The organism is Psychrobacter sp. CR212 (assembly GCF_059693765.1).
In genome coordinates this window covers 57,672-115,342 of record NZ_JCATIF010000006.1, presented here as the reverse complement: position 1 = coordinate 115,342, position 57,671 = coordinate 57,672, and the positions used below count along the sequence as shown (strand labels likewise).

Here is a 57,671-nt window from a genome sequence, read left to right as displayed (position 1 = left end):
AAGCAAATGGCGCACGATAAAAAAAGCAGTATCAGAGCGGTTTATAACCACGCGCAACACTTAGAAGAACGCCGTAAAATCATGCAAGTCTGGGCAGACTTTTTAGACCTGCTCAGAGAAACAGGCGAGGTCGTTGACTTTCAGACAGCACGGCAGCAAATTGAAAAGTCGCTAAATGAGCATAAAAAAGCATCACTTTCAGATATGGACAGCGATGCTCTGATACAAGCGTTAATAGATAAAGGTTTAAGCACTGAAGAGATACAATTATCATTGTCTAATAAAAATTAAGCTTTAATCAGCAAGGTGGCTTCTCAAAGACTTTGTTTCTACGAGGCTTAACATTTACATTATGGTGATTTTTTTTCTTATCTATAGGAGATGTAATTTCTATTGGTGGCTTAGTTGAATTTGCGTCAGGTAGTACCTCCTCTGTTGACGACATGTTCATATACTTTTCGTCGGCTTTATATTCTTCATAGTGCTCAAAAACTTGCTTCTCACTTTGGTCGTTTGGGGACAACATTTTCTTATGAGCGTCTTCAATGTATTTATTTATCAGTTTATTTGCTGTAATCTTATTTTTCTTTGTGAGCTCGTCTAACTTAGCCTGATTTTTCTTATATATTTTTATAATGCCATCGCTCGTTTTACTCTTAGAATCATATTGCTTTTGCCCATCCCATGCCTTCTTAATACTAAATAAAACATAGCTTCGTGGAGAATAACCCTTATTCTTTTCAGTTCCAATATCGTCACTTTCAATATTAGAAAGCCTATCTAAACTTGCTAATATAAGCTCATATTTTTCCTCAATGGTCTCAGGGAAAAACACACCTTTGAGAATAATGTGTTTATTCTTTTCAAGATAATCATACGCCCACTCGATCTGTTCATGGTTAGAAACATCAAGCCATTTTAATTCCTTATCCTGAGTGCGCCCTTTTAGGTACGTGGATTTAAATGATAATAAGTATGAAACTCGCCAATCCCCACCTCTTGATATTTTTTCCGAATAGTCTAGGCTAGTATTTACATTGCTATTAAAACTAATAATGTCATAACGTAATAAATTAGTTATACCATCTATAAGTTCATATCTACCTTTGTAAGCTTCAGCACTCAATGAATGACCAACTAGACTTGTCAAGAAAAGCGAGCAACGTAAATCATTTTGAAACCATTCAAGATATTTTTCAGGTACTTGATTTTGAGCTTTACATTGAATTAAAAAGTTGTATCTTTCAACAGGCATCGACCAATTCTGAAGATGACTAATCAGTAAATTCTTATAGTCATCATCATCATACTCTAAATTCTCCCAACTCTTGCCTAATAAATTATTCTCTATAAATAGTAGTGATCTTGCGTCATGAGCGCTCAATCTATTCAGGCTTTTGTAAAACTCTTCAATTTTTCTCCTACCAGATTTTATCTCTTTGATGTAGTCATCTGTCATTAATTTCAAGAATTGCGATTGACTGTACAGCATTGATGCTTTATTGAAAGGATAGTTCTGATTGTCAGGCAGCCTAGTTAATTGTCCGTTCTCCATGTCATTTCCTCATAAAAAATTATAGGAAAATACAGTATAAAACCTAGTTTTCATTAGGTTTTATACTGTATTTTTTATAGTTTATTTCTAGCAATAAATCCATGTAGGCCTTATAATTAAGTACTACAAGCCATCTATCTTTAATATATACTAGCTTACGATGAGGGTCTATAATTTTATTGCGTATTAAACGACGGGATGGTTAGCTACAGCGATGGATATTGCCAGTCTATACTAAATTAGCGTAGATAAAGCTAAGCAACTATTGAGTTAGAGTCTGCTGGATACAATAACTAGCAGCTTTAATCGAAAGTGCTAGTTTAGTAGCGGAAACATACTTATCAAGCGTAGTTCTAAGTCAGAGTAGATAGCTTTAAAAATTTGTGATATCCACCTGCTTTTAAGATGTTATAGCGGAATATTGTTCAGATTAATTAGTACTGCCGCTTAGCTAACTCCATCCCAAGTAACCACCTGTAGCACACAGCAATTTGAAATTACTTAGCGTGCGATTCTTCAACGTTAGCTGAAATACAGCTGCTTTCCGGCAGCTGATCCTTAATGGGTTATGTATATTATTAATACTATTAATACTCCAGTAGTCATTTATCCTATTGCTGAGAGCTCATCTCTCAGCGACTAACATTATAAAAATACAGACTGACCTGACCCTATGAACATTAATTTAATAGGATCATAATCATGCCATATTCACATCTCAACCAACCTCAAGTTGTCGCTAACGTCCATAGTCTCGTTACAGACGTACTAGCAAATACTATCCACTTTGAAGATGTCAAAAGTCAGTTGAACGGGTTGTATTACCCGTTCACGACTCACTTCAATACTGAGCTATTTTATTCACAGCCAATTGTCGCATTTGTTCATAGCACCAACGCTATCGTTGGTGAGTCATATCCCATTAATGTCATTTGGGGTCATGATAAAACACGGTATTTTATCAACATGCTGTCATGCTATAGAAATGACATTGAGCGTGAACGCATCACGTTCAGCTATCAGGAGTCGCAAAATAGAAACAATTTAGCGAATTACGTAGGTAATCTGACCACTCATTACTCAAAACTGCTATTTATCCGCATCGACTTAAAGTACGAAAAGCAGACCAGCCATCATGTATCTATCGAAGACTTTGACTTTCACATGAGCAAGTTCCGTGAGCTTATCGGTAATAAAAAGACGTGCTTTGAGCATTTGCAAGGCAATGCTTGGGCTTTAGAACAAGGCGGTATCGAGGGCGGGTTGCACTGTCATTTACTACTTATATATGATGGCTCAGAGCGACAGAACGATTGGTACTTGGCTAAAGAGGTGGGCGAAAAATGGAAGGAGGTAACCGCTGGTCTAGGCGAATACTATAGCTACCACGATAAAGAACGTAAGCAGCAGTATAGGCAACATGGCAAACTAGGTATCGGCATGATTCATCGTGATAACCCTCAGGAAGTCGAAAACGCTGTAGCTTCAGCTTTATACCTAACGAAGCCAAGCAAGAGTGAGCAGCAACTTAAACTTTGGTTACCAAACATGCGTACCTTTGGTCATGGTATTTATCGTACAAAAAAACGTAGAGGCCTAGCGCCCATATCAAAATAATTTTAGATATATGATATCGCCATGAGATGAGATAAGGAGCCATCGCGATCTTATCCATCTAACCCTCAACGTCTAATCAAGGTCTGCTTTCTAGCAGGCCTTTTTTATGCGCCACTATCAAGGAGATTCTATGAAACCTATCTGTCCCCATTGTCATTCAGCACACGTTTTAGAGAATACGGATACCAGTATGCAAAGCATGTCAGAGCATCTGTGCTCACCCAAGCTCTTAGTCAGTCTTGGGGTGAGCGTCTGTAAGTATTACAAGATTAATCCGATGATCGGGATGGTTGCAGGTGGCGCTATTGCCACCGTCATTAATCTGGCACAGCAACGGCTGATGCAGCCGCCATTACTCAGAGCGACTATCATGCCGCGCTATCTATGCAGTACCTGTCAGCATACCTTTAGTATCTGACGTCCTCATTTATTTACTCAATCAATTATCAAAGCGTTTAAACAATCAATCTTAAAAGGAGCATCAACATGGCACATTTAATCGAAAGCATGGCATACGTTGGCGAAACCCCTTGGCATGGTCTTGGCAACGAGCTATCCCCCAAACAGCCGATTGAGGTCTGGGCACGTGAGGCTGGGATGGACTGGCGTATTGAATCATCAGATGTCAGCTACATGGCAACCAATGATAAAGGGCAAAACCTGATCATGCCTTATGACAATAACAAGGTGTTGTATCGCAGTGACACCTTGGAGCCACTATCGGTAGTTAGTCAACGCTACCAAGAAGTACAACCAAGTGAGATATTAGAGTTTTATCGTGATCTGACTGAACAAGCTGACTTTGAATTAGAAACCGCTGGTGTACTTAAAGAAGGACGCAAGTTCTGGGCACTGGCTCGTACAGGTCAATCAGCAACGCTACGTGGCGGTGATGTCAGTCATGGCTATTTGCTACTAGCAACCGCTTGTGATGGCACGCTTGCCACCACAGCACAGTTCACCAATATTCGCGTGGTGTGTAATAACACCTTAGCGATCAGCCTTGCGAACGGTAATGGCGGCGTGGTGAAAGTACCGCATAGCACGACCTTTGATGCCGACAAGGTCAAGCAGCAATTGGGCGTCTCCGTCAGCCAGTGGGAGGAGCACGTTTATGAGATGAAGCAATTATCGGAGCGCCGTGTAACCCAATCAGAAGCAGCCAATTATCTCAGCCGTGTGTTCAATGACCAAGACAATGACCTTATCTTATTTAATAGCGCTAAAAAGCAAAAGGATGCGGTTCCTAATGCCAAAGCAATGAATAAGGTGATGCAGATGTTTAACGGTCAAGGGCGCGGTGCTGATTTAGATGCTGCCCGTGACACCGCTTATGGACTGCTATGCTCTATCACAGAATACGTTGACCATGAACGCCGTGCCATGAGTACTGATAATCGTCTCAATTCAGCATGGTTCGGTGCTGGGGCTAAGCTTAAGCAAAAGGGCTTAGAAGAATCGCTACTGATGCTTGCTTAATCAGAGATGTTTAACGTCTGACAACACAATCAACCACGCCTTAGCGCGTGGTTTTTTTATGCCCGTTATTTAACCAATTACATCAGTTCATGACACCATTTATAAGGAATGTATTATGGAAACCATCGCATTAAACACGACCACTCAGCCAAGACGCGCAAAGCGTTCAGCTGTCAAAACCAAAACAACGCGCCTACCTTCAAACACGAAAGCCAACATTGAGCACTCAACGCCTTTGGTGCCAAAGGCTCAATCAATCACCGCTAAGCGCCTTGTCAGTACCAAAGACTTGAGCCGTGAGGACTGGTTAGCCATTCGCAAGCAAGGCATTGGTAGCTCTGATGCTGCCGCCGCCTGCGGTATCCATCCGTACCTATCCATGCTTGAGCTATGGATGATTAAAACAGGACGCATGAGCTCAAACATTGATGCCAGTAGTAATAACGGCATTGACGGTTATTCACCACTTTATTGGGGCAATACGCTTGAGCCGATGGTGGCTAAATACTATCAAGAGCAGACATGCAATAAGGTACGCCGTGTGAATGCCGTCTTGCAGCATCCTCATCCTAATAATCACTTTATGCTAGCGAATCTAGACTATGCCGTAACAGGAAGCAGTGAGGTACAGATACTAGAGTGCAAAACAGCAGGAGAACATGGCGCGAAGCTGTGGAAGCATGGCGTACCGCTCTATGTGACTTGCCAAGTCCAGCACCAGTTAGCGGTCACGGGTAAGCAAGCGGCGCATATCTGTGTTCTTCTATGCGGACACGAAGCTAAGATTTATAAGGTTGAGCGTGATGAGCGCTTGATTGATTCCATTACGGAACACGAGCGTCTATTTTGGCAATACGTAGCAACGGACACGCCACCAACCCCTGACCATAGCGAGTCAGCAGCCCGTGCATTAAAGCTGCTTTACCCAAAGCCCAAACCCTCAAGCAAGATTGATTTGCGAGAAGATGACCGCGCTAATAGCTTGTTCGCTAAGCTGCTTAATCATCGCATGTCTATTGAAGAACTAGAGCAACGTCATGACCAGATTAAGCATCAGCTACAAATGCTTATCAAAGACAATGAGGTCGCGATCTTTGATAAAGGGGCTATCTCGTGGAAGCGGTCTAAAGACAGTGTCGGATTGGATAGCAAGGCAGCCATCAAAGCCCATCCTGAGCTACTCACTCAGTTCAGTAAAACCCGTCAGGGTAGTCGTCGTTTTGTTGTCTTAAACGATTAACCTGCTATCTATTCTAATCAACACACACAAACCAAATCTAGCGCATAAAAGCCCATCTATCAAAGATGGGCTTTTTTATGGCTAACTAAAACATATAAGGAATATCACCATGATTAAAGGTCTCACCATAACCCCGCCAGTATTAGGTCGTATCAGCATTGGACGTGTTGTTCAAAAAGACGGCAAGCGTCTACCTGCTAAAGACGATCAATTCACCATTACCAGCCAAGTGCAGAATAAGGACGGCTGGATCAATCATCCACTAGACGAAAAACTACGTGCAAATAATGACAGTAAGCTGAGACAAATTCCCGTGCGCATGTTGTTTAATGATCCGACACTAAACTTGCGAGCAGAATATACCCTATTTGATAGACAAACGGGCAGACCGCTATGTGTGGGTGACGGTGAGCAATGTCAACGGCGCACAAGCAAGGGTGTGGAGCAATTACCTTGCCCATCACCTGATCGTTGTCCACTGGCGCAAGGTGGTGCTTGTAAGCCATATGGAAGGCTATATGCAAATCTGAGTGAAGACGATGAGCTGGGTACGTTTATCTTTCGCACGACTGGCTTTAATAGTATTCGCACTTTAGCCGCACGTCTTAGCTACTTTGCAGCAGTATCAGGCAATAAGCTGTCGTGTTTGCCATTGCAACTCACACTCCGAGGTAAAAGCACAACGCAAAGCTACCGAACGCCGATTTACTTTGTTGATTTAACATTGCGTGATGGGGTGACACTAAAGCAAGCGGTACAAGATGCACAGGCAATTGATCAAGAGCTTAGCGAACACGGCTTTGATCAAGCAGCATTAGAGGAAGCAGCCAAACAAGGTTACGTAAATTCCTGCTTTGAGATTGATAGCGTTGGTCTGATGGATGTAGCTGAAGAGTTTTATCCAGTAGAGACAGATGAGGCCAATAGCAGTCCTCAAGGAGAGTCGAAAAATAGTGTTGCTCCCTACAATGTCGGTAATATTGAAAGAAGTCTAAGGGAGAGTGTGACAGCTATAAGTTAAAACAGTGGTAAGGATAGACGGCATAAGAAAGGAGTTGATTATTCAGCTCCTTTTTATGTTGCATATCTGGCCAATCATTGGACTACATGGGATGCCGTAAAAAAATATGGGACTCCGTAACTGTATGAGAGGAAATGCTCTCATTCACTCATAAGGAGAAAATCATGGAAAATTTGAATACAAGTACTCAGAACAACACTTCAATACTAAGCATGCCACAAATACCTCGCATGCTACCACTAAAGCAAGTCGTACATTATACAGGGCTTAGCAGTACAACTATTTACGATATGCTAGACAAAAAATCAAACCGCTATGATTCTACCTTTCCTATTCAGGTCAAGCTATCAAAAGGACGTGTAGCATGGGTTGAGAGTGAGATTGCAGATTGGATTGAAGGAAAAATTGTAGCGAGAGCTCACTAATAATGATAAGTAAGTCATTTCAAGTGGCTTACTTTTTATTTCTTGCTATTATCAGCATCAGATCAGAGCCCCAAACAATATATATAAATTATTGCTATTTTTTTCTTGTGAAATTTTTTCTTTTATAGACTATAGTTCAGCTTACAGTACACCTAAATACAATGATCGATCGGAAAACATTATCTTGTTTGTCAGTTTACTACAGGAAAGAGAAGAGATACTATGGCCAAAGAAGTACCATCTTATTCAAAATTTTTAGCTGCATGTGTGAACTATCTTTTAGAACAGAAAGGCAGTACAAGAACTACAGAGAATAAAATTATTACAGGTGCATGTCATAGACTAGGTCTTGATGAGAGTTCAATTGAATTTAGAACCATTAAGCTAAATTCAAGCGCAATTATTGATGATCAACATTATTATTTTCAGACATTTACAGATCTTGCTTTGGAAATTTTAGTATTGTCCGGCTACATTATCAAAAAGAGGCTAGCCGCTGGAACGAGATTTTACCTCTCCCCTATAGTTACGCAGCCTTTAGAAGAATTCAAATTAAGTATGCTTTCTAATAAAGCATTAAGAGTAATGGCCAGCACTGCAATACACAATCACATATACGATTTAATTTATTATTCTAAAAACGGCTATTCTTTAGATGAAATATCAGTAAGTAACGTCTTAGTTAGAACTAAAGATATGATGAAAAAGATGTATGGTAAGAGTGGGGACCTTTTACTTCAAGAATTGATATCAGTTTTAGAGCGAAATATAAATTGGATTATCAACAACGAATGCGAAGATTTGACTGTTAGCCATGTTGAAGAAAGAATGTCGCAAGAAAAGCAAGATATCAAAATTCAATTGCTTAATAAAATCAAGATTATAAGTCCCGAACAGTTTGAAAAATTATCTGCTCAATTAATATACGCGTTATATCCCAAGGCGGAAGTTGAGACTCCACTAATCCACAATGGCAAGTCGGGTGACATGGGAATAGATTGTATTGTTACAGTTCAGGACGCCTTAGGTCACCCAATGAAATACTATATACAGTGTAAGCGATACACAGCTAATAATATTGGTAGTCCTGATTTACAGAATTTTATCGGTAGTATCGCACCCTACTCTTTAAGACAGGGTATTTTTATGACGACTGCTAAATTTACTAAAGCAGCCTATCAGTATCTTGATTCTTTAGAACATCAATATACTATAAGACTAATAGATGGGGAGAATATGGTAAACCTGATGATCAAACATCGTATAGGTGTTATTGAAGACCACGCAGACTCAGTTCTAGAAATGAATGAACGATTTTTTCGTGATCTTGGTTAGACTACTCTAAAGAGTTTAAAATAATATTCGATCAAGCAATTTAATTATTATAATTTAACAACAAGCATAGCGGAGTCAAGAAGGCTCTAGATGTACAGGGAAAAAAATGAAGATTGACGCTGATGTATTAAGTATTGGTGACCTTGAGCAATACTATTTCGTTGTTCCTGACTATCAAAGAGAATATGTGTGGGAAGCAGATAAACATATCCAACAGTTCCTAGTGGATATTGATGAAGAGTTTGACGCCCATTTAAATGAGCAACAAAACTACTTTATAGGCTCAATTATTATTGTGGCGAAAAATAGTAAATACGATGTAATAGATGGACAACAACGTTTAACTACAATTGTCCTGTGTTTGTGTGCAATGCGCAATCTACTCGAAGATCTCGAAGACAATCAGCAACTTACTGCCGTAAGTAGTAGTATCCTCAATATAATAAAAAACTGGCTGTACAAATTTGATTTAAAGACAAAGACAACTCTTCCACGTCTTGAACTTCAATACGAGGAAAGTAATGGTTATCTAGACACTATAATTTTAAAAACTGAATACGAAGGTGAGGTCACTAGCTCAATACGCAAAATGCAAGAAGCCTATGCACTCATTTCTAAACACTTCCACAGCTACATACAACAATCAGTTGAGCTTTTTGACGACTATGTTCAGTACTTTTTAACTAATGTAAATGTTGTCGTTATCGAGTCAGACAATCTAGGTAGTGCACTCAAAATATTTGAGACGATTAATCAGCGTGGTGCCAGCTTAAATGCTATGGATCTAGTAAAAAATTTGCTATTTAGTAAAGCTACACCAAAGCAGTTTGAGACTATTAAAACTAAATGGAAAGAAATTACTACTAACCTTCAAGAATGTGGTGACGGTAATCGGCCGTTACGCTTTTTAAGATATTTCATGCTTGCCCGTTATCACAATGGTATGCTTGCTGAAGATGACCTATATTCATGGATTGTCTCAAAAGATGGTAAGCAGAAGCTTAAATATGAAGCTAATCCCTTGAATCTAGTCAAAGAGATGGCATTATCCTCAAAACGCTATAGTCATTTAGTACAAGCCACAAATGGTGACAAAAACAAAGCTGGGTTTCGCATGTATCCTTCTGTGGTCAATATAGGTTACATGAACAAAAAAGGTTCTCGTCAACACCTTATACTTTTAATGGCTTTAGACTCTAACTGTGATGATGCCATAGAGTACTTAGCTAAACAGTTAGAAAGCTTTCTATTTTTCACAAATACAATTAACTTACAACCTAAAAACTATATTAGACAGTTTGTAGACTGGGCCTCTGAAATACGTGAGAAGCGTGAGGTAGAAGATATAGCTGTGCTTGTAAATAAACGTATAGCGCCTTTCCTACGTCCTTACCTAAGTGATTTTAAAAGCACTTTTATGGAAATCGAGCATCAAGACTATAACCCTCAATATCGCGTAAGATACTTATTAGGATGTCTTGATAGTAAAGTTTATCAAAGAGCTGGCTTAAATCCTCTTGATCAAGAAAGTATTCAAAAACTTCAGATAGAACATATTTTACCTCAAAAGCTTACTAACTCTGATGCTAGTGAAGACTTCTCTAATGAGGAAGATCATGAAAAATATGTTAATCGTTTAGGTAACACAACTTTACTGGAAGGACAGATTAATCAGGCTATTAATAGCTTTAATGATATGTCCAGTAACTGGTTCGAACTGAAGCAGGGAGAATATATAAATTCTAGCTCAATACTCACGAAGCTACTGAATCCTACATATGCAATAGGGAAAAACACTGCCTTAAACCGTTTTAGAGATAAAACTGACTATCAGTTTAGTGATTGGACTAGAAACTCTATTGAAAAAAGACAGAAAATATTAATGGAGTTAGCTTTAGACCACTGGAGGTTCAACGAGAAACGTTTAGATGAATACGATAGATTAAACGCTGAAGATCTGATATTAGCTACAACATAGGAAAACTTGATGTAAAGGCCCAAAGGTTAAAAATATATTTTTAACCTTTGGGCCTTTATAAAGAAAAGCTTTTATATCTCTAATTCCCTTACCTTCACTCATTCAGATAAAGCTCAGCCATACCATCAAGCCTAGCTTTCACCTCTTTCCAGTTCGGCATGACTTGCGTTAATAAGCGCCAAAAGTTTTCGCTATGGTTGTGTTCGGCTATATGACAGAGCTCATGCAGTATCACGTAGTCAATGCATTCCTTTGGTGCTTTTACCAAATGTGGATTAAGTATTAGATTGCCTCTAGTAGAGCAGCTTCCCCACTGCTTTTTCATGGTTATTAATTTTATTGAAGGACTATTTTTAACCCATGAAGCCTTATATATCAAGGCTTCAAGCCTCTCTCTAGAGATCGACCTAAATTTATTTTTATACCATTCATCAATAAGACGTTTAACTAAGAAAGCTCGTTTTTCAGCGTCTAATTCAGAATCACTTTCAGACAACCCTACATTCAACTTACCGCGACTAAGCTTCACAGTGCTGTTGGTTACATCGGCAGTTTCTGCATTGGTTATCACTTTTAACACATAACGACGGCCTAGATAAAACTGGGTCTCACCGCTAACATAACGCTTGGGCAATACATGATCTTGTTGCTTGGCAAAGTCTTGTAGGTTTTGCCATATCCAGCGAGCACGTTTCATCATCGCATCGTGTATCACCTCATCGCTGGCATCGACAGGTGCGGTAGCAACCACACGCTGATCAGGATGTACTTTAATGACCACTTTTCGAGGCTTGGTCTTTTTAGCAATGAGCTTGTCGCTTTCAGTCTGGTTTATCTTTTCTTTATAAGTTACTTCTTTACGCACAACTTCATAGTCAATTTTATCTTGACCATAATAAAACACACTATTCTCAGTCATTGCCTACTACCCTCTTGCTGCTCTTATGCTACTTATCTCTTGAAAGTCCAAGACGGGTAATCTTTAGCACTTCCTCAATGAGTTGTTGCGCTTTATCGATACCCAAATCCATAAATAACATTGGCAGCAATTTGACACTAATAGCATTCTCAATTTCTGCTGGGTTAATAGAATACTCAGCCACGGCTGTCTTAACGATACTATCAATCTCAAAGGCGTAATCGACTAGCTTGGCGTTATCTAACTCTTTATCTATCAAGAAATCAGTATCAAATAAGTGCTTAAACAGACCAAAATACGCCTGAGCATGTTTGTTTAATTTACCACTATCATCGACAAACGCATTTGGTACATCAGCGACATCACGGTCTTTAACGGCTTGCTCAAAGTCAGCAAACATCATGTACTGCTTTACTGGTGCATCGAACATGGCTTTGGCATCCGCAATCGCTTGCTTAAGCAACTTAGAAAAATACTCTTGAGCATAAGGATCATCAGCCAGATCTTGTTCAATCATCTTGGTCACCCGACCAGTAATTTTATCCGTTTGGTTACGGGCTTCATCATCGCTTAATTCTTCAGGCTTAACATCCTTACCTAAGTTGCCAACCAAATAAGCACCTTTTGCCTCACGAACCTCAAGTCCAGCGATATGCTTATCAAGTAAGCTGCGAATATCTGCTTCATACTCATCATAATCGATAGTTTCATCAGCATCCTCGCGTACTTGCTTACGTAGATTGATAAAGGCTTTTAGATCGGCTTTGTAGCGGTCACGCTTGCTATCAAATGATTTGTCTTCAAAGAAAGACGCTGATTGCAGCGCAATTTTCATGGCGTTAGAAAACTCGGTCAAAGCCGCATAAAAGTCATCACGCTCTTTGAGCTTGGTATCGACTACCCTGCCATCGATTTCCTGCATCTTCGGTGCAAGCACCTGCCTTAGCGCTTGCCCGTCTTGCTTGTTTTTCACTGATGAGAATATTGCCCACAGTTCGCTATGCAGTCTGGGTAACTGCTTATACTCGGTATCCATCGCGTTATACAAACCTTTGAGGTCTTCGATATCGAAGCCACCTTGCGTACGTTCTGCTAAGTCTTGGTATCTCTCAATGGTAATATCTAGCTCTTTTAAGATGCCGCGATAATCAATCAAATAACCAAAGCGTTTTTTCTCATGCAAGCGGTTTACCCGTGCAATTGCCTGAATCAAGTTATGCTGCTTTAGCGGCTTATCTATATACAGCACGGTATTCTTTGGCTCATCAAAGCCCGTTAGTAGCTTATCGACAACGATCATAATGTCAGGACCATCATCCTGACTAAAAGCTTCTATGATGGCTTTGGTATAGGCTTTCTCATCACCGCCATACTCTTTGGCGACATTGGCTTGCCACCAGTTCTGAACGATGTCTTTTGACTCTCCATCGACGGTATCATGCCCTTCACGGGTATCAGGTGGTGACATAGCCACCACTGAGGTGACTTTGCCAATCTTATCGAGTGCCATTTTATAACGGATAGCAGAGGCTTTAGAGTCACAGGCCAGTTGACCTTTTAAATGCTGCTGTTTAAAGTTTTGGAAATGATCAGAGATGTCATGAGCGATCAGCTCAATACGTCCTTCAACCTGATAGATTTGACCTTTTTGGGAGAACTTACGTTTGAGATCCGTTTTTTGATCATCGGTCAGCTTTTGGGTGATACGGTCAAACCAAGCATCAATGGCTTGGTCATTGGTATTCAATTCAGGGATACGCTCTTCATATAAGAGTGGCGTAACGGTTTTGTCTTTGACCGCTTGCTGCATGGTATAGGAGTGAATGATGCTACCGAATTTATTCTCAGTCTTGTCATCCTTGAGCAGTGGCGTACCCGTAAAGGCAATAAAGGCAGCGTTTGGCAGGGCTTGCGCCATACGGATATTATTCTCACCATTTTGGCTACGGTGACCTTCATCGACCATGACGATGATGTTTGGGCTGTCGTTGTAGCATTCATCATACTTAACCGCTGAGCCAAACTTATTAATAATAGAGAAAATAACGCGCTCATTACCGTGACCGATTTGCTGAGCTAAACGGCGACCAGAGGTTGCCATGGCATCTGATTTATCGCGATCAGATAATACGCCCCCAGAAGCAAAGGTTTGACTAAGCTGGGTTTCTAGGTCGACACGGTCGGTGACGATAATGACACGGCACTTGGCGAGCTCCTCTAACCAAATAAGCGCCTTAGAGAAAAACACCATCGTAAAGGACTTGCCGCTACCTGTGGTATGCCAAATGACACCGCCTTGCCGACTACCCGACTTACCATCAGAGCCGTCAAAACTACTGATACGTTCAATCAGGGCTTTAATGCCAAAGACTTGCTGATAACGAGCAACAATTTTGCCAGCTTTTTTATCAAACAAGGTAAACATGCGCGTCATCTCAAGTAGACGCTGTGGCTGTAAAAGGCTGATGATTAAGCGGTCTTGGTCGGTGACAGCTAGATCACCGCCAGCAATCAATGATTTATATTCATCTTTAATAGAGGCAGGACGATGGCTAAACAAATTCTCAATCTTCTCATCGCTGAGCGTTTGGTTTTTTATACGGGCAAACTCAGGCTCAGAGATTTCTTCTTCGACCCATTTCGCCCAAAATTTCCTAGGTGTACCGCAAGTAGCATACAGACCTTCATTACCGTTAACCGCAAGTAATAACTGGCTATAGGCAAATAGGTTTGGAATAAATTTCGGCTTTTGATTGCGAATATGCTGGGACACCGCTTGAGCATTGGTCGACTGTCCCTCTCTACTGGAGTCAGGGCGTTTGGCTTCGATCACTGCCAGCGGTAGACCGTTCACGAAGCAAACGATATCAGGAATGACATTACCTGTGCCCTCAGTATTCTGTACTACCATCTCTTCAGTAACGTGAAAGCTATTATTATCAATATTATTCCAATCTATCAGAGCGACGGTCTGCGAGGTTTTCTTACCATAGATGAACTCAGTCACGGTCACGCCATAGAGCATAGCGTTATAAAGTTTCTCATTGGCGAGCTGCAAGCCTAAGTTCATCGCTGGGTTTAGCTCATGTATGATCTTATCAATGGCGCTGTCTGATAAAGGATGCGCCTGACCTTCAAACGTAAAAGTTTGCTCGGCTAAAAATGCACGCATGATGGGCAATAGCACCACTTGGTTGGTGGCTTTATTGGAGACCGTCTTTGAGCGCATGGCATTGCACCAGCTAGGAGGAATGAATTGATAGCCTAGTGTAGTGAGTAAGGTTAAGGCAGGAATTTTTGAGCTAAATTCTTCTGCGAAATTGATACTGTTAGTCATCTAAGCCATCCTCGTAATACATTGATAACCACAGGCGCAAATGCTTCAAGCCTGCCATCTTGTGGCTTTGCTAAATCATCAATCACCATTTGAATCAAATCACTATCATCTATGACATCATCAGGATCAATGCCACTTCCTAATAATAAGGCTTGTACAAATTGCCCTCTTTGCTCAGTCAAAGACCTATTATCTAAATGTAATACGTCGATGGTTTTTTGAGCGTCATCGGTTAAACCCACCACTCTACCACTGAGCTTAAAATCTAAATCTGTTTCACATTCAACGTCAAAAGGCGTTAAGGGTAATGTCTGTGACCCATGTGCATTATCGCACTGATTGGCCGTTGTACAACTGGCAACGATATTGGTGTAATCAAGGCTTTTATGAGGTGCTGTCTTTCTTGCTATGACATGCTCATTCATTGTATCGTCGCTGCTGCCTGAGATTTGTTTGCAGCAGTAAGCACATAAATAAAACTGCTCTATGGTACATGCCAAACGGATATCTTGTCTTGTTTCAACCGTCAGATCGCTATAGTTGCCTTGTCTATTGCGACGTTTGAACTGACTTAAACTTGCTGGCTCGAGACCTACTTGTTTACTTATTTTTCGCAAGTTGCAGCTCCTTTTTACGAAGCAGCAATCTTGCTTTGGCAAGCTCCATATTACCGGCAGGCAGCTCACGACCTAGTGCTTGCATTAGCATCTTAGCATTATTGACATCACCATCATGAATGGCATCTAATAAATCATTGAGCTTATCATTAATATCAGGGTTACGGACGTCCGTGTCCATTGCCTCTAGCAATACGGTGTTAACGTCGGCACCATATAAAGGTGGCAATGCGCCAATCTCGCCATCACTTAGCAGATAGACCAATATGCCTTTTTGATCACTAATGACCAAAGGCGAATGGGTACTTAGTATGATCTGACAATTGGGGAAAGTAGCCGTGAATCGCGGCACTAAGTTACGCTGCCAACTAGGATGCAAGTGCATATCGACTTCATCAATTAAGATGATGCCATCGCCTTGTAGTGGGTCATCAAGAGCAGGGTTCATCATCGCTAAACGACGGGCAATATCGCCCACCAATGCCATCAACGACTTCTCTCCTTGTGAGAGCTGCATGACATTGAGTGACCTGCCATCTTTATCGACCGCCATATGTAGTCGTGGTTTGCGTTGAACGCGGATATTACTGAGATCAGGCATAAAGGCTGTGATCGCAGTTCTGACTGCGCTTAGTTGCTTATCTTCAATTCGATTATCACTTATTCCACCTACATTTTTAAAACTTTCACGAAAAGTCGTTACTTCTTCAAGAAGCTCTTTTAACTCTTCTAAACTCTTAATTCTTTCCTCAGTATTTAAATTTTTATCCTGACGTTTCCTTAACTCATCTGCCTTTTTCTTATATATTTCTGTAAGCTGTTCTTGTCTTTTAATTTCTTGCATTTGTTCACGCCAAGAGTTTTCGCGATACCTAAGCTGCTCCTCATTCTCAATATCTTCACGCTCACGAAACCATTCAAAAAACCGTCGAAAGTCTACGCCTTGATTGTGCGCACTGTCATAGCCGTCTATCTGTTCAAAATTGTGCTTGCTTCTTATCTTTAACGGAATGTCCAAGACTGAACGCTCGACTGGATAGTAGGCAATCAAAGGCAGGCTCGCATTGTCATTATCGGTGAGTTTCTGACGGTAATTATCTACCAGTTTAGAAAGTTGACTTAGATTGCTAGACTTCTCACTTTTACGCCCTTTTCGTACTTTTACGAGCGTCCATTGGTACAATAAAAATGATATCTCGCTATCCGTTTTAATATCATCAGACAAGTATAATGAAATACCAGCAGCTGACGCATTGTCGATGATATTCAGCTCATCGATGGTCGTGCCATTACCTTTTTCAGTACGCAAACGTGCAACGAACCAGCTTAAAGAAGTTGCTAACGCGTTTAGTATGGAAGTCTTACCGGCACCGTTATTACCAATGAATACCGTGACATTCGACTGATGACTCTCAGTTGGGGCAAAATCTACCTCAAGGTCTTCAAAGCGTCCTAGATTATTTAACGTGAGTTTTTTTATGTCCATGAGTGTATCCAGTCGCTTTTTTATGTGATCGATCTATGAATAAGCCTTATACCTTGTCAGTATAGCAGTGCGCTACTGTTTGTCGCTACAATGAAGCGTGACGTCTTTTTTTGCTTTAAAAAGGCAATAAAAAACCGCCGAGGTTGCGCGTTACCCAAAGGGCACTAAGCATGGCGGTTATGTTAGGTATAGATTAGTTGATAGTTGTTTTGCGTCAACAATACTGTTTATAAATATTTTCTTAAATGGGTAAAGTTAATAGCCTCTATGCCATGACCTGCTGCAAACCCATATAGATCAAGGTCAGACGTAAGTAGGACACATTTATCTAAATGACAAATATCAAATAAGGCAGCATCTGATAGTCCTAGCTTAATAAATGCAGGACTTACTATAATTTGCTTAGCAGATAAGTATTTTTCATCAACTTGCACAACAAACTGACTCAGATAACCAAATAGCACCTGCCGCTTTGCCCCTTCAAACCAATCAAGCAAGTTAGCAGTTTCAGTTAAGACTTGCGGTGTAGTAATAATAGATTTAAAACCTGATAAAGTATTATCCAATATCTTGGCATCAGCTGTCGTATATTCTCGTGTACGCTTAAACCTCTCTACTTCACCATCACCAAGCTGAGCCACCAAATACATAGTTAGTAGATTAGCATCAAGCAATACATTTTTTGATTTATCAATATAATGATAAGTCACTGCTAGCCTACGTCACGTATTAGCATACCTTTGAAACTGCCGTCATCTCCGCTAATACGAAATGTTTTATATTCCCGCAAGGTTTCTTTTTCTATGTTGCCAGACCCTATTAAATTACCTACTGCTGTATAAGGGTTTGCTGCTTTAGCTATTGTTTTTACTCGATAGGAATCGTAACCTAAAGTAATGCGCCATTCCTTACTATCGTCATCAAAAACGACTTCTTCCAAGCCTAGATTTTTGATATCTTCGTCTTGATAAAAGTCATTAGCATATTGGCGTGCTAGCCTTACTGCCTGAGTCACTTCGATCATGTCATATACTCCTATTGAGCTTTTAATTCATTTTAGACTATTTAGATGCCTCGGGGTGCATGAAACGTATCTTATATCAAAATTATCCCACATCAACCACCACCCGCTTCTTACCCGTCAACAATACCTGCATCAGCGCCTTTTTTTCTTGCTGCAAACCAGCCAATTGCTGCTCAAGCAACTCAATCTCTCTATCGGCATTGGTTAATACGGTGGCGATTTTTTGTTGTTCTTTTAGTGAGGGGCAAAGTATTTTTAAGCTTCCTACATCTGACGAATTAATTGCTGGATAATTGGAACCGACAACCAAAGCATTTATCTGACCTGTTAGATGATGACTAAACAAGTAATGATAAACATAGTCGCTTGATACATCTTTTTTAGCAGTTAAAACCGCGAAGCCAGTTGAAGCCACAAACCCATCATGCTCTTTTCTGACTTTAGCGAATCCTTTTAAATTGGGACGAACTGTTGCTAGTAGTAAATCGTTTTCTCTTACTATTCTTCTTGCACGAGAAGGAGCAGAACTAAAAATGTGACGCTCTAATGATTTTGATATTGTGCCAGTTGAAACGTCTGATAAAGAAATATATTCAAATTCATAGTTTTCAGGCGTATTTTTACCTAACGATTTTTTATCAATATTAACTAATTCACTTAATCGATGTTGATTAAACTCACCCTCAAACCGTTTACCCGACTCATCAAGCAAACGCTTTTTACCCGTCAGCAATTGCTGCATCAAGGCTTTTTTCTGCTGGGTACTATTCTCAATTAAACGCTCTATGGTGCTAATCGCGTTATCCCAAGTAGATAGGATTTTGGCGATTTTTTGTTGTTCTGGGAGAGGTGGAGTAAGGACCTCAAGCGGTCTTAATACCTGCAAATTAATATTTTTTTGAGCATTCTGTGTTGCTTGTCCATCTAGTTCCTTTTGACATGTCTCTAAATAGAAATACAGCCAAATAACATTCGTACCTTCTTTAGGCTGAATAGCTACTAAACTATCAGGGCAAGCAACATCAAACGAAGTAATTGCAACATCACCAATATTTGCTGCAATAGTGATGAGAATAGTATCTTTCGGAAATAAACGACTAACCTTTAATCCTTCTTCATTTAAAGTCTGACTGTAGGATTTTAAGTATGTTTTTGCTCCTGCAATATCACCAGTTTGAACAAATGGAATTTCACCACCATAATATTTTGGGTCATTTCTTGGACGTGCCGAAAACTTTCCTCTTTCAACAGATGCTAAATTTTCTAAATTTCTAACCTCCCATCCATTAGGCACCATAACCCAACTCCTTCAAATATCCTGCCATCTCATCCTCTAACAGGTTTAACTCGGCTTTAAGCGCCAAACGCTCAGTACGCACCGCGACCAGATCAATCTCCGCCTCTTCTTCAAAGGTATCGACATAGCGGGGAATATTGAGGTTAAAGTCGTTTTCTTTAATCTCATCAAAGCTCGCTAGATACGCATATTTATCAACGCTTTCCCGCGCTTTATACGTCTCAATGACTTTAGCAATATTGCTATCTGTGAGCTGGTTTTGATTTTTACCTGATTTAAATTCATTACTGGCATCGATAAACAGGACTTTGTCGTCAGACTTATTCTTTTTAAAGATGAGAATTGCGGCTGGAATACCCGTACCAAAGAACAGCTTTTCAGGTAAGCCAATCACCGTATCGAGCAGGTTTTCTTCAATAAGCTGCTGACGGATTTTACCTTCACTTGACGCACGGAACAGCACGCCATGCGGCACGACCACACCCATTCTGCCATTGCTTGGTTTCAGCGTTTCGATCATATGACTGATAAAGGCATAGTCGCCCTTGGTCTTGGGCGGCACACCGCGATGGAAGCGACCATAGGGATCGCTGCTGGCATCTTCATGACCCCATTTATCCAGTGAAAACGGCGGGTTGGCCGTCACCACATCGAACTGTAATAAATGCTTGCCGTCTTTATCGAGGAGCAGCGGATTACGGATGGTATCGCCCCACTCGATTCGGTGATTGTCCTCACCATGCAAAAACATATTCATCTTGGCCAATGCCCACGTCGAGCCAATGGCTTCTTGACCGAATAGCGCATACTTCTTGGAATTTGAGTTTTTGCGAACCATTGCCCCGCATTTAATGAGTAGTGACCCCGAACCACAAGCCGGATCACAGATTTCATCACCTTCGACAGGCTCAAGAATAGTCGCTAATAAATTAGATACTTCTGGTGGCGTATAGAACTCACCAGCCGTTGCGCCACTACTAGCGGCAAAGTGCTTGATTAAAAACTCGTACGCATTACCAATCACGTCCAAGCTACCCACGCGCTCAACGCTTAGATTAAGAATGTCTTTACCAAAGTCTTCTAATAAATGACGCAGTAATTCGTTCTTTTGTTTTTCTTGACCCAATTTATCGGTGTTAAAGCTAATGTCTTGGAAGACGTTTTTGAGCTTAGTACCGTTAGCCTCCTCAATCGCATGAAGCGCCTCGTCAATACGTTGACCGTTGCCCGGCTGATGACGCTGCTCATACAAGTCCCAAAAGCTTGCGCCTTCAGGCAAGACAAAGCGCTGCTTTGACATCATGGCGTGGATCAGCTCTGGGTTGTCGCCAAACTGCTCGACCAGCTTGTTGTACTCATCTCGATAGACATCAGACAGATACTTTAGGAACAGCATGGTTAAGATAAAGTCTTTATAGGTATCGGCGCTGATGACTCCTCGGAAAGTATCACAGGCGTTCCATACGGCTTTATTGATATCGTCTTGATTGATTTTGCTAATATTATTAGTGGTACTGGCAGGCATTTATTAGTCCTAGATACTTTGGAAGGTTACGAGTTTTTATAATAAACAATGATGGTTCGATTAACTCGTTTCGCTTGGAAGTATAGCGCACATTACTGTTTCGAATAAGGTGTAATGTATTGCCGTTAGTTGGTCTAAGAATATACTAAGTCGGCTCTAAATAAAAAAATAGCGCCCAAAATAGGCGCTATTTTTTACTACTCTGAATAATGATTTTCAACGATAATATAGATAGAGTGCATTGGCAAAATAGTTCATTGTTCTCATATATCTCGAATACCGTTTGCTATTTTAATCATGAGCGGCTTGCCACGCACCCATTGAACCTAGGTAGATATCAATATGCTCAAAACCACGACTGGCAAGCCATCCTGCCGCTATCGTCGCTCGTGCACCGCTGGCGCACATCAACGTATAGTGGCGACTTGAGTCAAGCTCATGCCAACGCTCGTTAAGATGTCCGACATAGATGTGCTGTGACCCTTCAATTGCATTGGCATTCCTCTCATCGATATCGCGTACATCGAGCAGTGTCCAATTTTGAGCATTATTAAGACGATCTTCTACTTCATGTGTATCAACCATAGGGGTTTGTTGCATTTGCTCCCCTTTAGCAGCAGGAACGACACCCACATAGCCACCCACTACATTGTCGAGAGCAATTCGTACCAGATGCGCCATCGCAGTAGCAAGCTGCTCTTCATCAGACGCAATCAATGCCAAACTTTGTCCTTCTTCAATAAACCACCCAGCAAACGCAGGAAGCATGTTTACGGGTAGACTCATAGACCCATGCAGGTGACCTGAGGCATAAGCCATTGGTTCACGAATATCGATAAGATGATCGGCACCGCAGCTATTGAGTTGATCAAGCGAAAGATTACGAGGGCGCATAACGACTGGTGGGGCTTCACCACCTTCCATATTCAGTCGCTCCATTAACCTAAAGTAAGGTGGTTGGTAATGGTTTTCGCTCACTTTAAAATCAATAAAGTCATCACGGTCTGTGATTTGTAAACGCGGATTGTTCAATCTTTCGTGGCCGACGGTAGAAAACTCACGCTCTGCCATCCCTGAGCCACAGACTGACCCAGCACCGTGAGCAGGATAAATAATGGCTTGATCACCAAGCGCTAGAATATCTTGTAGTGAGTCGAAAAGCAGGCCTGCGACTTCTTTGCGGCGATCAGGATAGAAGTCAGTACGACCAACATCTCCCACAAATAGCGCGTCGCCAGTAAAGACACCAACCGCTTTGTCTGGATAGGCGGTATCAAACAGAGCATAGGCAAGGTGATCATCAGTATGACCGGGCGTTTCTAGTACGCGAATTTCAAGTTGACCAATAGTAAAGCAATCACCATTACGCGCCGTCTTAGCATAGACAATTGGTCGCTCTGGATTGGGGCCATGTAATACAATGGCTCCTGTCATTTCTGCCAAAATTGGTGCACCAGAGACCAAGTCTTCATTACGATGAGTCTCAAAAATATGAGAGATCTGAAGTCCTGCTGCGCGTGCCTTTTCTACATATATCGCACAGTCACGACGTGGATCTATCACCGCAGCCTGACCACCAGAACCCACTAAATAAGAGAGGTGTGAAAGACCAGATGTTTTAATCTTTTCCAAAAGCATCATTGTATCCTTATTATTATAATTTAAACCAGACGGCTACTTTCAATAGTGAGCTATCATTAATTGGCTAAATATCAAAGAGCTATGTGAACTTGTTAAAAGTACCATACTATTTTAACGGTTATCAATATACAATAACATATATTAACTTGGTTGCTTTTATCAAAAGCAACATGCTTTATCTTTGAGACTTCGATACCTTTTGCTAGGAACAGTTTTTTAGTGATAATATGCACTTGAAATTAAATTTTCAAACTAGAAACATCTTGTTACAAATAAAAGGAAAGAAAATTCCGTTATATTTCTTACATCCAATACTTGAAAGGTGTTGGTCTAATAGCTGGTCTATAACAATTTTATAGAATATAAATATTAATAAAATCAATTGCTTATACATAAAGTTTGACTTCCTCCTTCACCGCCAATCTTATCTATTCTGAGAAACGCACTAGTTTTTCTGTACTGTCATACTCTATCCTAAATAAAATCCAGACACCTTAACAGTAAGACTGTCAGTCTGATCGTCTAATGCTGCCTAAATGGTGATTTTTATCCTATCTATCAAAAAAAACCACCAATAAAGAATATTGCTGGCTCATATCACTGCTCTATTGCTGCTAATATCTAAATCTACAGCTGTTTACTGCCTATACATCTCTTTATTGCTTCTTTTTCACTGTCACTTAGATTCATATGTAACTTGTTCAACCCCAAACTTATGCGGCAGTCTCGTCTGATTTTTTTCGTTTCAGCAGACATGACTGGTTTTGGAGTCGCGTTTACTGCTTCTGCAAAAGCAATGCTTGGTACCATCGCGTTGGCTGAGTAGCCTATTACACTGAATAAGGTGATAAATAGTACGAACAAGGTTTGTCTCATGGGCGCTCTCAGTCGATTTTTAAGATGATTATTTAGGACAGTCAATGAATATTTAACATCACTGGTTTGATTGAAAAGCACTACTTGAGATAACTAGCGCGCGCAGATGATGTTAATACTGTCTCTTATCATAGCCAGTTCCTATGTTAAGTAGCTTGATGAAAGTTTAAGAAACGTTAAGGTGTGAGCGTTTTGCATATCTGCTAAACCGTAATATCTCTTCAAATAGAGATACAAGACCAGATATATCACAACTACTAGCCAAACCATTGCACATAAAAATGACGCCTACTTAGGGCGTCATTTTTAAATAATCAGATATCACTTTTAAGAGCGGTGTCTGTAGTCGTTTTTGCTTTGTTTATCGTTTTTATATTTGCCCTGATATTTGTCTTGATGCTTTTCTTGTGCTTTATGCTTGGCAGCCACTATTTTTGCTTTTTGCTGTGATACCTTTGCCTTGTTTTTGACAACTTTATGTTTACTACCTACTTTGGCTTTAGCATCATGCTTTTGATGCTGTACTTGAGCGGCATGAGACTTTGAGTAGTCAGGTGCAGCGTTGGCTTGACCAACCATAGATAAACAAGCGGTAGCGGCTAAAATCGAACTTACTATTATCTTTTTCATTGTTTTTTCCTAATGTAATTCATATTAATAAATGATGATTAAAGATACCTTATGAAGTATCACGATAAAGCATCGCTCTATCGACAAAGAAAATGATAACTGGTTCTCGTATTAAGTAGCTTTATGAAACTTGAAGAAAGGTTGCGATTGTTACCTTTATTTGGCATATTCGTCCACTAAACTGCAGACAGTTGTATAGTTGTGCCACTGGTGTAAATAGACGGGCAGACCTAGAAGTATGTATAACGCTTTTGGTCGCTGTTGATGTGGCTGTAGCGTTTAATATTTGATGCTGAATGTTTGACACTTATATAGAAAGCGTGATTGATCTATCAGTGCTGACAGGATAAAAAATTTATGTTTGGATTATTACGTATCGTATTGATAGCGCTTGGATCCATACTCATCATTGACTGTACTGCTCTGATGGCCGTAGATAAGGTTAATTTTGGTACAGTGCTGCCTTTTTTGATAGGCGTGGTTTTTGTAGGGCATGGACTAGGTGCTCCTTTAATTATAAAAATACTTGCTAAGAATCCTTTACTGCGACGTATTTGGTACGGATTGTGGCTAGCGTTTGGGTTATGGTTCATAAGCTTTTTGCTCTTTGTTTATTCATTGCAGCAGCAGATTGCCCAGGGCAGACAAGATTTGCCACCTGTAGCAGCTATTATTATACTCGGTTCTGGGACGGTCGATGGCAAGCCGACCCCTACCTTAGCTAGTCGCTTGGATACGGCAGCAACACTGATTGAGCAGCAACCACAGGCATTGATTATTACCAGTGGCGGTATGGGCTATGAGCACACGCGCAGTGAGGCGGACATCATGGCGACTTACTTGGCGCAAACCCATGACATTCCACTAGATCGTATCTATCAAGAAGGGAAAAGTACCAGTACTGAGGAGAATTTGGCGTACAGCCAAATCATACTTGAACAGCATGGTATTGATAAAGAGGTACCGATTGCGATTGTCACCAGCGACTTTCATACCATCCGCGCAGCCGCCATTGCCCTCCATCAAGGTTATACGCAACCAATCACGCTTGCCAGCCCAACCCCACTGTCTATTCGCTACAATGCATGGTTTCGAGAGTATTTTGCCTTTGGTAGCGGTTGGCTACTACAAGAATACTGATTAGTGGATGCCGTAACAAAAATATTAAAAGGCTCTCAACTGGACGCCTTTTTTTGCAAAATATAAACCACAAACTTGGCCTCTGTATTAAATGGCGCGTGCTTACTAAGCTCCAGTAACGCTTGTCTTTTTTCACTACGTGCGCGGTAGGCATACGGGGTCATGGTCATTAAATCAGCCAAATCATCCGCTGATAATGTCATCTCTGTACTAACATGGTCAGTCCCCATCAACGTAAAGTATGGCGCCAACTCGTGTAAAAACTTATCAGAATCATGCTCACGCACATCATCGAATAAGGCATCTCGCATCGTCGCCAAGTGTCCGGCATCTGGTTTGGCAATGATTAAATAACCATCATCGGCCAATACCTCAGCGAACGCTTCAGGTAAAATAGGACTAAAAATACTGCTAATACCCGTCACACTATGAGAGCGTAACGGTAGATGCGCGGCGCTGGTCACTAGCGGATAAATCACCGTTGTTTTGGCAGCATTAGTATTATTGCGCTGATACCAAAGACGACCTGCCGCCTTACTGACTTTAGCCAATTCCACCAATGCAGGTTTGCTGATATCCGCTGCGAGTAAGTTATCAATAATACCTGAGCCAAGTTGTGCCATTGCCTGCGTGTAGTAGCCCTCGCCGCAGCCAATATCAAGCCAATTCACAGACTGAGTATCCTGCTCCTCTATGGCCTCACTTTTTGACAGTAGCGCTGCCATCTTTTGGCTAATCAGATTCTGTAACGGCCCATAGTGCCCATGGTTCAAAAATCGCTTGCGGGCATTGATAGATTCTTGACTGTCGCCAGGTGCTTTTGATTTCTTCTGCTGTACAGGCAACAGGTTGACGTAACCTTGGCGAGCCACATCAAAAGGGTGTGAGGTGTTTTTGGGGTGCAAACTACCGTCACAGCGCCACGTATCGGCTGCAGGCTGCATGGGTGACTGGCAAAGGGGACAAATAAATAAGGACACAGGTATCTCAACGTCATAGCAATATGACCCACATTTTAACAAATTTCGTGTTGCTTAGACGATAAAAAGCCACCTCAATAATCATCGAGATGGCTTCTAAGCAGGAAAGTTAGGTATGTTTGAGGCTTGTTTTTCTAACGCAGCTTCAAAGTCATTAGCCCAAGGATGACGAGAATGATGGCGATAATCCAAAACCGCGTCACCACTTGCGTCTCTTTCCAGCCAATTTCTTCAAAATGATGATGTAGCGGAGCCATACGGAAAACGCGTTTTTTGCGCAATTTATAAGAGCCAACTTGCAGCATTACTGATAGCGCTTCAGCGACAAATAGACCACTCATAATGGCAAAGGCAATCTCTTGTCGCGTCATCACGGCAATCGTACCGAGCATCGCACCCAGTGCCAACGCGCCCACATCACCCATAAATACTTGTGCAGGATGCGCATTGAACCACAAAAAGCCAAGACCCGCCCCGACCATGGCGCCACAAACGATAATGACTTCAGAGTTATAGGGAATATACGGAACGTGCAAATAATCCGCAAAGCGCACATCGCCTGACACATAAGCCATCGCACCCAAGCCTGCTGCGACAAGCACTACTGGTAGGATTGCTAAGCCATCAAGGCCATCAGTTAAGTTAACCGCATTGGACGCACCATTGATCACAAAGTAGGTAAAGATAATAAAACCAATACCAAAAGGTACTGCCGAAAATGGAATCATCCAATCTTTAAAAACCGGCACCAACAGATCTTGCATCTCGTGAGTCGTATTGATATCCGGCTGTAGTGTGGCGATGTAGTATAAAGAGACGCCGACGAATAATGCGCCCATCGACAACCAAAAATATTTCTTGCGCGCAATCAGACCTTTGGGATCTTTATACTTGATTTTGAGCCAATCATCCGCCCACCCTACAGCACCGAAGATCACCATAACAACGAGCAAAATCCACACATAAGGATTGTTCAAACGTGCCCATAGCAGAGTCGATACCCCAATAGCACTGAGAATCAATACCCCGCCCATGGTTGGCGTACCGGTCTTGACCAAATGCGATTGCGGCCCATCATTGCGAATGGCCTGACCGTATTTGAGCGCACGCAGATGCTGAATGACCCGCCCGCCAAAAAACATACTAAACACAAGCGCTGTGATAACCGCAAGCAGCGCTCGCAACGTCAACGAAGAAACCGCAGAAAACGGTGTATAATACTGGCCAAGCCAGCCAAACAACCAAACTAACACCGCCTACTCCTCTACTAGCGCATGAATAAGTGTTTCCATTGTCATGGAACGCGAGCCTTTGAACAACACCGTACAAGGTTTTGCTTGGTGCGCTTGTAAATACGGCTGCAAATACTGCAATAAGCTGTCTTTGTCTGCGAATGCCTGAGCATTGATATCAGCAACCTCTTTCGCACCAGCAACGGTGGCCTTGGCATATTCGCCAACACAGAGCAGCACATCGATACCTGTGGTCGCGATAGTACGGCCGAGGCTTTGATGCTCACTAACTGCCGCCTCTCCTAGCTCGCCGATATCACCCAACACCATCACTTGCGTACCCGTTTGTGCAGCCAATACTTTGGCAGCGGCGCGTACCGAGTGTGGGTTGGCGTTATACGTATCATCAATCAGACGGTGCTTACCCAGTATCTGACTGTTCAGACGACCTTTGGCTGGACGCGCGTTTTCAAGGCCGATAACAATATCACTGACGTTGATATTTAATGCATGCGCACAGGCTGCAGCAGCCAAAGCATTATTGACATTGTGCTCGCCTGCTAATGGCAAATTGATATCATGAACCTGATTACCGATATGTAGCTTAAACTCACTACGCTCAGGCTCTACATCTAGATGGCTTGCGCTCACATCGGTATTACCAAACCCAATCACATGTGACGTGTGCTTTTCAGCAATGCGGCGTAACTGATTGGTAAAATCGTCTTTATCAGGAACAATCGCAAACTGCGCATCCGTTAAGGTGTGATAAATCTCCGCCTTGGTTTGGCAAATACCTTCACGGCTACCGAACTCACCCAGATGAGCCGTACCAATATTTAGGATACAGGCCACATCAGGGCGCACAATCTCAGTCGTATAGGCGATCTCACCAATGTGGTTGGCACCCAATTCTAAAATGGCATAGCGATGATGGTCTGATAACTCAAGCAGCATCATTGGCACACCCAAATCATTATTGAGGTTACCACGAGTAATCAATGTCGGTGCCAATCGACCAAAAATACTGCCTAGCATTTCTTTGCAGGTGGTTTTACCGCTAGAACCAGTAATCGCTATCACGGTCAGATCTTTATGCTGCTGACGACGATAGCTTGCCAACTGCCCTAACGCCAAACGGGTATCACTGACAACCAGCTGCGGAATCGCATTTGACTCAGATAAGATAGGACGAGACACAATGACAGCAATGGCACCTTTTGATGCTGCCATATCGATATAGTCATGACCATCGAAGTTCTCACCACGTAACGCCAAAAAGATATCACCAGGCTTTATCGTACGAGTGTCGGTCGCAATACGCTGACTGGCTAGGGCTGGCTGGCCTGCATCTGTATAGTCTTGTGGCAGTTGCCAGTGACCATCGAGCGACGCTGTCGCCTCGAGCATATTATCCATTTGCCAGACATAAAGCCCTTGCGACTGGATGGTGTTATCGTTGTCGGCTGTCATAATGGTTACCTTATATAATGACTACTCAATTTTTATATTTAATGTTTAATTTTTTGATAATAGGGGTATCGATAATCACTCGACTATATACGGCCCGCTTGCGCTAACGCCTGCTGCAAAATCACACGGTCATCAAAATCGTAACGGACATTGTTAATCTCTTGATAGGTCTCATGGCCTTTACCAGCGATGACGACAATATCGTCTGGACCTGCCTGACTGACGGCATATTCAATGGCCTTTTGGCGAGCAGGTTCTATATGCGTACGTTGATATTGTTCAGCACTCATCCCAGCCTGCATATCCTGTAAGATGGCATTAGGGTCTTCGGTACGTGGATTGTCAGCGGTCAAGACAACTTGATCAGCACCTGTGAGGCCCGCTTGCGCCATCAGTGGGCGCTTACCTGCATCACGGTCACCGCCACAACCAAACACTGCCCATAGCTGACCTTTACAGTGAGTTTTCAGGCTCGCCAGCACTTGACTTAAGGCATCTGGCGTATGTGCATAATCAACGATAAAACAGCCATCATTCGATGGCACGCGCTGCATACGCCCAACTGCACCTTGTAGCTTAGGAACAGCCGTCGCAATATGCTCGGTACTGATGTCTGACTTAGCACCGAGCGCCGCAGCTGCCGCCATCGCTGCGATCAAGTTGGCAACATTAAAGCGACCGACTAATGGACTGACAATCTCGATAATATCCGTTTTCTCATCACCAACTGTTTTATCATTAAAGTCAGTACGCAGACTTATCTTGACGCCCTGTAGACTTGGCTCGATATCAGCAGCGACAAAAGTAGCAGATGTTGCAGGCTCTAGACTGTACGTCCATACCGTCAAATCACTAGCAGTGGCTGTATCCAACATAATCTGAGCATGTTCATCATCGACGTTGATGATGGCATGGGTCAAATCTGGGAAGTGAGCTTTATCAAATAGCTTGGCTTTGGCAGACGCGTATTCTTCCATATCAGCATGATAGTCTAAGTGGTCACGACTCAGATTGGTATAAATCGCAATGCTAACTGGCACGCCTTGTAAACGCTGCTGATCCAGACCATGAGAGCTGGCCTCTAATGCCAATATTTCAGCATTCTCGGTACCCATTTGATATAAAAACTGCTGTACAGCCAAAGCGTCTCCAGTGGTATGGCTGGCTTGCACCAAAGCGCCAAGGCGACCATTACCTGCCGTACCCATCACTGCACTGCTCATGCCTGTTAATTGGGTCAGCTGTGCCACCAATTGACTGATGGTGGTTTTACCATTGGTTCCCGTGACAGCGACTACCTTTGGCAGGGTCACTGGCTGCTGATATTGCAAATATGCTTGGATTAAGCTGCCTAAGAAATCACGAATATTAGGAACGTATAAGATTGGGCACGGCAGCGCTGCTAATTGCTGCTGTGCGTTAGACTCACCATCCATCTTCAGAGGGGTATTTGCTTCGCTAATCAAGGCAGCAGGATCCATCTCTGAGAGGACAAAAGCAGCCTTCTCAGCGGCTTGTAGCAAATAATTTCGGCTCTTTTGGTAATTTGGATTGTGGCTTTTTAAAAGGATGAATACGTCATTATTGGATAGTTGACGGCTGTCTAGTTGGAACTGCTGAAAAGGAATATGAGCAATTGATTGAATCTGATCCGCCCCTGACTGACTCGACGCCTGTTGAACCGATGCTGCGATCATCGCGGTTAGCTGTTGCGCCAGCCTATTATCGCTAGTATGGATAAGCTGCTGTAGAGTGGCCGTCGTAACAGTGGCGCTATTTGGCGATAAGGTAGGCATGGTCATGAGCAAATCCTAAACAGTTAATACAAATCAGCCCTTAAAGAGCTGACTACTTAAAATCATTGAACGCCTACTGTGGTTCTGTTTTGAGCGGCTTATCCAAAGGCACATTGTACAATCGTAACGCTTCTTTCATCACGTTGTGGAATACAGGTGCGACCGTTAGACCCGCATAAATCTGACCGCGCGGATCTTCAATAAGCATGACGCCCACAAGCTTTGGATTAGACGCTGGTGCCATACCAGCAAAGACATTACGATACTGATCAGTATAGTAACCGCCTTCTGGATTGATACGGCGCGAGGTACCAGTCTTGCCTGCCACACGGTATCCGTCAATGGCGGCGGCTTTAGCTGTTCCACCTGCCTCGGTCACACTCTCAAGCATCTGTACAATAGACATCGCCTGCTCGCGCGCCATAATGCGTTTGCTTGGTTGCGGCTTGTCGTTCTTAATCAAAGTCAATGGGTGCATCACTCCACCTGCTGCGAGGGCTGAATAAGCCTGCGCTACCTGCGCTAGTGTCACTTGTAAACCATACCCATAACTGACTGTCGCACGGCGTGAGGTTTCTTTCTCTTTTGGCGTCACAATGAGACCACTGCCCTCACCTGGGAACTGTAAAGGTGTTTTTGAACCAAAGCCAAACTGTCGTTGCATATTAGTAATGGCATCAGGCGGTAGCGACAACGCAATTTTAGTCGAAGCCACGTTACTAGACTTCTGTAGTAGCGTCGCCATGTTGATCATGCCCAAGTTGTTATGATCGCGGATGGTATAGCCACGCACGCGAATTGAACCTGGGTTGGTATCAATTAAAGTAGTCGGCGTATATTTTCCTGAGTCTAGGGCGGCGGCAACGGTAAAGGGCTTCATCACCGAACCTGGTTCAAACACATCCAATAGCGCACGGTTACGCTGGTTTTCACCGGTCATCTCATTGAGGTTGTTTGAGTTGAATGATGGCCATGTGGATAGCGCCAGCACTTCACCAGTCTGTACGTCGACGATCATACCCGTCGACCAGCGCGCTTTTTGCAGACGCCCTGCTTTTTCTAGCTCTTTGTAGAGCAAGTATTGCAACCGCGAATCAATCGTCAGCGCCACATCTTTGCCTGGTATCTCAGGCTCAAGTTGCTTGATCTCTTTTAAGCTGTTTTGTTTGGCATCTTTTAAAACAAGCACTTTGCCATCGTCGCCCGCTAAATCTTTTTCATACTGGCGCTCAATACCAGCACGTCCTTCGTAACCACCCTCAGGGTCGTTGGCGTTTTGCCCCATAAACCCTAACAGCTGCGCATTAGATTGCGGCTGCGGATAATAACGCTGAAAGAAGTTTTTCTCATGAACACCAGGGAAATCAAGCGAGCTAACACTTTGTGCAATCTCAGGTGTGACTTTATTGAGAAGGGGTAAATAATGCGAGCCTGCACCAGATGGCAGCGCCGCTTTGACTGCTGCTTCATCGGTCACATCAATACTGTCATCGATTGCCGTGGCTTTTTTTAGCTCATCGACAGAGATGTTGGCAGCCGCAGCCAACGTCGTCAGATCCATATTGTCCAAACGCTTTTGCATACGCGCCTGCAATTGTGGACTATTAGGATTGGTCAAGATAATACGTTTGAGCTCGTAGTATTCGCTCGCGTAATCATGCGGGCTAAATGACACGGTCGCCAGCGGTGCGCTCACTGCAAGTGGCAAATCATTACGGTCAGTAATCATACCTCGATAGGATTTTTGCGTGCGCTCACTGGTAATGAGCTCATTACCTTTGTCTTGATAAAACTGCGCGTTGGCCACCTGAATATAGTAGGCACGGCCAATCAATAGCACCAATATAACCAGCGCCAAACCCCAAACGGTACGAAAACGGTTTTTATCCTGCTCAAAGCCGCCACGAGAGGACGCGCCAGAAGCTTTGCCCAAAAACCCTCTTTTACTCTTTGGGTTTCTGGCACTAGCATGCGTCCCTTTCGTGTCACTCTTTTTGATACGATCAAATAATTTGGTTTTACGACTGCCTGCCGCTTTATCACTCGTTTGTCCAGATTTGGCAGCGCTCGCACGGCGTAATGGTTTGGTCACCTTGCCACTGGCTGGTTTTTTGCTGGTATTTTTTGCTGATGTGGGTTTAGGTTTTTTGTCGCTCATTGTCCTGCCTCCGCTACCGGTTCTTCAGGGGAGATATCGGTAGAAGCTCGTGGTCCGACCACATCTAAATCTAAATCTAAATCTAACTCATCGTCGTCATCAGAGACTACTGGTGCCAAGGCGGTGGCGACACCAGGCTGAATAATCAGCTTATCCTTTAGTGTCGGTGAATACATACCCAATTCCGCCACTGCACGACTGGCGATTTGCGGCGTGGCGCTAAAAGTTTGCTGCTCAATCAATAGACGCTGATGTTCTATTTGTAGCTTACGCTCTTGTTTTTTCATGTCTTGCAAGGTTTTATAATCCTGATGATATTGCTGAACGGCTTCGGCAGTCTTGATGCCGCTCCATACGATTGCGGCTGCCAAGAGCAGTAATACGACCACATAAATGCTCACCACATTGAACCGACGCACGAATAGCTCGCCGATATCGGTGTTATAGGGCGCGGCGGCGCGGCGGTTTGCAGGTTTGTCAGATATTGCCATGACGATCTCAAAAAGTGAACGTAAACGATAAAGTAGATAATGGTCTGCAAGCAATGAACGCATCATTGCTCAGCCATACCATTGATAAAAATAAAACCAAAGATGACCGTCTTATAGCGGCAACAGCCTACCGCTATAGCGATATGTCATATCAAAACCTGCTTTCTTACTAAACCTGCTATCTTGCAAAGTCGAATAGGTCGAATAAATAATCACGTTATTTTAGAGTAAAGAATGACTGAGTTGCTTGATATCTCAGACACTCTCAACTAATAAATGACGGAAAATTATTTGCTGAGCCTAACAGACAATATTTACAGCTTTTTAACAGTGGCGTAGCGATTAAGACATTTATGCATCATTCAGACAAACAATAGCAATCATATGCGATTTACTCAGTGTTTTCATCCATGATTTATGGCGCGGCCGTCTGCTGATACTCTGTGTCGGTGCGAGTTGCCATACGCAACCATGCACTGCGCGCGCGCGGGTTTTGGCTCGTTTCAGCTTTGCTGGGGCCAACGCGTTTTGGCTTGCTAAAATAGCGCGGACGATTGGGCGGCATCGGTAGATTTTCATCTTCTGGATATTGCCCTTTGCTATGGCGCTGCAAAAACTGCTTGATGCGGCGATCTTCTAATGAATGAAAGCTAATGACCGCTAGCTGCCCGCCTGACTTTAAGATAGCAATACTTTGCGCTAAAAAGTCGTCAACATCGCCCAGCTCATTATTAATAAAAATACGCATGGCCTGAAAGCTTTGCGTGGCTGGGTGCTTGCCGCGTTGCCAATTGGGATGCGCCTCTTTGATTACCTCTGCCAGCTCAAGCGTAGACTCGTAGCTCTCCATCTGTTTGATAGCGCGCGCAATACGGCGACTATGACGCTCTTCGCCAAATTCATAAAGCACATTGGCCAATGTCTCATCGTCAACCTGCTCAAGCCACTCGGCAACTGACTGGCCGCGACTGGTATCCATACGCATGTCCACTGCCCCATCGCGCATAAAGCTAAAACCGCGGCTACCATCATCAATTTGCGGTGATGAAATACCCAAATCCGCCATCAAGCCATCCACTTCACTAATGCCCATAGCAGCCAGACTATCTGTCAACGTTGCAAAGCTGTCATGAACCACATGCACACGGCTGTCTTTACTTGCCAGCTCTTGCGCCACACTAATGGCTGTCGGATCTTTGTCAAAGACAATCAGTGTGGCGTCATCGGCAAGCTGACTTAATAGTAACCTGCTATGACCGCCACGACCGAAGGTCGCATCAACGTAGATACCACTTATATTTAAGCCATTTTGGTCGCCGTCTTTTTGCTTGGGTAGGGATTTTACCCCTAGCACGGCAGCGACGGTCTCCTCTAGCAGTACCGCATCATGGACAAAACTTAATTCATCAGACGTGATATCACGCTCACTATCGGATTGAGTCGGGTTTAGGGGTTCATCTTGCATGGTGACATCCTCATTAGAGAATGGACTGGGCGCTGATTCAGTGCGGTCAGTGAGAGCAAGACTGGCTTTCGATTTTGGCGTAGACTTTGATAGGGACACAAACAACTCAATAGATGACGACCATACTGGCCAGTAATTGGATGAAAATAAACAAGTTATGACTTGCCTAGCATTATTATCGCAAGGATACACGGGTAGTCAAGCACTAGAAGGGCTTTTCATTAAAAATATCACATGTCTCTGTTATACTAGCGCTATATTTTACGCTATTTCTTAGCACCCTCTTCATATCTTTCATCGCTATTTATACTAATAGCCTATATTGATAGTAAACTTTGAGACTTTTATCATGCAAACCTCTACTGACAGCAAGCGCCCTGTACGCACGCGTATCGCCCCATCACCAACTGGCTTTCCACACGTAGGTACTGCCTATATTGCCCTATTTAACTTGGCTTTTGCCAAAGCGCATGGCGGCGAATTCATCTTACGTATCGAAGACACTGATCAGACTCGCTCGACTGAGCAATCAGAGCAAATGATTTTGGATGCCTTGCACTGGGTTGGCCTAGACTGGAGCGAGGGTCCAGATATTGGCGGCCCGCACGCGCCTTATCGTCAGAGCGAGCGTAGTGATATCTACAAAAAACACGCCGAGATACTCATAGAAAAAGACCATGCGTTCCGCTGTTTTTGTACCCCTGAAGAGTTAGATGTTATGCGTGCTGAGCAAATGGCCAATGGCGAGACGCCGCGTTATGACGGTCGCTGCGCACATCTTGCTCCAGAAAAAACCGAGCAATTAGTAAGCGAGGGCAAACCACACGTGATTCGTATGCGCGTGCCGACCGAAGGCACCTGTCAGGTACAAGACATGCTACGCGGTACGGTTGAGTTCCCTTGGACCCAAGTCGACATGCAAGTACTGCTAAAAACAGACGGTATGCCAACCTATCATCTCGCCAACGTCGTCGATGACCACTTGATGGAAATCACTCACGTCATGCGCGGTGAAGAGTGGCTGAACTCTGCACCTAAGCATCAACTGCTGTATGATTATTTTGGTTGGGAAATGCCAACACTCTGCCATATGCCACTACTGCGTAACCCTGACAAATCAAAACTGTCTAAGCGTAAAAACCCAACCTCTATCACTTACTATCGTGATGCAGGCGTGCTGCCTGAAGCGTTGCTCAACTATCTCGGTCGTATGGGTTACTCCATGCCCAATGATGCTGAGAAATTTACCTTAGATGAGATGATTGCAAGCTTTGATATCCAACGTGTGTCGCTTGGTGGTCCGATTTTTGATATCGAAAAACTCAACTGGGTCAATAGCGAGTGGCTACGTGCGCTTAGCCCTGAAGAGCTAAAAAATAAAATCCTTGAATGGGCCAGCAACAGTGACAAGCTGACTGCTATCGCCGCGGCGATTCAGCCACGTATCGAGCTATTGTCTGATGCGGTTAATTGGGGTGGTTTCTACTTCCAAAACCTACCTGATATCAACGCTGAGAGCTTCACCCATAAGTCACTCTCGCCTGAGCAAATCATTGAGATGCTACAGCTGGCGCTTTGGCAGCTTGAGACCTTACCAACGTGGTCAGAAGAAAATATCTACGCCACGCTAAAAGGCCTTGCCGCGCATTTAGACATCAAGATGCGCGACTTTATGGCACCGTTCTTTATCGCGATCGCGGGTAGCACCTCATCGACGCCCGTTATGAACTCCATGGCGATTATCGGTGCGGATATGACCTTGACTCGCTTACGTCACGCGGTTGATGTGCTCGGCGGCCTCGGTAAGAAGAAACTGAAAAAACTTGAGAAGCAGGCGGCAGACTTGCCAGATTTTTTGGCAGCTGAGTAATTCAGAAGCTGAATAACTTATCTACTAAACAGTTAATTAGCGAAACTTGTCGAATGTAAAAGGGTCAAGCCATCTCTGACCCTTTTTTTGTTGTTAGTCAATACGGCTACTTCCATATCATCAAATTTTTAATTGGAAATAAACATGGCTACCAAAACCGTCACGATAGAAAGCAAAGATTATGTGTTTAACACCCTAAAAGAAGCGCAAAAATACTACGATACCATCGTAAAAGAGCTTTTTGAGACAAACCTTACCCTAACTACAGGTCAGGATTTTGAAGATTTAAAATGGATATACCGCACTTACTGCGGTTATACCAAGCATAATCTAGATAAATTAGGCAAATATGACATCATTGGGGTCAAAAGTATCAGAGCAATCCGAGAAAAAGGCGGTCAATATGTGCCAACGGAATGCTGTGTGATTATTTTTTCTGATGGCAGCGAAGCAGAGTTTTATACCGATAAAGCCATCAAAGAGATCGCGCTTAAGCAAAATCCACGCTAATTTAGGTGTGTTGAGCCTTTAAGACAGGCTAAAACGCTTTTTTTTGCATATTTATGAATTATTTTTAAAATAGTGGTTGACAAGACTGCCGCTCTTACATAAAATACGCTCACTCTTAGCGAGGGGCTATAGCTCAGTTGGTAGAGCACTTGCATGGCATGCAAGGGGTCAACGGTTCGACTCCGTTTAGCTCCACCACACTTTATTTATAGCAACGCTCAGTCTAACTGAGAATTGATAATAAATACTCGCTAGTAGGACGATATCAGCACCTAGGCAAGGCTTACTCTATTATTAATAGATAAACTATCTGATATTGTGAAGTACCGTTGTAACCACTGGTTATAACACTCTATGCGTCCCCATCGTCTAGAGGCCTAGGACACCGCCCTTTCACGGCGGTAACGGGGGTTCGAATCCCCCTGGGGACGCCACTATTTGGCGTCACTTATTAGCCCTTTTGCATAGCATCAGATCAGACTAATAAGCGAACACTAAAAAAGCCCAGTCATCATCCGGTGACTGGGCTTTTTTACATCTGTCATTTCTCTAATATGTCTTAACGCTGCTCTCACCACCTTATAGCTATCCGTGCTATTGCCAAGCTATTCAATGCTCTCTACTATCTACTCCATAAGTATACTGTACAATATAAAAATGTCCTACGACGTATGAATTTTTGGTGCTATTAAAGGAAGGTATTGGCTATGTTTGGTATTGAAAACTACCTAGGGTTTGTCCTAGCGGCTATTTTATTGAACCTCACGCCCGGCACCGATAGCATGTATATCATTACTCGTAGTGTCTCGCAAGGGCAAGCCGCAGGAATATATTCTGTATTGGGCATTACCTCGGGCACTTTGGTATATACACTATTGGCAGCACTAGGATTGTCAGTGCTGCTCGCCAACTCCCCTACGGCATTTATGCTCGTGAAGTATATTGGTGCGGCTTACTTGTGTTATTTAGGCTTTAAAATGCTAACGAGCAAAAACTCGAACTCAATCGCAAACAGTTTGTCCAAAGCTCAGAATGTGACTAACCAAAAGGCTTTAGACGGCTGGAAAATCTATCAGCAAGGCGTGTTGACCAATGTGTTTAATCCAAAGGTTGCCTTGTTTTTTATTGCGTTCTTTCCGCAGTTTATCGACGCTAGTTATACTTACGGCATGCTGTCATTTTTGATATTGGGACTGACTTTTGCTACCACTGGCTTTATCTGGTGCTTGTGTTTGGCGTTATTGGCTGCACGGTTTAGTACACGCTTGCGGGAAAACGCCTCTATTGAAACAATGTTAAATAAAATCAGTGGTATGGTATTTATTGGGTTAGGAATTAAGTTATTGACTGAGAAAGCTTGAATAATGTTTGAGTTAGGGTGTTGGAGATTCGTTCATAGCAATAACAATCTACCATCCCACCCTAGTATATCAAGATTGCTATTTAATCATTACCGCACATCTCCTTTATGCTGTTGTATACTCATTAACAAACAACCGCCGATGATATCTTCTATGCAAAACAACGATACCGATCAAATTATTCAAGCCATACAGCAGGTTTGTCAGATGCGGCAGATTACTTGTCTGCACGCTATTGAAAGTGGCAGCCGTGCATGGGGCTTCGCCTCACCTGATAGCGACTATGATGTCCGTCTGCTGTATTGCCAACCGTCTGACTGGTACTTGAGTTTGTTTGAGGGTAAAGACACGTTTGAATTTATCCAAAACGATCTGCTCTCAGTACCATTTGATATTGGTGGCTGGGACATCAAAAAAGCTCTACAGCTACTCTATAAATCCAATGCAGTGGTATTTGAATGGCTACACTCACCTATTGTTTATGAGCAGCAGACCGACCTAATGGTACACTTGCAAGCATTGAGCATAGACTATTTTCAGCCTATCACCGTGTTTCACCATTACCTCGGTATGGCAAAAAATACCAGTCATGGTCTCGACCTTAATGCACCTGTGCGCCTCAAAAAAGTGTTTTACTTACTGCGTGCACTGCTTGCGGCAAAGTGGATATTAACAATGCATACGCCGCCACCAGTCATCATGAAGCAGATGCTTGAGCTGTTTGATCAAAAAGTGCAAACTGAGATATTAACCTTGATTGATATCAAGCGCACGCAAGATGAAAGTTACATACACCAGCTTTCACCAATAATGATCAACGCGATTGCATCACTACGCGCCAGCATCGACAACCCCACTTTTGCACCCACCACGGCTTCCGATATTGCCCCCTTAAATGCGTTTTATCGTAGCGTTGTACGCTCGATATAACAGTATATGGCTAATATTTAGGTTAAATGGCAACCAATATAGATCACACATTCAATATCAAAAAAAGAGAAGCCCGTTATGCCAGCAGCCCCTTTAACCATAGAGCGCCTCAAAGCTGAAGGGCTGATTCTCTTAGAGTGCGTCTCAGGTAGTCGCGCTTATGGCCTCGCGACCGCCGATTCAGACACTGACATCAAAGGCGTGTTTTATCTGCCAAAGTCTTATTACTTTGCTCGCCACGGCGACTATATCGCGCAAGTCAGTAATCGTAGCAATGATATCGTCTACTATGAGCTTGGACGCTATATTGAGCTGTTGCTGCAAAACAATCCCAATATGATGGAATTGCTTGCCACACCAGCCGAGCACATCCTATATCAACATCCTCTCATGGCACATTTTTCTGCTGATTGGTTCATTAGCAAATTGTGTCAAAAAACCTTCGCAGGCTTTGCGAGTAGTCAAATCAAAAAAGCACGCGGATTAAACAAAAAGATCGTCAACCCGATGGACCGTGAAAAAAAGTCCATTTTAGAATTTTGCAGCGTATTTATAGATGGGCGTAGTATGCCGCTGAACGAGTGGTTACAGAAAACCGCAACCGATCAGCGAAGTATTGGACTGGCAGCGATGGCAAAAGCGACGCACATGTATGCCATGTATATTGATAAAACTGAGACACTTGGATTTTCGGGCTTGTATCAGCATGCAGATGCCAATCAGCTGCGCCTAAGTGCCATTCCAAAAGGTATGACGCCTATCGCTTATCTGTCGTTTAATGAGCAAGGCTATAGTAAATACTGCCGAGACTATAAAGAATACTGGCAGTGGGTTGCTAACCGCAATGAAACGCGCTATCAATCTACCATTGCTCACGCCAAAGAATATGATGCTAAAAATATGATGCATACCATTCGTCTGCTTGAGATGGCATACGATATTGCCACGACTGGTAAAGTCATCGTCGAGCGTCCTAATCGTGATGCGTTGCTGAGCATCAAAGCAGGTCAAAGTGAGTACAACGAACTATTGGAACAGGCTGATCATCTAAGCATCCAGATTGCCACCGCTTTTGAGCGCAGTCAGTTGCCTGATGCACCCAATGAGCAAGCAGCATTGTCAGCTTTAGTCATGGTAAGAGATCGGTTGTATGCAAGTACAGATTGAACCTATTCAGCGATATATGATGCTGATATGAAAATCGTAGCGGACAAAAAAAATGCTCAACCAATCGGCTGAGCATTTTTTATGATACTTACATTCCATACTGAGTATAACTAACTACTAGCCTGCTTCTTTGCTCTCGCTTGCCAATTGACGCAGTACATAGTGCAACACGCCACCATGACGCACATATTCGCGCTCTTTTGGTGTTTGTAAGCCGACATTGACCTCAAAGATTTCTGTCGAGCCATCAGCACGGGTGGCGGTGACGGTGGCGACTTTGCTCTCGCCATTATCAAGGCCTGTGATGCTGAGCACTTCTGAGCCATCGAGGTTGTATGTAGACGCGTCTTCATCGCCTTTAAAGGTCAACGGCAAGACGCCCATGCCCACAAGGTTAGAGCGGTGAATACGCTCAAAAGAGTTGGTCAATACCGCCTTAACACCCAGCAAAATCGTACCTTTGGCTGCCCAATCACGGCTTGAGCCTGAACCGTATTGCGCGCCGCCAAGTACCACAAGCGGACGCTTGTCTTCTTTGTACTTCATCGCCGCATCATAGATGGCCATTTCTTCACCATCTTCGAGCGTTGCGCTGTCGTCTTTGAAGTAGTAAGTATAGCCGCCTTCTTTGCCGCCCATCATGGTATTTTTGATACGGATATTGGCAAAGGTACCACGGGTCATGACTGCATCGTTACCACGGCGTGAGCCATAGCTGTTAAAGTCTGCTTCCATCACACCGCGCTCTTGCAAGTACTTACCTGCTGGCGATTCTGGATCGATATTACCTGCTGGTGATATATGATCGGTAGTAATCGAGTCACCAAATAGACCCAAAATACGTGCGCCTTCGATATCAGGAATACCTTCTGGCTCCATGGTCATACCATCAAAGAACGGCGGGTTTTTGATATAGGTTGATCCTTCATCCCACGGATACAGTTGGCTATCCGCTGAGCTAATCGCATTCCATGCGGCACTACCGTCGAACACTTCACCGTAGTTTTTACGGAACATATCAGCGTCGATGTTATTGGCAATCAACTCGTTGATTTCTTCTGAGGTCGGCCAGATATCTTTTAAGAATACATCGTTGCCATCTTGATCTTGTGCCAATGGATGGGTCGTCAAGTCGATGTCGACCGTACCAGCTAATGCATAAGCAACTACCAACGGTGGTGACGCCAAGTAACTGGCCTTCACATGCGAGTGAATACGACCTTCAAAGTTACGGTTACCAGATAGCACCGCTGCCGCTAGCAAATCGTTCTCTTCGATGCCTTTTTCAATCTCTTCTGATAATGGGCCTGAGTTACCGATACAAGTGGTACACCCATAACCTACAAGATAGAAGCCTGTTTTTTCTAGCTCATCCATCAGGTTGGTTTTTTCTAGGTAATCAGTTACGACTTTAGAGCCAGGAGCCAATGACGTCTTAACCCAAGGCTTGGCTTTAAGCCCTTTGGCCGCTGCTTTTTTGGCAACCAGACCGGCACCAATCATAACGGCTGGATTCGAGGTATTGGTACAAGAAGTAATGGCAGCGATGACCACAGAACCATCTCTTAATTTATGCTGTTTATCATCGATACTAACATTTGAAAAGACATTATTTGCTGGTGCATGTTTGAGATCATCGTCTCTTGTGTCGACTTCGATCTTTGGTTCAGCTGCCAAGTGTTCCGCTTGCTCTTGCTCGCCGCCTTCTTGGTCAAAGCGTACTTTGCCTTCGACTTCTGACTTGCGATCTTTGGTCATTTTTTCTAGCGTTTCGCCAAACTTCTCATGCATATCAGACAGATTGATACGCTGCTGTGGTAAGTTTGGCCCTGCTAATGCGGGCTGTACTGACGATAGATCGAGCTCTAGCTTGCTCGAATAAGTCGCCGCTGGCGTATCGGCATCGTGCCATAAACCTTGCGCTTTAGCATATTTTTCGACCAGTTCAATCTGCGCTTCTTCGCGACCTGATAGACGCAGATAATCAATCGCCATTTGGTCAATTGGGAAAATACCACAAGTTGCACCGTACTCTGGTGCCATATTGGCAATGGTGGCACGATCTGCAAGTGGCATACTGTGTAAGCCTTCGCCATAAAATTCAACAAATTTGCCAACCACACCGTGCGCACGCAGCATCTCAACCACACGTAGCACTAAATCGGTCGCAGTAACACCTTCAGTTAGCTCGCCAGTCAGCTCAAAGCCGACCACTTGCGGAATCAGCATAGATGACGGTTGACCTAGCATCGCCGCTTCGGCCTCAATACCACCCACACCCCAACCCAGTACGCCAATACCATTAATCATCGTGGTATGACTGTCGGTACCAAATACCGTATCTGGATACGCCATCAGCTCGCCATCAACATCCGCTGCCATCACGACGCGCGCTAAATACTCAAGGTTGACCTGATGCACAATACCCGTCGCTGGTGGCACAACCACGAAGTTTTCAAAGGCTTGCTTGCCCCAATGCAAAAACTCATAACGCTCGTTGTTGCGTTTAAATTCAATTTTTTCGTTCAAATCGAGCGCATCTTCGCGGCCATAGGCATCGACCTGTACAGAGTGATCGACGACCAGCTCACTAGGGATAAATGGGTTAATCTGCTCAGCACGACCGCCAAGCTCGACCACTGCATCACGCATCGCAGCCAAATCAACGACTGAGGGCACACCGGTGAAATCCTGCAATACCACACGCGCTGGCATAAAGGCGATTTCTTTTGACGCCTCGGCGCCTGCATCCCAATTGGCAACCGCTTCGATATGGTTTTTGCCGACTGACTGACCACCGTCTTCGTTACGCAGTAGATTCTCTAACACGACCTTCATACAAAATGGTAGCGTTTTGATATGCTCGTAAGTTTCGGTAAGTTTGGGCAGGCTGTAGTAGGCATGTTCCTTGCCAGCAACTGAAAGGGTGTCTTTTACATTAAAAATATCACTCATGATAGCTTCCTTATCGTTGTTATAGATCCTAGACATAAATTATTATAAGTTTATGTATAACGGGTGGCTCAATAGATGATCGATATATCTTTAATCAACAGAGCAGTTTAATAAAACGGTCTGATGTGACTCTGTGTTAACAAAAGAGATAACCATCTCTTTGCTGTTTAACAGAAACGTCCTTTTACCATAACAAACATATGAGGCTTTGTTAACGTCTGGACGTTGTCAAATCGTGGCACAATCGTAAACGTACCAAAGGTTTGGCTAGCCAATCTTGAGTGACTCATTCCTTTTTATTCTTTTGGCGTCGACCACTGCGAAATACATAGCTGTCTTCATAAAAATCAGGCACTGCATTTTCTGCCCACAAATGCGGCACACCTAAGATTGGCAATGGCGCAAGCTGGCGCGGTGTCACGTCATCTTTTGATAATAATGTGTCCATGTATTCGGCAACTTTGTCATCCAAAAAACGTATACGCTCAGCTAATGGTAGGATAAAGAAACGTTGCGTCACATGGATGACAATGCTGTGCGCACATAAAGGTTTGCGCGGATAGAGTAACTGCTCTAGCAAGGCATGCCCAAAGATATAGACTGCGGCTTGAGCGCTGTCATCAGGCTGTGTTGGATCGTCCCATTTATCACGGGGTCTCACCAAACTTGACTGCCAGTCAAAATCAACCAATGCCTCGCCGATACTAGCATCAGAAGTCACTAGCACCGCTCCATTTTCATCAAACACCGTAATAGTGTCGCGCACACGCCCTCGGCGCTCACTGATGCCTTGTTTGGCGATTTCCAGCATGTGGTAATAATTCAGCACTGCTTTGGTCTTGGGAAAGGTCAGCCAAATGCTGCCATTAAATAGGTCATGCAAGTTGTCACGCGTCGGAATGTTGCCAGTTGTACCGATGAAATGCTCGTAAGCTTCGCCATCGGGCAATGCATTTTGAGAGACAAATTGTAGCGTTTGAGGCATTTGGTTATGGGTAGGTTTGGTCTGCGGTAATGGCTGTTCTAAATGATTGGCCTGCTGCTGCATCGCCGTTTTTAAGACCTTTGCAATCGTGTCAGGCGTGCTGATGTTACAAGCATTGATACCATGCGTATCTAGACTTTCTGCATTATCCAAACTACCCGATTCACTTAAGCTATTCATCTGCTGACTTGGTCTACTAAGGTGCTCAATAGTGGTGCTCAAGTAATGTCGTTGAGTAATGTGCAACAGCCACGGCACTTGCCAATCAATCTCAGCAAAGCTGTTATCAAGTGTGCCCTCTATTTTAGACGGCGGCTCAATACAGGCGGTAGAATCAGGTTTGGTAGGTAAATCACTGGCAGGCATAGGCGCTATCTCTTAAAGGCTATCTCTGTTAGATGTCTGGCTACTCTATGGTATCATGGTGCGCTTTTTTACAGCTAGATGCACCGCTCGAAAGGTCTTTTTGAGCGCTATGGATGAACAAGTTTTATGGCAAATTTTAATACCCACCTAAATGTCGCTTTTATGGTCAGCGGCACTCTGAGTTTGACGGTTTATAAGGCAGGCTTGATTGATGATTCAGGGTTTTTAGTATGCGTGGCGCTTGGTACCATCGGTGGATTACTACCAGACTTGGATTCTGATAATTCAACACCGATTAAGCTCGGTTTTAATATCACCTCGTTTGTCTTTGCTTTTGGTCTGGTCATGCATTGGCGTAGCGATCTGAGTTTGCTCGCATTGATCGCATTATGGCTCGCGGGGTATGGTTTTATGCGCTATGTGATCTTTCATATTTTTACCACTATGACGGTGCATCGCGGCGTCATCCACTCTGTGCCTTATATGGCGATACTTGGACTGGGGTTAACCTGTCTAAGCTATTATGGTCTGCATCTACCACTGACGACCAGTTGGTTTTATGGGCTGTTTTTATTTGGTGGCGCAATAGTGCATTTGTCACTAGACGAGCTATACAGCGTCAATTTGTCCAATATGAAAATGAAGCGCTCATCGGGCACAGCGATGAAATTTTATCAGCCAAAAGACAAATGGTGGTACCTGCTCTTATATACTATCCTTGCACTACTGGTATATGTCGCCCCGCCTTTTGAGATGTTTTGGTTACGACTGAGTGACCCTTCTGCATGGACGCAGCTCAAAGTCGGTATCTTGCCAGAGTTAGTAAAAGGCATGCTGCAATAAAGTTATCATAAAACCATTGAGCATAAACAAAAATTAGAGTAAAACATGCAACCTTCCCTACATACTTGCCCTTGCCAAATCAATCCAACAGCAGAGACGGCAAACGCGGCTCTTTCCTATCAAGACTGCTGTCAGCCGTATCATGAGTCGCTTGCCGCGCCTGATGCTGAGCGATTGATGCGGTCGCGCTATAGTGCATTTGTATTAGTTAAACCGGACTATAACGTCAAGACCACATTACCTGCGCAGCAAGGCTTGCTTGACGTTCAGGCAATTAAGAGCTGGGCCAAAGAGACAGACTGGGCAGGATTAGAGATTGTAGAACACAAGCCAAAGCTTGGTAAAAGACATGCACAGGTTGAGTTTAAGGCTTATTTTAATACCAAAGATAATACAAATGATTTAGCAGGAAAAATACAGGCGCATCATGAGCTGTCTACTTTCGTAAAGGTACAAGACAATACTAATCAAGATGCGCGTTGGTATTTTTTAGATCCCACGGTTGCGATGACAGTGAGCCAAAAGCAACCGTGTATTTGCGGGTCTGGTGAGAAGTTTAAGCGGTGTTGTGGGGCTTATATTTAAACAACGTTAGATATCCATTGACCGCTAAACACTCGCCCCAACTTCCCTTGCAATCGCAATGCCTTCGTCCACTGTTAAAAATTTGCGCTGACTTGGGCTGTCTTTATAAATGACATCACCATCTTGAAATATTAAGCATTCATTGACCGCCAATTGCTGCCATTTCTCATTTTCAGTCAATGGCACAGTGACCAAAATCGTGACTTTATCCGTGTCTGTGGTCACATCACCAAAGTTAATCGCCATATCATCGTCTGCCAGTTTGGCTTCACCAAATGGCGCTTTACGCGTGAGATAAAATAGCAAGCTGCCCGCATAAGCCAGTTGCCACCTGCCATTGGATATTAAGCAATTAAATAACCCATTGGCAGAGAGATAGCGACATTGCGTAGTCAAAAAATTAAACAGTGTCTTGTCATCAGGACGCGATTTAAAGCTACTCTTTAGACGATTGACCAAATAGCAGAATGCCATCTCAGAATCAGTACTGCCTACTGGTTGACAATGCGCGGCATTGCCGTTGTCTTGCAAGCGCTGACAGCGTTTGATAAATTCGCTATTCATCTGTCCATTGTGCGCAAATACCCACTGCTCGCCCCAGACTTCACGGACGAATGGATGGGTATTTGCCAAACAGTTCTGCCCTTGCGTCGCTTTACGAATATGCGCAATGACGTTCATGGCTTTGATTGGATAGTTGTTAACCAAATCAGCGACTGGCGATAGATGGCTTGGACGATTATCATGAAACAAACGCAGACCCGTTGAGTCATTTGCCGTCTCATCGTTAGCTTTGTCATTATTGCTGCATTCGCTACGCTCAAAAAACGCAATACCAAAGCCATCTTCATGACTGTCCGTCATACCGCCGCGCTTGCGAAACCCTGCAAAGCTAAAGCCAATATCTGTTGGGGTATTACAGTTCATTCCTAAGAGTTGACACATTTATAAAGTACCGCCGTTATTGTCGTCTATTATTGAGTTGCCTTGAGTAGCATTGCTTTGATTGGCAGATAGCGCATCAAAGTCAGCATCACTCATCTCATCAAGCAAAGCGGCACCATCAGTTGGGATGGTATCCAAAATGCGCTGAGCTTCTGCCAAGTCGGTGTCTTCTACCCAGAGAACGATACCAGAGTTCATACCAGGGATCGCGCTGAGCGGCTGCAAGGACACGGTTATGCCGTTATTACGTAATAGATTGGCATGCAGCTCGCCTTGTATATTGGTATCAAAGCGCGCCAGTTTGTGCCAGTTGTCAACGTGATCGGTCATGGGATCGCCTCTAAGGTTTCGGTGCTAAAATTAGTACTAGCATTGGTAATAGAATAAATGAATAAGTAACGCTTACGACAATTGATCAAGCTTATACTCTTTGATTGCACACTCACTACTATTTAATGTTTCCTGCGCTTGCTCAGCTTGGGTAATACTGCTAAACACACCGACTATTTGATTGTCTGGTTTGCTTAATAGTACAAATACGGTATTTTGTGCTTTTTCTACCTGTGCCCAGTGATACGCGGCCAGACGCTTCATTAGGTCAGGGTTTTTGACCATGATGTTGTCACCCGTGCGTCCTTCGGTACGGTTGTAATGAATCACATTGAGGCGCAATAACCAAAAAATCACGGCCGCTTTTGCTAGCATCACAGGTAGTGCACGGTTTTCGTCGTTATTTAGCGGGCGGATCGATTCATAACCTTGTAAGAACGCTGCCATTTTACTGCGGTCAAAGTTAACGGATTCACCTTGTTCTGCAACGCCCCATGTGGTACAAAAATCATTGATAGTGATCGCAATATCCATCACGTAATGCTCGACGCTGACTTCGGTAAAGTCTAGTAGACCTGTCAGACGCGCCTCGCCTTTTTGTAGATTCCATAAGGTATTATCAGCAAACATATCTAAATGGCATAGACCTTTTGGCAAAGTGGCCAGTGGTAATTCTGAATAAGAGCGCCAAATATCGCTCATCAGCTTGGCTTCGTCACCTGGCATGAACTGCATTTCACGGTCACGCACGTCGCTCCATGGATACAAAGGTACGCCATACTGCTCACTTGGCTGCAATGCTTGCAGCGTCTCATGCAGCACGGCTAATGCTGCGCCAATATCGTGACACATCGCTTGCGTGGTTTGCTCGGGATGTGAGCCTGCTAGACACGGCACTAAAGTGATGGCTTTGTCTTCGTAATGGATGACATAGCGTTTATCATCGCCATCTGTTTGCGAACCATTTGACTCAATAACGGCTAACGGTGCGGCGACTGGTAATTTGCCATTTAACTGATTGAGGATAACGGCCATTTTTTCGATATCAGCAGGCGGACGCTCTTCAAATAATGTAAACACGTAAGAGTAGGTGCCGTCTACATCGTCAGTCGTTTGAATAAACCAGTTTGAGTTTTTAATACCTTGAGTGATCGGAATCGCGCGGGCAAACGATACGCCAAAGCTTTGGCAAAAGGCGGCAAACTGATCATCGGTTAACTGGGTATAGACGGACATGACATCTCACTTATAGCAATTGGGTAAAGAGGTTAGATAGAATAAATTGATGCGGTAATGACAGCAATTGTACCGCGCATGATAAAACGATGGTGAAAAGCGTAATAATCTTGCGAAAACCTGCCTGAAATAGCAGTGATTTTGCTAGACTAGCGCCTATGAATTGATTATAAGGTGAAAGACCCTATGTTAGCAAAGCGTATCATTCCTTGCTTGGACGTTGACAATGGCCGCGTGGTCAAAGGCGTACAGTTTGTCGATATCAAAGACGCAGGCGACCCTGTCGAAGTAGCCCGCCGCTACAATGAACAAGGCGCTGATGAGATTACTTTTTTGGACATTACTGCGACCAATGACGAGCGCGATACCACTTATCATACGGTCGAGCGTATGGCTGAAACGGTATTTGTCCCACTCACCGTAGGCGGCGGCGTGCGCAAAATCGCTGATATCCGCAATTTACTCAATGCGGGCGCAGATAAAGTCGCAATTAACTCAGCTGCGGTATTTACGCCTGAGTTCGTCGGTGAAGCCGCGCAGAAGTTTGGCAACCAATGTATCGTTGTAGCCATCGATGCCAAACGCGTCGCTGACATCAACGTCGATGGGATTACTGTGCCGCGTTGGGAGATTTTCACCCATGGTGGCCGTAAGCCAACCGGTATCGATGCCGTCGCTTGGGCGAGCAAAATGGCTGAACTGGGCGCTGGTGAATTGCTGGTCACCTCAATGGATGGTGATGGCACTAAAAAAGGCTACGATTTGGCGCTGATGCAGGAAATTACGAGCCGCGTCAATGTACCCGTTATCGCCTCAGGCGGCGTCGGCAACCTGCAACATTTGGCAGAAGGCGTGTTAGAAGGCGGCGTCGATGCGGTACTTGCCGCCAGCATTTTTCACTTTGGTGAATATACCGTGTCGGAGGCCAAAGCCTATATGGCAGCGCAAGGGATACAGATGCGTCTGTAGCACGCTCGTAAAATACAAATAACACCCAAAAAAATGCTATCATAGTGCTAACCATTTATTTTCGTTCAATTAACTAGAGCAACGCCAAAATAATAGGCGGCCAAGTCGATTGAACGTATCAGACTATTTAGCTATTTATTGATGCCTATATTTCAATTGAACGCTTATTAAGCAAAGGATTTTTTATGTCGAATTTACAACAGCAGCGCAACGACGTGACTCATATCGATGGTAACTTGCATCAAAACGCTGACGCGCGCATTGGTATTGTCGTCGGTCGTTTTAACGGTTTTGTCGTTGAGTCATTGGTTGATGGTGCCATCGATGCCCTACTTCGTCATGGCGTATTGGGTAGCAACATTACTGTTATTCGTGTGCCTGGTGCATTCGAGCTACCACTTGTGGCCCAGCGCGCTGCGGAATCAGATCGTTTTGACGCCATTGTGGCATTGGGTGCAATCATCCGTGGCAGCACCCCACATTTTGATATTGTAGCCAGCGAGTCGGCCAAAGGTTTGAGCGCTGTGGCAATGGATTATAATATCCCTGTTGCCAACGGTATCATCACTACTGATAGCATCGAGCAAGCTATCGAGCGCTCTGGTACAAAAGCGGGCAACAAAGGCTCTGAAGCTGCGATGGTCGTATTAGAGATGATTGCTGTTCTATCACAGCTTGATATTGATGATATCGATGAAGCTTAAGCCTTAAAGCTCAAATTTATTAGTCTAACTGGTGCTGCTATTGAGCAATAGCAGCACCTTGTAACATGACGCCAGCTATCAACACACTGGCTATTTTTTGAATTTTCGCCGTATTTCTATACCCTTTAAAATTTTGAATAAACAAAGCTAAAAAGCTACTTTGTTATTTATATTTTGACTGGGTATCATCTCAAAAATTTAGGTACAGACCCCCTATGACTGACCAACTCAAGCGCGCGATTCGCGCTGCGAAAACCGCACAAGCCAATGAAGCTGAAGCTACCCGTATAGCGAGCAGTAGTGCAGGTGATCAAACCTTCGATATGAGTGAGTCTTCTTACAAGACCAGTCACACCGCTATCCGTAAGGCGCGCCGCTTTGCCATGCAAGGCCTATACGAGTGGCTCGTCACCGACCGCCGCTTTGATGTAGATGGCAAGCTTGGCTGGAAAGACAATGCGCCGCATGATATCGCGGCTCGCACGCGCGCAACCAACGCCATGCACACCGTCCATATCGGCTACTATCATGAAATGATGCGTGACATCCCAGAGCAGATCGACGCGCTAGACGCGCTTATCAGCCAGCATCTCGATCGTGAGGTTGATAAATTAGATACCGTTGAGCACGCTATTTTGCTGATTGGTGCGTACGAGCTACAAAACCGTATGGAGATTCCATATAAGGTTGTGCTTGATGAAGCAATGAAGCTGAATAATCACTTTGGCGCGACTGACGCTCACAAACTGATCAATGCAGTATTGGATAAAATGGCTGGTGAGCTACGTGCTTTAGAGGTACAAGCAGATACCAATGCCAACCTACGCACGTCACAAAAAGCGGCGGCTAAACAATCTGAAGCGAGTTCGGCTGAAGTAACGGTAGCTGACAATATCGAAGCGGCTGCTGAAACAGAAAGCGCGATCGATAATGCGCCGACTGCATCAAATAAGCCGCGTATCAGTGCTAACAAAGCTAACGTTAAACGCAGTAGTGCCAGTAAAGCCAGTGCCAATATCAGTGACTTCAAGGCGAGCAAGAAAAACGCTAACGATACCAAAGACTAAGACTAGTTATGAACGAGTTTGAGCTGATTGAGCGTATATTCTCACAGATGCAGGCCACGCATGCGCCATTAACGGGTATCGAAAAAGGTATCGGTGATGACGCGGCTGTGATGGCATTGCCAGCAAGATCACGCTTGGTTAGCTGCATTGATACATTGGTTCAGGGACGTCACTTTCATGCTGACTTTGCACAAGTAGATAAGCTTGCGTTTGAAATTGGTTATAAAGCTGTCGCGGTTAATGTTTCAGACATTGCAGCGATGGGCGCGACGCCGCATAGTATTTTGCTAGCGTTGGCATTGCCTGAGCGTCTAGCGAATCATGAATGGCTCACGACATTTGCCAAAGGCCTATTCCATGCTTGCCAGCTGTTTGGCGTTACATTGATCGGCGGAGATACCACCCGTAGCGAGCAATTGGTGCTGAGTGTCAGTGCGCAGGGATTGCTTGCCACAGGGACGCCCGCGGTCTATCGCTCAGGTGCTAAGGTGGGCGATAAAGTCTATGTATCAGGTACTGTCGGTGATGCTGCCTATGCTCTCAAGCACCCCGATAGCCCTATTGGTCAGCAGCTGGCGCACCGACTGCATATGCCTACGCCGCGCATTGCCTTAGGTGCCGCCTTGGCACAAGCTGGCGCGACCTCGATGATCGATATCTCTGACGGTCTTTATCAAGATCTTGGACATATCTGTCAGCAAAGCTCAGTCAGTATGCGTATTCATTTAGATCAATTACCGAGTAGCGAGTCACTAGCCACGGTAGAGTTATCTGAGCGTTTGTTATGTCAATTAGCGGGTGGCGATGACTACGAATTGGCATTTACCTTGCCTGCACATATTGAACCACCTACTTCTAATACGCCTGTCACTTGTATTGGAGAAGTCGTTGCGCTCGCAGATTCTATTGCGACAGATGCCAAATCGCCTAATCACTCACGTCTTGAACTGTTTTATCAAAATCAGCCAGTCACACCGACTCAATCTGCCCCCTTCTCTACGTGGCCTAATCTCACCGGTTATCAACATTTCACAGGCTAATCCATGACTGATCAACACTTATCTAAGCCTGATATTCGACAAGCAAATGACTGCCCGCCTCTACCAATCGGTGCCAGTATGCTTGACCGCATGGTTTATTGGCTCGGACTAGGTTTGGGCAGCGGCCTACCTCGACGCGCGCCCGGTACGTGGGGCACGGTTGGTGGTCTGATTGTGGGTGTGCCACTGATGAGCTTGGGTTTCGTTCCTTTTTTAATCTTGACGATTTTGTCGTGTTTGGTTGGTGTTTGGATTTGCGGGCGTACGTCTGAGTTGATGCAGGTACACGATGATCCGCATATTGTGTGGGATGAATGGGCTGGCATGTGGATTACCCTATTGCCGTTATCTTATATATTATCATATGTATTTCCTACGTCTGAAAATACCTTGTCGATAATGATGCTGCCGATGTTTTGGGGCTGGCTACCGACTGCTTTTATCCTATTTCGCGTATTTGATATTTTAAAGCCACCACCGATTGGTTGGGCAGACAAAAAGGTTGCGGGCGGCCTTGGCGTCATGTTGGATGACATTATTGCAGGGATTATGGCAGCAGTGATTTGGTCGATTATTTACATCATGGTGATGATGTTTATGTCTTTTTAATATTATTCCGCGGAAATCATTACTTCGGTTTAGCCATCTTACGTATTTGATTTTGCTTGCTTAAGTTTTTGGTATTCAAGTTACAAAGCTTGCACGTCATAATTTTTTTTGTGCAAGTTTTTACGCTATAATTCAACATTATATTTTGTTACATTTGAGGCTTATTATGACATCTCCTCTTTCTGTGATTATTTTAGCGGCCGGTAAAGGCACACGTATGCAGTCGGCAAAGCCGAAGGTTTTGCAGACGCTAGCTGGTAAGTCATTATTGGCCCACGTATTAGATACTTGCAATCAGCTCACTGTTGATGAAACCATCATTGTCCATGGTTTTGGCGGTGATCAGGTAAAGTCAGAGATTACCAACCAATATACACAGTCGTCGTTTACTTGGGTTGCTCAAACTGAGCAGTTAGGAACAGGTCATGCGGTCAAAGTGACACTGTCTGATTTACCGAAATCAGGGAAAAGTCTCATTCTGTATGGTGATGTGCCATTGGTCAGCTGCCAGACATTAGCTGCTTTAAAAGCTGCCAATACTGATGGTATGTCTATGCTGACGTTGACTGTCGATAATCCGTTCGGGTTGGGTCGTATCAAACGTGACCAAAACGGCAACATTGAAGCCATCGTTGAGCAAAAAGATGCCAGTGCTGACGAGCAAAATATTAGAGAGATCAACAGTGGTATCTACTGCGTAGACAACGCCCTACTGCATAAGTATTTGCCAGAGCTCTCTAACAATAACGCGCAACAAGAATATTACCTCACTGACATCGTCAAAATGGCCGTCGCTGATGGTATTACGATTGCGGCGATTGAGCCTGAGCATACGTTTGAGATTGAAGGGGTTAATAACCGCCAACAACTCGCAAGCCTAGAGCGCACGTGGCAACGCAAGGTAGTCGCCGACCTACAAGAAGCGGGCGTTCAATTTGCCGATCCCACGCGCGTGGATATTCGCGGGTCGTTGAGTGCCGGACAAGATGTGTTTATTGACGTCAACGTGGTCTTTGAAGGCGACTGCACTTTAGGCGACAATGTCTATATTGAAGCAGGCTGCGTCATCAAAAATGCCCAGATAGGCAATGCTTGTTATATTAAGCCTTACTGTGTGATTGATCGCGCTGACATCGGAGCTGGTGTCGACATAGGACCTTTTGCACACCTGCGTCCTGATACGATATTGTCTGACAACAGCAAAGTCGGTAACTTTGTCGAGATTAAGAAATCAACAATCGGTCAAGGCAGTAAAGTAAATCACCTAAGCTATGTTGGTGATGCGACTGTCGGCACAGGCGTCAATGTCGGTGCAGGTGTCATTACTTGTAATTACGATGGTGTCAACAAGTCGCAGACTATCATTGGAGACAATGCCTTTATTGGTTCCAATGCAAGCCTAGTCGCGCCAGTAACCATCGGAGACACGGCTACCATCGCTGCAGGCTCTGTCATTACCAAAGACGTTGATAGTAGTGCTTTAGCATTTGGCCGAGCTCGTCAGGTACAAAAAAATGACTTTCAACGACCGACTAAAAAATAACTGGTTTATCGAAAGTTTGATCAATTGCCGTCATTCTTGAGTAAACCTAAGCAGTACGGCAAACTTGGTGGTACTGCTTCATCATACTTTTGAGCTAATAACTGAGCATTGGTAGCTAACGACACTTACTAGTCTTGTACCATCATATATTGAATTATTAAAAAACAAATTTAAGGAAAAGCCATGTGTGGAATCGTTGGCGCAGTTGCTGAACGCAATATTGCGAATATCTTGCTTGAAGGTCTTAAGCGTCTAGAATATCGGGGCTACGATTCGGCTGGTTTAACCGTCATTCGTGATGGTGAGCTACATCGTGAGCGTCAAGTGGGCAAGGTTCAAGCCTTGGTCGATGCGGTTGAAGCCAGTACCGATTTTTTTGATGGGCATATTGGTATCGCTCATACTCGCTGGGCCACGCATGGCGAACCTGCACAGCGCAATGCACATCCGCACGTATCTGGTAAGATTGCCGTCGTTCACAATGGTATCGTCGAAAACTACGCTGAACTCAAAAAAGAGCTCATCGCTAAAGGCTACGAGTTTACCTCACAGACCGACACCGAAGTGGTGGCGCATCTGATTCATGACATTTATGAGCAAACCAATGATTTGCTAGAAGCGGTACGCGCAGTGATTCCTAAGCTGCATGGTGCATTTGCTTTAGGCATCATTCACGTGGACACACCAGATGAGCTGGTCGCGGTACGTTTAGGCTCGCCTTTAGTCATCGGTGTTGGTATTGGTGAAAATTTTATCGCCTCAGATCAGCTGGCACTACTGCCAGTCACCAACCGCTTTATGTACCTAGAAGAAGGCGATATTGCCAAATTGACCCGTGACAGTATTAAAGTCTATGTCGATGGCGAGGAAGTCAGCCGCGAAGTGCATGAAATCGATGCCAAGCAGCATAATGCTGACAAAGGCGAGTTCAAGCACTATATGCTCAAAGAAATCTATGAGCAGCCAGATGCAGTCGCGCGTACGCTTGAGATGGCGATTGATAACCGCCAAGCATCAGCCCTGCGTGATGACTTTTTAGCACGCAATGAAGCGCAATTATCAGGCGTACAGCATGTACAGATCATCGCTTGCGGCACTAGCTATCATGCGGGGATGGTTGCTAAATATTGGTTTGAGAGCTTGATGCGCCTATCCTGCTCTGTTGAGGTTGCTAGTGAATTCCGCTATCGCAATCCTGTAGTACTCGACAACTCGCTGGTGATTTGTATCTCTCAGTCTGGTGAAACAGCCGATACCTTATCAGCCCTGCGTGAGATCAAAAAACAAAATCCAGCAGGACTGGTTAGTCTAGCACTATGTAACGTGCCTACCTCATCCTTGGTTCGCGAGACAGACATATTCTTGCCGACCCTTGCAGGTCCTGAGATTGGTGTAGCATCGACCAAAGCTTTTACCACCCAGCTGGTCGCACTCATGCTATTGGTCTTAAAAACAGGCGCAGTACAGCAGCGTATCGACAGCGCAAACCTAAGCACCTTACTTGGCGAGCTACAAAAGCTGCCCGGTCAACTCTATGCCAGCTTGCACCTTGATGCTCCGATCAAAGCGATGGCGGAGCACTTTGAAGATAAGAAAAGCTGCTTATTTTTAGGGCGCGGTCTACAGTTCCCTATCGCTCTAGAAGGCGCATTGAAGCTCAAAGAAATCTCTTATATCCACGCTGAAGGCTACGCCGCAGGTGAGCTCAAACACGGTCCGCTAGCGCTTGTTGACAAAGACATGCCAATCGTCGTGCTGGCACCCAAAGACAGTATGCTCGATAAGCTCAAAGCCAACATGCAAGAAGTACATGCTCGTCACGGCGAGCTGTTCGTCTTTGCCAGTGAAGATAGTCACATCAATGCTGAAGACCGCCTACATGTAGTATATGTTAAAGCAGTTTGCGAGACGCTTGCCCCTATCGTCTACAGCGTACCCATACAGCTACTGTCTTACCATGTGGCCGTGATGCGCGGTACTGATGTCGATCAGCCACGCAATCTTGCCAAATCAGTGACGGTTGAGTAATATAAGTTATTGATTTTATTATAATTGTGGGCGAGTAATAAAGTATCATACTAAGTAATAAAGATTCATACTGAGTAATAAAGTATCATACTGTTGACTCCGCTATTACCCCCTGCTAAAGTTTATATAACTTTAGCAGGGGTTTTTTATGCTTTCAAAAAAACAAGAAAAGTGGCTTAAAGAAGGTAGAGGTCAGGGGGAGTTTGCCGAGTACAAACCTTGGATAAAAATATCTGATATATCGTCGTCAGGTCGATCCCATAGGGTTTTCGGTCACAAAACAAGACGTACTCACCATTTAATGTCTGATTTAGAGCTAGCAACATTTCTATTTCTTGAATGGAGTCAAGAAATAATAGATATTCGAGAGCAATTTCCTCTTAAATTTGATGAAACCCTTCAGATTGCAGAGAATATGCAAGTAAAGCATCCTGCTATTAGAGGCAATACTCATGTTATGACATCAGACTTTTATGTTGTGAGCTCTGATAAAGAGCTTAGCCAATTTGTTTTGCAGGCAAAATATTCAAAAGATCTAATGAAGCCTAGAACTCTAGAGAAGCTAGAGATAGAGCGTCGATACTGGCACTCTAAAGGTATTTCGTGGCAGATAATCACTGAAAAAGACATACCTATAGCCGTTCAAAATAACATTAAATGGCTATATCCAGAAACTACTCTAAATAGGTCAGTTGATACTCAAGACAGTCTGAATTTTTACGCTAAGGAATTTACCAAATATCCTGAAAAAAGCATTATCGCTGTATGCAAAGATATTGATACTGCATATTTCAGTGAGGTAGGTAGTTCGCTTAATGAGTTGAGAACGCTATTAGGGCTGAGGTTCTTCACATTCGACCTTCGCATAGACTTCAGAAAGCTAAAGTGTAG

The 57,671-nt window shown here is 43.8% G+C and carries 47 protein-coding genes, 2 tRNA genes and 1 pseudogene (2 of these 50 cut by a window edge); 27 read left to right on the top strand and 23 right to left on the bottom strand.

Annotated features, from left to right (window positions below):
- A protein-coding gene (locus AC58CZ_RS11420; RefSeq protein ID WP_340050114.1) for a tyrosine-type recombinase/integrase crosses the window boundary here: on the top strand, window positions 1–291 show its final stretch. It extends 1,074 nt beyond the left edge of the window; the window shows 291 of its 1,365 coding nt (coding positions 1,075–1,365); its start codon lies beyond the left edge, outside the window; its stop codon occupies window positions 289–291.
- 7 nt (window positions 292–298) lie between these two features.
- On the opposite strand, the gene AC58CZ_RS11415 is transcribed toward AC58CZ_RS11420, so the two are convergent.
- A complete protein-coding gene (locus AC58CZ_RS11415; RefSeq protein ID WP_494224535.1) occupies window positions 299–1,555 on the bottom strand; it encodes a hypothetical protein in 1,257 nt (418 codons plus the stop codon).
- Window positions 1,556–2,257: 702 nt separating this feature from the next.
- Here AC58CZ_RS11415 and AC58CZ_RS11410 point away from each other — a divergent pair.
- The 8 genes from AC58CZ_RS11410 to AC58CZ_RS11375 all read left to right on the top strand — a co-directional run bounded on the left by AC58CZ_RS11410 (window position 2,258) and on the right by AC58CZ_RS11375 (window position 10,650).
- Window positions 2,258–3,172: a YagK/YfjJ domain-containing protein gene (locus tag AC58CZ_RS11410; protein WP_340050112.1), complete on the top strand. Its 915-nt coding sequence runs from the start codon at window positions 2,258–2,260 to the stop codon at window positions 3,170–3,172.
- Between the two features lie 130 nt (window positions 3,173–3,302).
- Window positions 3,303–3,590: a hypothetical protein gene (locus AC58CZ_RS11405; RefSeq protein WP_160022058.1), complete on the top strand. Its 288-nt coding sequence runs from the start codon at window positions 3,303–3,305 to the stop codon at window positions 3,588–3,590.
- Between the two features lie 68 nt (window positions 3,591–3,658).
- Window positions 3,659–4,651 (top strand): DUF932 domain-containing protein, encoded by a 993-nt coding sequence (locus AC58CZ_RS11400; RefSeq protein ID WP_494224534.1) that lies wholly within the window; start codon window positions 3,659–3,661, stop codon window positions 4,649–4,651.
- Between the two features lie 115 nt (window positions 4,652–4,766).
- Entirely contained in the window at window positions 4,767–5,891 is a 1,125-nt protein-coding gene (locus tag AC58CZ_RS11395; RefSeq protein ID WP_494224533.1) for a lambda-exonuclease family protein, read from the top strand.
- Window positions 5,892–6,000: 109 nt separating this feature from the next.
- Entirely contained in the window at window positions 6,001–6,912 is a 912-nt protein-coding gene (locus AC58CZ_RS11390) for a recombination directionality factor (protein ID WP_494224532.1), read from the top strand.
- A 164-nt stretch (window positions 6,913–7,076) separates the two neighbouring features.
- The gene (locus tag AC58CZ_RS11385) at window positions 7,077–7,337 is read left to right on the top strand and encodes an AlpA family phage regulatory protein (RefSeq protein ID WP_494224531.1); all 261 of its coding nucleotides are present in this window, start codon (window positions 7,077–7,079) and stop codon (window positions 7,335–7,337) included.
- Between the two features lie 222 nt (window positions 7,338–7,559).
- Window positions 7,560–8,672: a restriction endonuclease gene (locus AC58CZ_RS11380; RefSeq protein WP_494224530.1), complete on the top strand. Its 1,113-nt coding sequence runs from the start codon at window positions 7,560–7,562 to the stop codon at window positions 8,670–8,672.
- Window positions 8,673–8,778: 106 nt separating this feature from the next.
- Entirely contained in the window at window positions 8,779–10,650 is a 1,872-nt protein-coding gene (locus AC58CZ_RS11375; RefSeq protein ID WP_494224529.1) for a GmrSD restriction endonuclease domain-containing protein, read from the top strand.
- A 94-nt stretch (window positions 10,651–10,744) separates the two neighbouring features.
- Here the strand turns inward: AC58CZ_RS11375 and AC58CZ_RS11370 are convergent, their stop codons facing one another.
- The 10 genes from AC58CZ_RS11370 to AC58CZ_RS11325 all read right to left on the bottom strand — a co-directional run bounded on the left by AC58CZ_RS11370 (window position 10,745) and on the right by AC58CZ_RS11325 (window position 24,002).
- Complete coding sequence (locus AC58CZ_RS11370) at window positions 10,745–11,569, bottom strand: YgjP-like metallopeptidase domain-containing protein (protein ID WP_494224528.1); 825 nt, start codon at window positions 11,567–11,569, stop codon at window positions 10,745–10,747.
- A gap of 28 nt (window positions 11,570–11,597) precedes the next feature.
- A complete protein-coding gene (locus AC58CZ_RS11365) occupies window positions 11,598–14,906 on the bottom strand; it encodes an HsdR family type I site-specific deoxyribonuclease (RefSeq protein WP_494224527.1) in 3,309 nt (1,102 codons plus the stop codon).
- The gene (locus AC58CZ_RS11360; RefSeq protein WP_494224526.1) at window positions 14,903–15,523 is read right to left on the bottom strand and encodes an HNH endonuclease family protein; all 621 of its coding nucleotides are present in this window, start codon (window positions 15,521–15,523) and stop codon (window positions 14,903–14,905) included. Before AC58CZ_RS11360 ends, AC58CZ_RS11365 begins: the two co-directional genes overlap by 4 nt.
- Window positions 15,507–17,009 (bottom strand): AAA family ATPase, encoded by a 1,503-nt coding sequence (locus AC58CZ_RS11355; RefSeq protein ID WP_286708358.1) that lies wholly within the window; start codon window positions 17,007–17,009, stop codon window positions 15,507–15,509. Before AC58CZ_RS11355 ends, AC58CZ_RS11360 begins: the two co-directional genes overlap by 17 nt.
- Before the next feature lie 227 nt (window positions 17,010–17,236).
- Complete coding sequence (locus AC58CZ_RS11350) at window positions 17,237–17,719, bottom strand: PIN domain-containing protein (protein ID WP_286708357.1); 483 nt, start codon at window positions 17,717–17,719, stop codon at window positions 17,237–17,239.
- A gap of 2 nt (window positions 17,720–17,721) precedes the next feature.
- The gene (locus AC58CZ_RS11345; protein WP_286708356.1) at window positions 17,722–18,033 is read right to left on the bottom strand and encodes a hypothetical protein; all 312 of its coding nucleotides are present in this window, start codon (window positions 18,031–18,033) and stop codon (window positions 17,722–17,724) included.
- Between the two features lie 82 nt (window positions 18,034–18,115).
- Complete coding sequence (locus tag AC58CZ_RS11340; protein WP_494224525.1) at window positions 18,116–19,330, bottom strand: restriction endonuclease subunit S; 1,215 nt, start codon at window positions 19,328–19,330, stop codon at window positions 18,116–18,118.
- Window positions 19,320–20,855: a type I restriction-modification system subunit M gene (locus tag AC58CZ_RS11335; RefSeq protein WP_494224524.1), complete on the bottom strand. Its 1,536-nt coding sequence runs from the start codon at window positions 20,853–20,855 to the stop codon at window positions 19,320–19,322. Before AC58CZ_RS11335 ends, AC58CZ_RS11340 begins: the two co-directional genes overlap by 11 nt.
- A 291-nt stretch (window positions 20,856–21,146) precedes the next feature.
- Window positions 21,147–22,496: an MBL fold metallo-hydrolase gene (locus AC58CZ_RS11330; protein WP_497413152.1), complete on the bottom strand. Its 1,350-nt coding sequence runs from the start codon at window positions 22,494–22,496 to the stop codon at window positions 21,147–21,149.
- 1,203 nt (window positions 22,497–23,699) lie between these two features.
- Window positions 23,700–24,002, bottom strand: a complete 303-nt coding sequence (locus tag AC58CZ_RS11325; RefSeq protein ID WP_071002761.1) for a hypothetical protein — start codon at window positions 24,000–24,002, stop codon at window positions 23,700–23,702.
- 357 nt (window positions 24,003–24,359) lie between these two features.
- On the opposite strand from AC58CZ_RS11325, the gene AC58CZ_RS11320 reads away from it, so the two are divergent.
- On the top strand, window positions 24,360–25,142 hold the full coding sequence (locus tag AC58CZ_RS11320) for a YdcF family protein (protein ID WP_093070132.1): 783 nt from the start codon (window positions 24,360–24,362) through the stop codon (window positions 25,140–25,142).
- Between the two features lie 35 nt (window positions 25,143–25,177).
- Here AC58CZ_RS11320 and AC58CZ_RS11315 read toward each other — a convergent pair whose 3' ends face one another.
- The 7 genes from AC58CZ_RS11315 to rsmH form a co-directional block, all read right to left on the bottom strand.
- Complete coding sequence (locus tag AC58CZ_RS11315) at window positions 25,178–26,128, bottom strand: putative RNA methyltransferase (protein ID WP_186475411.1); 951 nt, start codon at window positions 26,126–26,128, stop codon at window positions 25,178–25,180.
- Between the two features lie 128 nt (window positions 26,129–26,256).
- Window positions 26,257–27,375 (bottom strand): phospho-N-acetylmuramoyl-pentapeptide-transferase, encoded by a 1,119-nt coding sequence (gene mraY / locus AC58CZ_RS11310; protein WP_186474969.1) that lies wholly within the window; start codon window positions 27,373–27,375, stop codon window positions 26,257–26,259.
- A gap of 3 nt (window positions 27,376–27,378) precedes the next feature.
- Window positions 27,379–28,827 carry a UDP-N-acetylmuramoyl-tripeptide--D-alanyl-D-alanine ligase gene (locus AC58CZ_RS11305; protein WP_093070127.1) on the bottom strand — a complete coding sequence of 483 codons (1,449 nt, stop codon included), beginning with the start codon at window positions 28,825–28,827 and terminating at the stop codon, window positions 27,379–27,381.
- Window positions 28,828–28,910: 83 nt separating this feature from the next.
- Window positions 28,911–30,629, bottom strand: a complete 1,719-nt coding sequence (locus tag AC58CZ_RS11300; RefSeq protein ID WP_494224522.1) for a UDP-N-acetylmuramoyl-L-alanyl-D-glutamate--2,6-diaminopimelate ligase — start codon at window positions 30,627–30,629, stop codon at window positions 28,911–28,913.
- 67 nt (window positions 30,630–30,696) lie between these two features.
- Window positions 30,697–32,781, bottom strand: a complete 2,085-nt coding sequence (locus AC58CZ_RS11295; RefSeq protein WP_494224521.1) for a penicillin-binding transpeptidase domain-containing protein — start codon at window positions 32,779–32,781, stop codon at window positions 30,697–30,699.
- Window positions 32,778–33,272, bottom strand: coding sequence for a cell division protein FtsL (gene ftsL / locus AC58CZ_RS11290; RefSeq protein WP_494224597.1), 495 nt, complete (start codon window positions 33,270–33,272; stop codon window positions 32,778–32,780). The genes AC58CZ_RS11295 and ftsL overlap by 4 nt, the downstream gene beginning before the upstream one ends.
- A gap of 415 nt (window positions 33,273–33,687) precedes the next feature.
- Window positions 33,688–34,737 carry a 16S rRNA (cytosine(1402)-N(4))-methyltransferase RsmH gene (gene rsmH / locus AC58CZ_RS11285; RefSeq protein ID WP_212564477.1) on the bottom strand — a complete coding sequence of 350 codons (1,050 nt, stop codon included), beginning with the start codon at window positions 34,735–34,737 and terminating at the stop codon, window positions 33,688–33,690.
- Window positions 34,738–35,083: 346 nt separating this feature from the next.
- On the opposite strand from rsmH, the gene gltX reads away from it, so the two are divergent.
- The 7 genes from gltX (at window position 35,084) to AC58CZ_RS11250 (ending at window position 40,575) form a co-directional block, all read left to right on the top strand.
- Window positions 35,084–36,607 carry a glutamate--tRNA ligase gene (gene gltX, locus AC58CZ_RS11280; protein ID WP_494224596.1) on the top strand — a complete coding sequence of 508 codons (1,524 nt, stop codon included), beginning with the start codon at window positions 35,084–35,086 and terminating at the stop codon, window positions 36,605–36,607.
- Between the two features lie 144 nt (window positions 36,608–36,751).
- On the top strand, window positions 36,752–37,117 hold the full coding sequence (locus AC58CZ_RS11275) for a hypothetical protein (RefSeq protein ID WP_494224520.1): 366 nt from the start codon (window positions 36,752–36,754) through the stop codon (window positions 37,115–37,117).
- Window positions 37,118–37,239: 122 nt separating this feature from the next.
- Window positions 37,240–37,315: transfer RNA gene (locus AC58CZ_RS11270), tRNA-Ala, on the top strand.
- Between the two features lie 160 nt (window positions 37,316–37,475).
- A tRNA-Glu gene (locus AC58CZ_RS11265) sits at window positions 37,476–37,551 on the top strand.
- A gap of 273 nt (window positions 37,552–37,824) precedes the next feature.
- Window positions 37,825–38,478, top strand: coding sequence for a LysE family transporter (locus AC58CZ_RS11260; protein WP_494224519.1), 654 nt, complete (start codon window positions 37,825–37,827; stop codon window positions 38,476–38,478).
- A 153-nt stretch (window positions 38,479–38,631) separates the two neighbouring features.
- Window positions 38,632–39,408, top strand: a complete 777-nt coding sequence (locus AC58CZ_RS11255) for a DNA polymerase beta superfamily protein (RefSeq protein WP_494224518.1) — start codon at window positions 38,632–38,634, stop codon at window positions 39,406–39,408.
- Window positions 39,409–39,486: 78 nt separating this feature from the next.
- Entirely contained in the window at window positions 39,487–40,575 is a 1,089-nt protein-coding gene (locus tag AC58CZ_RS11250; RefSeq protein ID WP_494224517.1) for a DNA polymerase beta superfamily protein, read from the top strand.
- A 117-nt stretch (window positions 40,576–40,692) separates the two neighbouring features.
- Here the strand turns inward: AC58CZ_RS11250 and acnA are convergent, their stop codons facing one another.
- Both acnA and AC58CZ_RS11240 read right to left on the bottom strand, forming a co-directional pair.
- Window positions 40,693–43,530 carry an aconitate hydratase AcnA gene (gene acnA / locus AC58CZ_RS11245; protein ID WP_494224516.1) on the bottom strand — a complete coding sequence of 946 codons (2,838 nt, stop codon included), beginning with the start codon at window positions 43,528–43,530 and terminating at the stop codon, window positions 40,693–40,695.
- A 286-nt stretch (window positions 43,531–43,816) separates the two neighbouring features.
- A complete protein-coding gene (locus tag AC58CZ_RS11240; protein ID WP_494224515.1) occupies window positions 43,817–44,881 on the bottom strand; it encodes a DUF3025 domain-containing protein in 1,065 nt (354 codons plus the stop codon).
- Window positions 44,882–45,007: 126 nt separating this feature from the next.
- Between AC58CZ_RS11240 and AC58CZ_RS11235 the strand changes: the two genes are divergently transcribed.
- Both AC58CZ_RS11235 and AC58CZ_RS11230 read left to right on the top strand, forming a co-directional pair.
- Window positions 45,008–45,724: a metal-dependent hydrolase gene (locus tag AC58CZ_RS11235; RefSeq protein ID WP_494224514.1), complete on the top strand. Its 717-nt coding sequence runs from the start codon at window positions 45,008–45,010 to the stop codon at window positions 45,722–45,724.
- 45 nt (window positions 45,725–45,769) lie between these two features.
- Complete coding sequence (locus tag AC58CZ_RS11230) at window positions 45,770–46,309, top strand: YchJ family protein (protein WP_494224513.1); 540 nt, start codon at window positions 45,770–45,772, stop codon at window positions 46,307–46,309.
- A 24-nt stretch (window positions 46,310–46,333) separates the two neighbouring features.
- Here AC58CZ_RS11230 and AC58CZ_RS11225 read toward each other — a convergent pair whose 3' ends face one another.
- The 3 genes from AC58CZ_RS11225 to AC58CZ_RS11215 form a co-directional block, all read right to left on the bottom strand.
- The gene (locus tag AC58CZ_RS11225) at window positions 46,334–47,254 is read right to left on the bottom strand and encodes a class II glutamine amidotransferase (protein ID WP_494224512.1); all 921 of its coding nucleotides are present in this window, start codon (window positions 47,252–47,254) and stop codon (window positions 46,334–46,336) included.
- Window positions 47,255–47,584 (bottom strand): putative signal transducing protein, encoded by a 330-nt coding sequence (locus tag AC58CZ_RS11220; protein WP_494224511.1) that lies wholly within the window; start codon window positions 47,582–47,584, stop codon window positions 47,255–47,257.
- A gap of 72 nt (window positions 47,585–47,656) precedes the next feature.
- Window positions 47,657–48,820 (bottom strand): homoserine kinase, encoded by a 1,164-nt coding sequence (locus AC58CZ_RS11215; RefSeq protein WP_494224510.1) that lies wholly within the window; start codon window positions 48,818–48,820, stop codon window positions 47,657–47,659.
- 186 nt (window positions 48,821–49,006) lie between these two features.
- On the opposite strand from AC58CZ_RS11215, the gene hisF reads away from it, so the two are divergent.
- The 8 genes and pseudogenes from hisF to AC58CZ_RS11175 form a co-directional block, all read left to right on the top strand.
- Window positions 49,007–49,789, top strand: a complete 783-nt coding sequence (hisF, locus tag AC58CZ_RS11210; RefSeq protein WP_494224509.1) for an imidazole glycerol phosphate synthase subunit HisF — start codon at window positions 49,007–49,009, stop codon at window positions 49,787–49,789.
- A gap of 185 nt (window positions 49,790–49,974) precedes the next feature.
- A complete protein-coding gene (gene ribH / locus AC58CZ_RS11205; protein WP_057762077.1) occupies window positions 49,975–50,493 on the top strand; it encodes a 6,7-dimethyl-8-ribityllumazine synthase in 519 nt (172 codons plus the stop codon).
- A gap of 215 nt (window positions 50,494–50,708) precedes the next feature.
- A pseudogene (gene nusB, locus AC58CZ_RS11200) lies at window positions 50,709–51,539 on the top strand (transcription antitermination factor NusB); the annotation flags it as partial.
- Between the two features lie 29 nt (window positions 51,540–51,568).
- On the top strand, window positions 51,569–52,600 hold the full coding sequence (thiL, locus tag AC58CZ_RS11195) for a thiamine-phosphate kinase (protein WP_494224508.1): 1,032 nt from the start codon (window positions 51,569–51,571) through the stop codon (window positions 52,598–52,600).
- Between the two features lie 3 nt (window positions 52,601–52,603).
- Window positions 52,604–53,209 carry a phosphatidylglycerophosphatase A gene (locus tag AC58CZ_RS11190; protein WP_494224507.1) on the top strand — a complete coding sequence of 202 codons (606 nt, stop codon included), beginning with the start codon at window positions 52,604–52,606 and terminating at the stop codon, window positions 53,207–53,209.
- A gap of 166 nt (window positions 53,210–53,375) precedes the next feature.
- Window positions 53,376–54,752: a bifunctional UDP-N-acetylglucosamine diphosphorylase/glucosamine-1-phosphate N-acetyltransferase GlmU gene (glmU, locus tag AC58CZ_RS11185; RefSeq protein WP_494224506.1), complete on the top strand. Its 1,377-nt coding sequence runs from the start codon at window positions 53,376–53,378 to the stop codon at window positions 54,750–54,752.
- Between the two features lie 183 nt (window positions 54,753–54,935).
- Window positions 54,936–56,780 carry a glutamine--fructose-6-phosphate transaminase (isomerizing) gene (gene glmS / locus AC58CZ_RS11180; protein ID WP_494224505.1) on the top strand — a complete coding sequence of 615 codons (1,845 nt, stop codon included), beginning with the start codon at window positions 54,936–54,938 and terminating at the stop codon, window positions 56,778–56,780.
- 148 nt (window positions 56,781–56,928) lie between these two features.
- Window positions 56,929–57,671 carry the 5' portion of a TnsA endonuclease N-terminal domain-containing protein gene (locus tag AC58CZ_RS11175; RefSeq protein ID WP_494224504.1) on the top strand. Its footprint extends 73 nt past the window's final position, so 743 of the gene's 816 nt are visible here — the first part of the coding sequence; it begins with the start codon at window positions 56,929–56,931; its stop codon lies beyond the right edge, outside the window.

Excerpts from the sequence above, each read along its gene's own strand:
- AC58CZ_RS11385 (WP_494224531.1), top strand. The coding sequence starts at position 7,077 with ATGGAAAATTTGAATACAAGTACTCAGAACAACACTTCAATACTAAGC.
- AC58CZ_RS11300 (WP_494224522.1), bottom strand. The coding sequence starts at position 30,629 with ATGACCATGCCTACCTTATCGCCAAATAGCGCCACTGTTACGACGGCC.
- AC58CZ_RS11410 (WP_340050112.1), top strand. The coding sequence starts at position 2,258 with ATGCCATATTCACATCTCAACCAACCTCAAGTTGTCGCTAACGTCCAT.
- AC58CZ_RS11340 (WP_494224525.1), bottom strand. The coding sequence starts at position 19,330 with ATGGTGCCTAATGGATGGGAGGTTAGAAATTTAGAAAATTTAGCATCT.
- AC58CZ_RS11240 (WP_494224515.1), bottom strand. The coding sequence starts at position 44,881 with ATGCCTGCCAGTGATTTACCTACCAAACCTGATTCTACCGCCTGTATT.
- AC58CZ_RS11295 (WP_494224521.1), bottom strand. The coding sequence starts at position 32,781 with ATGAGCGACAAAAAACCTAAACCCACATCAGCAAAAAATACCAGCAAA.
- AC58CZ_RS11250 (WP_494224517.1), top strand. The coding sequence starts at position 39,487 with ATGCCAGCAGCCCCTTTAACCATAGAGCGCCTCAAAGCTGAAGGGCTG.
- AC58CZ_RS11230 (WP_494224513.1), top strand. The coding sequence starts at position 45,770 with ATGCAACCTTCCCTACATACTTGCCCTTGCCAAATCAATCCAACAGCA.
- glmU (WP_494224506.1), top strand. The coding sequence starts at position 53,376 with ATGACATCTCCTCTTTCTGTGATTATTTTAGCGGCCGGTAAAGGCACA.
- AC58CZ_RS11215 (WP_494224510.1), bottom strand. The coding sequence starts at position 48,820 with ATGTCCGTCTATACCCAGTTAACCGATGATCAGTTTGCCGCCTTTTGC.
- AC58CZ_RS11305 (WP_093070127.1), bottom strand. The coding sequence starts at position 28,827 with ATGACAGCCGACAACGATAACACCATCCAGTCGCAAGGGCTTTATGTC.
- hisF (WP_494224509.1), top strand. The coding sequence starts at position 49,007 with ATGTTAGCAAAGCGTATCATTCCTTGCTTGGACGTTGACAATGGCCGC.
- AC58CZ_RS11335 (WP_494224524.1), bottom strand. The coding sequence starts at position 20,855 with ATGCCTGCCAGTACCACTAATAATATTAGCAAAATCAATCAAGACGAT.
- AC58CZ_RS11375 (WP_494224529.1), top strand. The coding sequence starts at position 8,779 with ATGAAGATTGACGCTGATGTATTAAGTATTGGTGACCTTGAGCAATAC.
- AC58CZ_RS11390 (WP_494224532.1), top strand. The coding sequence starts at position 6,001 with ATGATTAAAGGTCTCACCATAACCCCGCCAGTATTAGGTCGTATCAGC.
- AC58CZ_RS11220 (WP_494224511.1), bottom strand. The coding sequence starts at position 47,584 with ATGACCGATCACGTTGACAACTGGCACAAACTGGCGCGCTTTGATACC.
- AC58CZ_RS11400 (WP_494224534.1), top strand. The coding sequence starts at position 3,659 with ATGGCACATTTAATCGAAAGCATGGCATACGTTGGCGAAACCCCTTGG.
- AC58CZ_RS11330 (WP_497413152.1), bottom strand. The coding sequence starts at position 22,496 with ATGATGCTTTTGGAAAAGATTAAAACATCTGGTCTTTCACACCTCTCT.
- AC58CZ_RS11365 (WP_494224527.1), bottom strand. The coding sequence starts at position 14,906 with ATGACTAACAGTATCAATTTCGCAGAAGAATTTAGCTCAAAAATTCCT.
- AC58CZ_RS11370 (WP_494224528.1), bottom strand. The coding sequence starts at position 11,569 with ATGACTGAGAATAGTGTGTTTTATTATGGTCAAGATAAAATTGACTAT.
- AC58CZ_RS11260 (WP_494224519.1), top strand. The coding sequence starts at position 37,825 with ATGTTTGGTATTGAAAACTACCTAGGGTTTGTCCTAGCGGCTATTTTA.
- AC58CZ_RS11395 (WP_494224533.1), top strand. The coding sequence starts at position 4,767 with ATGGAAACCATCGCATTAAACACGACCACTCAGCCAAGACGCGCAAAG.
- thiL (WP_494224508.1), top strand. The coding sequence starts at position 51,569 with ATGAACGAGTTTGAGCTGATTGAGCGTATATTCTCACAGATGCAGGCC.
- AC58CZ_RS11325 (WP_071002761.1), bottom strand. The coding sequence starts at position 24,002 with ATGAAAAAGATAATAGTAAGTTCGATTTTAGCCGCTACCGCTTGTTTA.
- ftsL (WP_494224597.1), bottom strand. The coding sequence starts at position 33,272 with ATGGCAATATCTGACAAACCTGCAAACCGCCGCGCCGCCGCGCCCTAT.
- AC58CZ_RS11355 (WP_286708358.1), bottom strand. The coding sequence starts at position 17,009 with ATGGACATAAAAAAACTCACGTTAAATAATCTAGGACGCTTTGAAGAC.
- AC58CZ_RS11235 (WP_494224514.1), top strand. The coding sequence starts at position 45,008 with ATGGCAAATTTTAATACCCACCTAAATGTCGCTTTTATGGTCAGCGGC.
- rsmH (WP_212564477.1), bottom strand. The coding sequence starts at position 34,737 with ATGCAAGATGAACCCCTAAACCCGACTCAATCCGATAGTGAGCGTGAT.
- AC58CZ_RS11225 (WP_494224512.1), bottom strand. The coding sequence starts at position 47,254 with ATGTGTCAACTCTTAGGAATGAACTGTAATACCCCAACAGATATTGGC.
- AC58CZ_RS11190 (WP_494224507.1), top strand. The coding sequence starts at position 52,604 with ATGACTGATCAACACTTATCTAAGCCTGATATTCGACAAGCAAATGAC.
- AC58CZ_RS11255 (WP_494224518.1), top strand. The coding sequence starts at position 38,632 with ATGCAAAACAACGATACCGATCAAATTATTCAAGCCATACAGCAGGTT.
- ribH (WP_057762077.1), top strand. The coding sequence starts at position 49,975 with ATGTCGAATTTACAACAGCAGCGCAACGACGTGACTCATATCGATGGT.
- AC58CZ_RS11345 (WP_286708356.1), bottom strand. The coding sequence starts at position 18,033 with ATGATCGAAGTGACTCAGGCAGTAAGGCTAGCACGCCAATATGCTAAT.
- acnA (WP_494224516.1), bottom strand. The coding sequence starts at position 43,530 with ATGAGTGATATTTTTAATGTAAAAGACACCCTTTCAGTTGCTGGCAAG.
- AC58CZ_RS11320 (WP_093070132.1), top strand. The coding sequence starts at position 24,360 with ATGTTTGGATTATTACGTATCGTATTGATAGCGCTTGGATCCATACTC.
- glmS (WP_494224505.1), top strand. The coding sequence starts at position 54,936 with ATGTGTGGAATCGTTGGCGCAGTTGCTGAACGCAATATTGCGAATATC.
- AC58CZ_RS11405 (WP_160022058.1), top strand. The coding sequence starts at position 3,303 with ATGAAACCTATCTGTCCCCATTGTCATTCAGCACACGTTTTAGAGAAT.
- AC58CZ_RS11380 (WP_494224530.1), top strand. The coding sequence starts at position 7,560 with ATGGCCAAAGAAGTACCATCTTATTCAAAATTTTTAGCTGCATGTGTG.
- AC58CZ_RS11275 (WP_494224520.1), top strand. The coding sequence starts at position 36,752 with ATGGCTACCAAAACCGTCACGATAGAAAGCAAAGATTATGTGTTTAAC.
- AC58CZ_RS11415 (WP_494224535.1), bottom strand. The coding sequence starts at position 1,555 with ATGGAGAACGGACAATTAACTAGGCTGCCTGACAATCAGAACTATCCT.